The organism is Photorhabdus namnaonensis (genome assembly GCF_001684335.1).
In the GTDB taxonomy this organism is placed as follows: Bacteria; Pseudomonadota; Gammaproteobacteria; order Enterobacterales; family Enterobacteriaceae; genus Photorhabdus; species Photorhabdus namnaonensis.
This window is the reverse complement of sequence record NZ_LOIC01000086.1, coordinates 3,179-60,849: the sequence shown is the minus strand read 5'-3', so window position 1 is coordinate 60,849 and position 57,671 is coordinate 3,179. Positions and strand designations below refer to the sequence as shown.

Here is a 57,671-nt window from a genome sequence, read left to right as displayed (position 1 = left end):
AACGCGGCACATCAGGGTTGATACGATCTTGCTCTCTGTTCGCACTTTTCTCATTCGAGAGACGCAACAGCGGAATCGGCAAGTTAGCCGGAATATCAATCCGTGTATCGGTAAGCAGCAACCGAGCGGAACAATCACTTATCAGCCAATTTTTCCGTTCATCCGGCATACTGGGATCAACCGGCACGTAAACAGCACCGGCTTTGAGAATCGCCAATTGAGCCACCACCAGTTCCATCGAGCGCTCTAACAGGATTGCAACATGGTCATCTGACCGAATTCCCTGTTCAATTAGTTGATGGGCCAATCGGTTAGCACACGTATTCAGTTCCGCATAGCTTAAGGTTTTATCTCCCGCTATCAGCGCCGTCGCCTCCGGGGTTTTCTCTACTTGCCGCTCAAACAATTGATGAATACATAACGCGTCAGGATAAGCGGTTTCCGTGGCGTTCCAAGTTTCCAGCAACAGTGTGCGTTCTGTTTCGGGCAGGATGTTCAAGGCGCGTATCGGTGTCTCCGGCGCTTGCTCCAAAGCTTCCACCAGACTCTCCAGCGCCTGCTGCATATAACCGCACAGGTTTTCCGGATCAAACGGCCGCACTACCTGAGCCGTCAGTCCCAAAGATTCGCCAAAATCCTCCACCGACAGCACAAATGGGTAGTTGGTTCGCTCCTGTGCGTCAAGAAATTCAATACCGCTGATCAGTTCATCTGACGTTGCCGACAAAGCATTGTGCCGATAGTTCAACAGTGCGCTAAAGAGCGGAGTACCGCTGGCAACCCCACTGCAACGTTGAGCCAGCGCCAGTGAAGCATGCTCATGCGCCAATAATCCGGCCAGTCGGGTATGGGCGGCCTGCACGCTGTCCCGCACTGGGGTCTCATCGATATCCAGCCGCAACGGCAAGGTATTGATAAACAATCCCATGCCATTGTCAGCACCCTCACCCGCCTGCATACGCCCAAACAGCACCGTACCAAACACGACACTCGGCTGACCACTGGTACAGGACAACACCTGCGCCCAGGCCAAATGACACAGCGCCGCCAGACTGACGCCCAAACGCCTAGCCTGACTACGCAAACGGTCATTTAGCTCAGGAACCAACATCCGGTGAGATTCCGTCACCTGTGAACCGTTACGATGCACCTCCGTCAATCCAAACGGCAACGTGGATTCATTCACCTCCGCCAACATCTCGGTAAAGAAGCGGGTGTGTTCTTCCTGACTGACACCCAACCGGGCCTGCGCCACCAGATTGCGGAAAGGAACCGGCGCCGGCAAGCTCTCTTCCTGTCCCATCAGATACGCCCGGACTTCGCGGTGCATCACTTCCATCGTTTCATGATCGCCAATCAAGTGATGATGCAATTCCAGTAACAGCCAACGACCATCCGTTTCTTGAGCGATAACAAAACGCAGTAACGGGGCTTGGCTCAGGTCAAGTCGATAGTGAGCGGGATCAAAACGCCGGGTTAACTGGTCACTGACCGGACCGTCAGCCGGGTCCAGAACCAGTTCAGTCACTGACAATGGCGCCTGACGCCAGACCACCTGCGCCGGCATTGACAATCCTTGCCAAATAAAGGCGGTACGCAGGATATCGTGCCGATCAATGGTCCGTTGAATCGCCGCCAGATAACGATCCAACAGCGCCCGGTCAACAAAGACCATCTGGCTGACTAACAGATACGTATCACCTTCATTCTCCAGCAGATGATGGAACAAAATACCATCCTGCAATGGCGACAATGCATAAATATCCTGAATATTCGCCACCCCGCCCGGTACCTGTCCGACGATGCGGTCAATGTCAGACTGAGTTAAATCAATCAGCGGCAACATCGCCGGTGTCAGCACCGTTGTATCCGATGTAATACCGTTGTCAGGCCCCCGGATTTCATCATGCTGAACCAGAGACTGCGCCAGAACACGGAGTGTTGGATGTTGGAATAGCGTTTGTACCGATACGCCCAGACCGATACGCCGCAATCGTTCAATCATGCGCACAGCGAGCAATGAATGGCCGCCTAGAGCAAAGAAGCTGTCATGCCGACTAATCTGCGCAACATCCAGCAATTCACACCAGACAGCCGCCAGCATCGTTTCTATCTTCCCTTGCGGAGCCTCATAGACCTGACGGGCAAACGCCGCCTCCTCCGGTGCCGGCAATGCCCGGCGATCCAACTTGCCATTCGGTGTCTGCGGGAAGCTATCCAGCCGCACAAAGGCCGCCGGTATCATATAGTCCGGCAAAACTGCGCGCAGGTGTTCACGTAAATCAGCAGTCAATCTCTCATACGCTTGTGCCGCTACGTAAGCCACCAGCCGTTTGCCCAGCTCATCATCCAGCGCCAGCACCGCCGCTTCTTGTACCGCCGGGTGTTCCACCAGCCGAGTTTCAATTTCCCCCAGTTCAACCCGGAAGCCGCGAATTTTAACCTGTTGGTCGTTACGACCGAAGAATTCCAGCTCACCGTTCGGCAGATAACGCGCTAAATCCCCAGTGCGATACATTCGCGCATTGGACGTCGGACTAAAGGAATCCGGTACAAAACGTTCCTCGCTCAGTGTCAGCCGATTCAGATAACCCCGTGCCACACCTACGCCGCCAATATACATTTCACCCACGCAGCCCAATGGCACAGGTTGGCTGTATTTGTCCAACAGATAGACACGAGTATTTCTAATCGGTCGACCGATAGAACGATCATCTGCCGGGGATACTATTTCTTTACAGGTCGCCGTCACGGTATTTTCCGTCGGACCGTAGGCGTTCAATAACTGAGGTCGGCGGCCTTCCTGTCTAAACCAGTCCTGAATAGCGTTCTTTTTAACTGCCTCACTGCCAATGATGATCAACCGGAGACACGCCGGCAACGATAATCCGTTGTCTCTGGCCGCCAGTTCAGACCAGAATAAGGTCGGCAGAAACATCACCGTGATACGGCTTTGCCGGGCTAAAGCAATAAATTCCGCCATTGAAGCCAGCCAGCTATCATCACGAATCACCAGCGTGGCGCCGCTGCATAATGACGAGAAGCACTCTTCCACTGAAACATCAAACGCAAAAGCAGCAAATTGCAACACCCGGTCTTGCGCGGTGATGACATAGGGTTCATTAACCCCCAGATAACGTTGATACACCGCCTGATGTTCTACCATCACCCCTTTCGGCTGCCCGGTTGAACCGGAGGTGTAAATCACATAAGCCAGATGCTGTGGCGTCAATGCGGTCACTAATGGATTGCTGTTCGGTTGGTCAGGCTGGATATTCGGATCAATTACCGTCAGCCCGGCCAACGCCTCGCCACCCAGTGCGGCCTGTCCGATCGCATCAGCCAAGACCACTGATGGGGCTGTGTCATGCAGGATATAGGTCAGGCGCTCCTCCGGGTAAGTTGGGTCCAGCGGCACATAAGCGCCGCCGGCTTTCAACACCGCCAACAACGCCGCCACCATCGCTGGTGAGCGTGCCACGCAAATCGCTACCCGTTGCTCCGGTGTTACGCCAAACGCAATCAGTTGATGGGCCAATCGGTTGGCGCAAGCATTTAATTCGGCATAACTCAGTGTCTGCTCTTGATACACCAGTGCCGTGGCCTGCGGGGTTTTCTCCACTTGTTGTTCAAACAACTGATGAATACATAACGCCTCAGGATACGGGGTCTCCGTGACGTTCCAGGTTTCCAGCAACAATGTGCGTTCCGTTTCAGGCAGGATGTTCAGTACCCGTACCGGCGTCTCAGGGGCCTGCTCAAGGGCCGCTACCAAACTCTCCAGCGCCTGCTGCATATAATCGCATAGACTTTCCGGATCAAACGGTTGCACCACATGAGCAATCAACCCCAATGTAGCGCCATCGTCCTCCACCGACATCCCGAAAGGGTAGTTAGTGCTCTCCTGTTCGCCCAGGAATTCAATCCCCTCCATCGTTTCATCCAAAGGAGCTGACTGATCATTATGGCGGTAGTTCATCAGGGCGCTAAAGAGCGGCGTACCGCTGGCAACCCCACTGCATCGTTGAGCCAGCGCCAGTGAGGCATGTTCATGTTCCAACAATCCCGCCAGCCGGGCATGTACTGTCTGTACACAATCCCGTATCGGCGTATCATCGATGTCCAGCCGTAGCGGCAGGGTATTAATAAACAACCCCATCCCACTATCAGCCCCTTCTCCCGCGGTCATGCGCCCAAACAGCACGGTGCCAAACACCACTTTCTCCTGACCACTGGTACGCGACAATACCTGCGCCCAAGCCAAATGAAACAACGCCGCCAGACTGACGCCCAAACGCCGAGCCTGACTACGCAGACGGTCATTCAAACTGGCCGTCAACAGTCGATGGGACGCTATCTCCTGAGATCCGTCACGATGCACATCCGTCAGCCCGAACGGCAGCGTTGGCTCATCCACCTCCGCTAGCATCTCAGTAAAGAAACGGGTATGCGCTTCCTGATCTCCCCCTAATCGGGCCTGAGCTACCAGATTGCGGAACGGTACCGGGTCAGGCAAGCTATCCCCTTGTCCGGCAAGGTACGCCTGCACTTCACGGTTCATCACTTTCATTGCGGTATGGTCGCCAATCAGGTGATGCTGCAATTCCAGTAACAACCAGCGGCCATCGGTCTCCTGTGCCGCCACAAAACGCAACAGCGGGGCCTGACTCAAATCGAGACGATAATGACGGGGGTTAAAACGTTGAACGAGTTGATCACAAATCGGGCCATCAGCCGGGTTCAGCGCCAGCTCAGTCACCGACAAGGATGCCTGACGCCAAACTATCTGAGCCGGTACTGACAACTCTTGCCAAATAAAGGCGGTACGCAGAATATCGTGACGAGCAATCACCTGTTGTACCGCCGCCAAATAACGGTCTAACAGAGAGCGATCAGCAAAGGCCATCTGACTGACCACCAGATAGGGATCGCCTTCGTTTGCCAATAAGTGGTGGAACAAAATACCGTCCTGCAATGGCGACAGGGCATAGATATCCTGAATATTAGTCATCCCGCCCGGCACCTGCCCGACGATACGGTTAATCTCAGCCTGAGTCAGATCAATCAGCGGCAACATTTCTGGGGTAATTTTCGTCGTCGCTGGCGTAATCACATTCGGCGGCACCGCCATAACCGGTTGCCGCCCCAGTGTTTGTGCTAATTCAAACAACACAGGCGACTGGAACAGGTCACGCACCGCCAGCGTCAACCCTTGGTGACGCAAGCGTTCAACCATCCGTACAGCGAGCAACGAGTGGCCGCCTAACGCAAAAAAGCTATCATACCGGCTGACCTGTTCGATCCCCAGTAATTCATGCCAGATTGCCGCCAGCGCTATTTCCGTTTCTCCTTGCGGCGCAGCATAAACCTGACGAGCCAAGGCTTCATTGTCCGGCGCCGGCAATGCCCGGCGATCCAGCTTACCATTCGGGGTCAGTGGAAACCCATCCAGACGCACAAAGGCTGTCGGCACCATGTAATCCGGTAGAATGGCGCTCAGGTGATCACGCAGACTCATCGCCAGCTCCTCATGAGCTTCCGCCGCCACATAGGCCACCAACCGTTTTTCCGGCCCATCGCCTAACGCCAACACCGCCGCCTCTCGCACCGCCGGATGCTCCGCCAGACGATTCTCAATTTCCCCCGGTTCAATGCGGAAGCCACGGATTTTAACCTGTTGGTCATTACGACCCAGAAACTCCAAATTGCCATCCGGCAGATAACGGGCTAAATCCCCGGTCCGATACATGTGCGCATCCGGTTGATCACTAAAGGGATCTGTCAGGAAACGTTCAGCAGTTTGGTCAGGGCGATTAAGATAGCCACAGGCCACTCCATCTCCCCCCACATAAATCTCACCAATCGCACCTGACGGTACCGGCTGACCATAAGCATCCAGCAGATAAATACGTGTATTGGCTATCGGCCGACCAATGGGGATGCGAGTCACTCCCTGCGCTAATGCCACAATAGGATACATGGTGGTAAACGTGGTTCCCTCACTCGGACCATAAGCCTGCAATAATTGTTGCGGCGGACGATTATCCAGAACCTGAGCAATCACATGTAAATCGGGGACATCGCCACCGAAAATCAGGATCTTAATCTGCGGCAGAACCGGGGATAACTCCGCCGCCAACCGGTTAAACAACCCGATAGTCAGCCACAGAACCGTGATCTGGCGGGCCTGTAAAACCCGCACTAACTCCTGTGGTGTTAATAACGTGGCGCGGTCAATAACCACTAATGCCCCGCCATTGAGTAACGGCGCCCAGACTTCAAATGTGCTGGCATCGAAAGCGGGATTAGCTGTAAAAGCAACCCGATCATCCTGACCAATTTCGGCATAACCATTATTGATAACCAGCCGGGCCACCGCACGATGGGGTACTAACACCCCTTTTGGGGTACCGGTGGAACCAGAGGTGTACATGATATACGCTAAATCAGCGCTGGAACGCGGGAAATCAGGGTTGAGGCAATCTTCCTCTCTGTTCATATCTGTCTCATCAGAGAGACAAAACAGCGGAACCAAGAGGCCGACAGGAATCTCGGATTGTTCATCAGTAATCAGCAATTTAGCTGAGCAGTCATTTATCAACCAGTTTTTCCGCTCATCCGGCGCACTGGGATCAACCGGCACGTAAACGGCACCGGCCTTAAGAATAGCCAATTGAGCTACCACTAGTTCTATTGATCGCTCTAGCAGAAGCGCAATATGATCACCGGGACGAACCTCTTGTTCGATTAACTGATGAGCTAGCCGGTTAGCACGGGTATTCAGTTCTGTATAGCTTAGGGTCTTATCGCCTGCTATCAGCGCCGTCGCCGTTGGAGTTTTCTCCACCTGTTGTTCAAACAACTGCTGGATACATAACTGTTCAGGATAGACGGTCTCCGTGGCGTTCCAAGTTTCCAGCAACAAGGTACGCTCCGCTTCCGGCAGAATATCCAATACCCGAACAGGCATTTCCGGGGTTTGCTCCAGCGCTGCCGCCAGACTCTCCAGCGCCTGTTGCATATAACCGCATAGGCTTTCCGGATCAAACGGTTGCACGACTTGAGCCGTCAGCCCCAGAGTAGAACCGCCATCCTCTACCGACAGCACAAACGGATAGTTAGTGCGCTCCTGTTCGCCGAGGAATTCAATCCCGGCCATTGTTTCATCCAAAAGATCTGGCTGCTCATTATGGCGATAGTTCAACAGGGCGCTAAAGAGCGGCGTACCGCTGTCAACCCCACTGCATTGTTGAGCCAGCGCCAACGGGGCATGTTCATGCTCCAACAATTCAGCCAGTCGCAAATGCGCCTCCCGCACACTGTCCCGTACCGGGGTCTCATCCATATCCAGCCGCAACGGCAGGGTATTGATGAACAATCCCATTCCTTCCCCCACGGCCATGCGCCCAAACAGGACGGTACCAAACACTACTTTCTCCTGTCCGCTGGTACGCGATAACACTTGCGCCCAGGCCAGATGACACAACGCCGCCAGACTGACACCCAAACGCCGGGCCTGACTGCGCAGACGGTCATTTAACTCAGGAGCTAACATCCAGTGAGATTCCGTCTTCTGAGATCCATCACAATGCACACCTGTCAGCCCAAACGGCAACGTTGGCTCATCCACTGCCGCCAACATATCGGTGAAGAAACGGGTATGCGCCGCCTGACTCACTCCCAACCGGGCCTCGGCCACCAGATTACGGAACGGCACCGGCGCAGGCAAATGCTCCCCCTGTCCGGCAAAATAGGCTCGCACTTCACGGTGCATCACTTCCATCGTTTCGTGGTCGCCAATCAAGTGATGCTGTAATTCCAGTAAGAACCAGCGGCCATCGGTTTCCTGAGCGATAACAAAATGCAGTAGCGGCGCCCGACGCAAGTCAAGACGATACTGAGCGGGATCAAAACGCCGGGTTAACTGGTCAATCACTGAGCCGTCAGCCGGATCTAGCGTCAATTCTGTCACAGGCAATCGTGCCCGGCGCAAGACCACCTGCGCCGGGACTGACAATCCTTGCCAGATAAACGCCGTCCGCAAGATATCATGGAGATCAATCGTCTGTTGTACCGCCGTCAGATAACGCTCCAGCAAAGAGCGGTTAGCAAAAGCCACCGGATAGAGCACCAGATAGGGGTCACCTTCCTGTTCCAACAGGTGGTGGAACAGGATACCGTCCTGTAACGGCGACAACGCATAGATATCCTGAATATTTGTCATTCCCCCCGGTACCTGCTCGACGATGCGGTCAATGTCAGTCTGAGTTAAATCAATCAGCGACAACATCTCCGGCGTTAGCTTTGTGGTGGCCGGAGTGATGACGTTAGGCGGGACTATCACAGCCTGATGCTGTCCCAACGTTTGAGCCAATGCAGACAGCACCGGCGACTGGAACAGATCACGCGCCGTCAGCGTCAAACTCAGATGACGCAAACGCTCAATCATCTGCACGCCGAGTAGGGAATGACCACCCAACGCAAAGAAACTGTCATGTCGGCTGATTTGTTCAATGCCCAATAACTCACGCCAGATGGCCGCCAGAGCGATTTCAGCCTTCCCTTGCGGGGCTTCATAAATCTGACGGACAAAATCGTTTTCCCCTGGCGCAGGCAGCGCCCGGCGATCTAACTTGCCACTCGGGGTCTGCGGGAAGGTATCCAGACGTACAAAGGCCGCCGGCACCATATAGTCAGGCAAAATGGCGCTCAAGTATTCACGCAGATCAGCCGCTAATCTCTCATTCGCTTCCGCCTCTATATAGGCCACCAGCCGTTTGCCCTGATCGCCATCCAATGCCAGCACCGCCGCCTCTTGTACCGCCGGGTATTCCGTCAGGCGGGTTTCAATTTCCCCCAGTTCAATTCGGAAACCACGGATTTTAACCTGCTCATCGTTACGGCCCAGAAATTCGAGGTCACCATCCGGCAGGTAGCGGGCCAAATCCCCAGAGCGATACATCCGTTCGCCGGATACCGGACTAAAAGGGTCCAGCATAAAACGTTCCACGCTCAACGCTGGCCGGTTGAGATAACCCCGAGCCACACCCACGCCGCCAATGTACATCTCGCCCACGCAACCTGCGGGTACCAGTTCGCCATATTTGTCCAACAGATAGATACGAGCATTTTTAGCCGGTCGGCCGATAGAACGGGCATCTTCCGGGGATAGCACATCCTTATAGGTCACCGTCACGGTGTTTTCTGTCGGGCCATAACCATTCAATAGCCGGGGCCGGTGGCCCGCCTGCCTAAACCACGCCTGAATGGCGCTCTTTTTCACCGCCTCACCCCCAATGATGATGAGCCGGAGACAATCCGGCAGCGGTAATCCATTATCTCTGGCAGCCAATTCAGACCAGAATAAAGTCGGCAGTGACATCACCGTAATACGATATTGTCGGGTTAAGGCAACAAATTCTGGTATCGAAGCCAGCCAGCTATCATCCCGGATAACCAGTGTGGCTCCGTTGCATAATGACGAGAAGAAATCTTCCACTGAAACATCAAACGCAAACGCGGCAAATTGCAATAGCCGGTCTTGCGCAGTGACCGCATAGGTGTCATTAAAACCCAGATAACGTTGGTAAATCGCCTGATGTTCCACCATCACCCCTTTCGGCTGCCCGGTGGAGCCGGAGGTGTAAATCACATAGGCCAAATGCTGCGGCGTCAACGCCGGGATCTGCGGGTTGCTGTCGGGCTGGTCAAGTTGGATATTCGGGTCCAGTATCGTCACTCCTACCAGCGCCTGTTCGCCCAGCGCCGCCCGGCCAGCTTCATCAACCAGCGCCACTGACGGCGCACTGTCACTCAGGATATATGCCAGACGTTCCCGCGGATAAGTCGAATCCAGCGGCACATAAGCCCCACCGGCTTTCAGCACTGCCAGCAATGACACCACCATCATCGGTGAGCGCTCCACACAAATCGCGACCCGACGGTCCGGTGTGACGCCCAGCGCAATCAGTTGATGAGCCAGCCGGTTAGCACGGGTATTCAATTCCGCATAACTGAGGGTCTGTTCTTGATATTCCAGCGCCGTGGCGTGCGGGGCCTGTTCTACCTGTCGCTCAAATAATTGATGAATACATAATGGGTCAGGATAAGGGGTTTCCGTGGCGTTCCAGGTTTCCAGTAGCAAGGTATGTTCGGCTTCAGACAACAAATTAAGCTGCCAGATAGGAATTTCCTCTCCCTGTCTTTGTGACGCTGCCAGCATCTGTAAATGTTCACCCATGCGCAGAACCACTTCTGTACTTAGGCGATTTTCATCGTAGATCCAACGAAAACCGCCCTGCGCATTGATTTGCAGCGTCAGTAATTCGCCCTGTGGCACCTGATCACACGGCCTATCTTCCGCTATGACAGAAACGGCTATCCGCCACGGACAATGAGTTGTCAACGCCGGAATAGCCCATAATGAAGGAGAGCGCGAGAGGAGATCTCGACTAAATGTGTGGTACCGGGTCAACCGGGCCAACTCGCCATCCAACCCGTTCGCTGCCACATGCCAAGGCTTATCAAACTCCACCTCAACGACCATTGGCGCCACCGGCGACAAATCTGTCGACTTATCGTTTACCCCATCCACGCACCAACCAATTTGGAATGTCGTTTGCTGAGTCAAACGCGCAAGATAGATAACAAATGCCTGCAACAACGTTTGCAATGGCTCCTCTTCACCATTTTTTGGCAACGGGGGCTGCCAGTCACTGATTACCCAACTGGGTTCCGCTGGTTCTTCAACGGTTTCAAAAGGTAATTGGAGGGGTTGCAAAGCAGCGAGACGTTCACACCAAAATGATTCACTGGCTGTAAACATCTGGGGAATATTCTTTACATTCTGAGTCGGTGGTAAAATGTCATTTACGTTGGTTATATTTTCTGACGTCTGAGAGAGGAGTTCAGCTTTAAAAGCACTTCCTGCTTGAACAATGCTATCTTTCATTTACTACCTCAACGAATCTGTTAGAAATTTGGAAACTGTCATCTCTGACAACCATCACTAATATTTCTTTCTCACTTCTTGCCCCCAAGAAATAAAAACGGACACCTCTAATATCAATTCAAGATATTCAGATGTGGAATGCTATAGCCCGGCTAACAACAACCAATTAACAATTTATTGACATTAATTTTCCTGACAACAGAATAAATAATTTATTTTATGCTCCGGAATAAGACATTCCATTTTTGTTTCCGTTTTTTTAGATAAGTTCGATTAATTAACTGCAATTTTAATTGGCTAATATTGAATTCCATTATTTAAAATGGAACCGTTAACTATATTTAATTGTACATAAACACTAAATCACCACTGTATTTTATCTATTTTCTATTAATATCCAATTGGAATTATTCCAAAAACAAATGAGAAATTTATAAAAATAAAACGAGCAAATCACCCCTCAATTACCAAAAAAGTTTACTTTGATAATTACTTATAAAATAAATTCTTTATCTTAATAATTAACCAATATCTCAATTACAAATGTAACTTATTCAACATTTACAAACCATCCTATATATTCAATTATTTGAAGATATAAGTCTGGGTTAAAGTAATGCATAACACCCTATTTTTCAACAAATAAATAATATAGTTAATGTAAATACCGTAAACGAATCAATACAAATTAAAATTAAATTCATTATATTGTTTTATAATAATAAGATTATAAAGTCGATATAAATATGACTACATTTAATACCATAAAGAAACAATTTAAAACGAGAAATAGCTTTATTACACACTATTTTGAAACAAACATTATTTTTATAAAACAATAAGAGCCTATCCCAATAGGCGTAATTGTTTCAGGTCATTCTTATCAATGAACAGTGAACACGGACAACGCGGAAAAACCGGAGCGTACACATAGTACGTGAGGATGACTCGCTTCGCTGTGACATTTGTTAATTTATAGTTCAATTTCAAGATATCAGAGGAATATATAGACATTATATCGGTCAATATTAACGATGAGAAATATATGGTTACTTTCAAAATTTACATTAATTATTCTTAATAATTCATAAAAACAACAATGAAATATATTTTTATATGTAGCAAAGAAAATCAATAAAACACAAAATCAAATTAGATTAAATTACTATCAACGATAGAAAAACTTGATTAAATAACCCATATGGAAATTATTAGTTCTCTTATTCTGTTTTAAAACAAAAACAATCCGGTATAAACAATATATACCGGATTGTCACACCAACGTTAAATTATCCAATATTCCTTACTTATTAGTATCACGCCACCTCCTTTTCAAAACTGATTGCCAGCACCCTATTCAAAGCCTGAGCTAAAACAGTTTTATTCTCATTATCCTCCAATAAACTAAAATGGTTACCCGGCATCGCAATCAGCTCAAGAGAAGTATTAGGCACTACCCGTTCCCAGCCCAACGACGGTTCTATGTTTATGGACTCTGGCTTTTCATCCGTCACAAAAGAAATCGCAGGGGAAGGATCTACCGCATAGAATTGATGCAGCGTTATTGCTAATGTCGGCGGCTCATAATTGGCAACTATTTGTGCATAACGCTCGATCTGTTCCCAACGTTTTGCGATCACATCAGCACACAAATTTGCAGGGTATAACGCCAGTTCTTGCGCTGCTGCAATAAACTGCACCAAATTCAGCTCATCAATTTGCCGATACAACGCCGCAATCTCTTCTGGGAATTCCTCCCCTGACCGCCGGGCCAGATCAGTAAAGAAGTGATATTTGGGCTGTATGGATTCTTTCCTAAAATAATGAGGCGCAGGCGTATCAATCAAGCCCAAGAAATTAACCGTTTCTCCGGCATTCAAAAGCTGTTGAGCAATAGCGTAAGCCAATATCCCACCAGAAGAGTAACCGCATATCTGGTACGGGCCTACCGGTTGAACAGCTTTCATCAAAGTGACCATTCTGGCAGCTTGCTCTCCCATCGTTGACATAGGTTCTTCACTGATGGATGACCAAGGCAGCGCATAAATCGGATAACCTAACTGCATATGTTGAGTTAACCCGAAAACATAGGAGTGGTCACCCATTCCGCTGGGAACAAAGAACAACGGCAGCCCTGTTCCGTCAGGTCGCACCGATATAGCCTCACTTTGTGGCTGAGATAATAAATCTGAAGTGATTTTCGCAGCCAGTTCGGCCAACACCGGCCATTGGAACAGCATATTCAATGTACAAACTAAACCACGACCAGCGGCAAGATTTATCATTCGCATAGCGAGCAAGGAATGACCGCCCAACGCGAAGAAGCTGTCATGCCGACTAATCTGTTCAACCCCTAGCAATTCACACCAAATCGCCGCTAATACAGTTTCCGTTTCGCCTTGCGGCGCTTCGAAAACCTGACGGGCAAACGCTTCATTGTCAGGTGCCGGCAGTGCACGACGATCCAACTTACCATTCGGGGTTACTGGAAGCGTATCCAGCCGCACAAAAGCTGACGGCACCATATAATCAGGCAAAATAGCGCTCAAGTAAGTACGTAGGCTGTTAGCCAGCCCTTCATCCGCAGGCGCCACGACATAGGCAATCAGCCGTTTCTCCTGCCCTTCCCCTTGCGCCAATACCACAGATTCACTCACCGCCGGGTGCTCCGCCAACCGGGCCTCAATTTCCCCCGGTTCAATGCGGAAACCACGGATTTTCACCTGATGGTCATTACGCCCCAAGAATTCCAAATTGCCATCCGGCAGGTAACGGGCCAAATCCCCAGTACGGTACATCCGTGCACCCGGCTTATCGCTAAATGGATCGATAAGGAAACGTTCAGCCGTCAATTCAGGTCGGTTCAGATAACCACGCGCCACGCCAACACCACCAATATATATCTCGCCAATACTACCTAATGGCACCGGTTGGCCGTATCTGTCCAACAGGTAAATACAGGTATTTTTAACCGGCCGACCAATTGAACGATCATTTTCTGGTGATAATATCTCCCGACTGGTTGCAATTACAGTACTTTCCGTTGGGCCATACGTATTTAACAACCGTGGATGGTAGGTTTTTTGAGCAAACCACGCCTGAATGACGCTCTTTTTCACCGCCTCGCCACCAATAATGACTAACCGGAGGCACTCAGGAAGTCGTAATGTACCGCCTACAACCGCCAATTCAGACAAAAATAGAGTCGGTAGAGACATCACTGTAATACCATGTTGCCGGATTAAAGAGATAAATACCGGCACCGAAGTCAGCCAACTATCATTCCGGATAACCAACGTGGCGCCATGACATAATGACGAAAAGAATTCTTCTACCGAAGCATCAAACGCAAAAGAGGAAAATTGTAGTACCCGGTCTTGCGCCGTCACTGCATAGGTCTCACTAAAACCCAAACTACGTTGATAAACAGCCTGATGTTCTACCATTACACCTTTCGGTTGCCCGGTTGAGCCGGAGGTGTAAATCACATACGCCAGATGCTGTGGCGTCAACGCCGTAACCTGTGGGTTGCTGTCCGGCTGATTAAATTGGATATTCGGGTCGAGTACAATCCGTTCCGCCACTCCTGTTTCACTGAGTGCCTCCCGTCCAATACCATCAGCCAACACGACTACAGGAGTGGAATCAATCAAGATATGCGCCAGACGTTCACCCGGATAGGCCGGATCTAGCGGCACATAAGCTCCTCCGGCTTTTAATACCGCCAACAATCCCACCACCATTGCCGGAGAACGTGACACGCAAATCGCTACCCGTTGGTCCGGCTCTACACCCAACGCAATCAACTGATGGGCCAGCCGGTTAGCACGGGTATTCAACTCCGCATAATTGAGCGTCTGATCTTCATACACTAATGCTGTGGCATCAGGAGTTTTCTCCACCTGTTGTTCAAACAATTGATGGATACACAACGCGTCAGGATACGCTGTTTCCGTGGCATTCCACGTTTCCAGCAACAATCTGCGATCCGCCGGTTTTAGGATATCAATTTTCCCAACCAACTGTTGAGGGTTAGCCGCCATCGCTTGCAGTACCGCGTGCAGATACCCCACATGCCGTTCTATTGTCTGTTGATCAAACAAGGCCGTTGCATAATTCAGCGCACCAACAATCCTGCCCTCTTCTTCAAACAGGTTCAGTTCGAGATCAAACTTGACGACATCAAAAGCTTGATCGACCGGTGAAACTGCTAACGCCGGCAGCCTCCATTCCGTGCTCTCATTATTCTGCCAGGCAAACATCACCTGAAATAAAGGAGTATGCGCCAGTCTGCGCGGCGGTTGCACAATTTCCACCACCTGTTCGAATGGCAGATCCTGATGCTCCTGGGCCTCCAACGCGGTTTGCCGCACACGCGCAAGTAACTCAGTCACATTTAATTCACCCGATAAGTCAATGCGTAAGGCCAGTGTATTAACAAAGAAACCAATCAGAGACTCCACTTCCTGACGACCGCGACCCGCACTCGGTGTACCAATGACCAGATCTTCCTGACCTGACAAACGCGACAGAACCGTCGCCCAAGCGGCCAAAAGGGTCATAAATAATGTGACACCGTGCTGTTCACTCAAAATCTTGAGGGATTTCGTTAACTCTGCATCCAGATTAATGGGCAATACATTGCCGACAAACGACTGCTGAGGCAAACGTGGCCGATCAGTGGGCAAATCCAACAAAATTGGCGCATCAGCCAGCATGGTACGCCAATAGTCAGATTGAACCCGCTCCCGTTCAGCCGACAACCACTGACGCTGCCAAGCGGCGTAATCAGGATATTGGATCGCCAACGGCGGCAATGGGTCCGGTTGCCCGGCCAGAAAAGCCGTATAGAGAGCATTCAGCTCACATACCAATACATTGACAGACCAGCCATCGGAAATAATGTGATGCTGGGTAAGTAGGAACCGGTATTCATCATCCGTAAGCCGGATAAGAGAGGCACGGATAAGCGGGCCGTGACTGAGGTCAAATGCCGTGTGAGCCTCCTCAATACTCAGACGTTCAAGCATAGTTTCAGCATCTGGTATCCCGCGCAGGTCATGCAGAGATAAAGACAACCCACTATCCGCAGCCAACAGTCGCACTCGTGGCTGACCGTCAACGGAGACGAAGATGGAACGTAACGCTTCATGCCGGGCAAACAAGGCGTTAAGCGCCTGCTGCCAGGCGGCGATATCCAACTGACCACACAAACGCAGTGCCATCGGGATATGATAAGTATCGCTGACACCCTCAAACTGAGCCAGGAACCACAAACGCTGTTGAGCAAATGATAACGGTAATGCACTCTCACGGGATATCGGCAGGATGGCAGACAGTATATTGTCCTGTTGACCAAACCGGGTACTCACCACCTTAGCAAAAGCCGCCAAAGAAGGAGATTTAAACAGTGTGGTCAGCGGCAATTCGGCACCTAAAGCGGCTACACGGTTCATCACCCGCACCGCCAGCAACGAATGGCCGCCCAAGGCAAAGAAATTGTCATACCGGCTGATCTGTTCAATCCCCAGCAATTCACGCCAAATCGCCGCCAGCGCCATTTCCGTTTCGCCTTGCGGCGCTTCGTAAACCTGACGGGCAAACGCGCCTTCGTCCGGTGCCGGTAGCGCCCGACGATCCAATTTACCATTCGGGGTCACTGGAAAAGCATCCAAACGCACAAAAGCCGCCGGTACCATGTAGTCAGGCAATTTCGCGCTCAGATGTTCACGCAAGCTATTGATCAATCCATCATCCGCTTGCGCCACGACATAAGCGACCAGACGCTTATCCTGACTGTCACCCAGCGCTAACACAGCCGATTCACTCACCGCCGGATACTCTGCCAACCGGGCCTCAATTTCACCCAGTTCAATACGGAAGCCCCGGATTTTGACCTGATGGTCATTACGACCAATAAATACCAGGTTGCCATCCGGCAGATAACGGGCCAAATCCCCGGTTCGGTACATACGCGCACCCGGTTTATCGCTAAACGGATCGGCAAGGAAACGTTCAGCCGTCAATTCTTGCCGGTTTAGATAACCCCGCGCCACACCGGCTCCCCCAATATACAATTCCCCCACCACGCCCAACGGCACCGGATGACCAACGTTATCCAGCAAATAAAGATGGATATTAGCCAGTGGACGACCGATAGTCGGATAAGGGTGTGCCGGCTCTATACAGGCCAACGTCGCATCCACGGTGCATTCCGTTGGACCGTATACATTATAGGCCGTCAGTTGCGGTATTTCGGTTACCGTCTGCCAGGTTTGTACCGGGATGGGTTCGCCACCCACCAACAGCATCAACGCTTTTTGATGCTGAGACAAACCCGCTGCCAGCAACATCTCTAATTGCATTGGCGTACAATCCAACACATCAAGATTTTTCGCGGCTAAGAACTGTAATAAAGCGGTACCATCGGCCCGTACATCTTGTGGAACAATCACCAGTGTATAGCCATTCAACAGACCCAGTAAGTTTTTCAATACCGAATCAAAAGAAATGCTCGCATTCAGGCTAACCCGGTAAGGCGCAGAAGAAGACGCAAAGATACGCTCTGTCAGCGTTCCATGTAAATTTAGCAACGAACGATGCTCAACCATCACTCCTTTCGGCGTACCGGTCGAACCGGAGGTGTAAATCACATACGCCAGATGCTGTGAAGTCAACGCCGGTATCTGCGGGTTACTGTCAGGCTGGTCTGGCAGGGTATTCGGATCGAGCACTATCAGGTCTGCAAGCGCCTTCTCACCCAGTGCAGTACGCCCGGCATTATCCGCCAACAAAATAACCGGTTCAGCATCAGCCAGAATATGGGCCAAACGCTCCCCCGGATAGGTTGAGTCCAGCGGCACATAAGCTCCACCCGCTTTCAACACCGCCAACAACGCCACCACCATCGCCGGTGAACGCGACACGCAAATCGCCACCCGCTGGTCCGGTACGACGCCCAGCGTAATCAACTGATGGGCCAAACGGTTAGCACGGGTATTCAACTCGGCATAACTAAGAGTCTGCTCTTGATACTCTAACGCTGTCGCGTCAGGGGTTTTCTCCACCTGTTGTTCAAACAATTGATGAACGCATAACTGGTCAGGATATGCGGTTTCTGTCGCGTTCCAGGTTTTTAACAACAACGTACGCTCCGCTTCCGGCAAGATTTCCAATGCCCGAACAGGGATTTCCGGCGTTTGCTCCAGGGCCGCCGCCAGACTTTCCAGCGCCTGCTGCATATAACCACATAAGTTTTCCGGATCAAATGGCTGCACCACCTGAGCAGTCAACCCCAAGGATTCGCCAAAATCTTCCACCGACAGCACAAACGGATAGTTGGTCCGTTCCTGTCCGCCAAGAAACTCAATACCTCTGATGATTTCATCCGACGTTGCCGACAAAGTATTATGCCGATAGTTCAACAGGCTATTAAAGAGCGGGATCTCCCCCTGCACCCCACTGCAACGCTGGGCCAGCGCCAGTGACGCGTGTTCATGTTCCAATAATCCGGCGAGTCGGGTATGGGCTGCCTGTACACTGTCCCATACCGGGGTTTCGTCGATATCCAACCGCAACGGCAAGGTATTAATAAACAGCCCCATGCCATTGTCGGCGCCTTCACCTGCCTGCATCCGTCCAAACAGCACGGTGCCGAACACCACTTTTCTCTGACTGCTGGTACGCGATAATACTTGCGCCCAGGCGAGATGACACAGTGATGCCAGGCTCACACCCAAACACCGGGCCTGACTGCGCAGACGATCATTCAACTCGGTTGTCAGCATACGATGCGATTGCGTCACCTGCAAACCATCACGATGCACCTCCGCCAGCCCAAATGGCAGGGTCGGTTCATCTACCCCAGCTAACATGTCAGTAAAGAAGCGGGTATGTTCCGTCTGACTGACCCCCAGACGGGCCTGCGCTACCAGATGGCGGAAAGGTGTCGGCGCAGGCAGGCTCCCTCCCTGACCAGCAAGATACGCCTGCACTTCACGGCTCATCACGTCCAGCGTGGTATGGTCACCAATCAGGTGATGCAACAGTTGCAGTACGTTCCAGCGGCCATCGGTATCCTGCGCCACCACAAAACGCAATAACGGTGCCTGATTCAGGTCAATACGATGCCGGCGTGGATCAAAACGTTCAGCTAACTGGTCGCTAATAAGTCCATCAGTCGGATCTAAGGTCAGTTCAGTCATTGATAAAGCTGCCCGACGTAAAACCACTTGAACCGGCGCAGATAATCCCTGCCAGATAAAGGCGGTACGCAAGATGTCATGGCGATCAACCACCTGTTGAACCGCAGCCAAATAACGGTTCAACAGAGACCTGTCAGTAAAAATCATCTGCTCAATCAGCAGATACGGGTCGCCCTGATCCGCCAGCAAATGGTGGAACAAAATACCATCCTGCAATGGCGACAGGGCATAGATATCCTGAATATTGGCGATCCCACCCGGCACCTGTCCGACAATGAAGTCAATTTCAGGCTGGGTCAGATCAATCAGCGGCAACATCTCCGGTGTGAGTGTTGTCGTTGCTGGCGTAATGACATTCGGTGGTATCACTACAGCCTGGTGACGCCCCAGTGTTTGCGCCAGCTCAGACAACACTGGCAAGTGGAACAAGTCACGCACCGCCAGCGTTAGCCCTAGGTTACGCAGGCGTTCAATCATCTGTACCGCCAGCAGAGAATGACCGCCCAGTGCAAAGAAGCTATCGTGCCGGCTGATCTGTTCAATCCCCAACAACTCACGCCAAATGGCCGCCAACGCGGTTTCTGTCGCCCCTTGCGGCGCTACATAGATCTGACGGGCAAAAGCTTCACCATCCGGTGCCGGCAACGCCCGGCGATCCAGTTTACCGTTCTGGGTCAGTGGAAACGCATCCAGACGCACAAAGGCCGTTGGTACCATATAATCAGGCAATTGTGTGCTCAGATAGGCACGCAGATTGACAGCTAATCGGTCATCCACCTCCGCCACCACATAAGCGACCAGATGCTTGTCCAGCCCATCACCTAACGCCAGTACCTGCGCTTCACTCACCGCTGGATGTTCAGTCAAACGTGCCTCGATTTCCCCCGGTTCAATCCGGAAGCCCCGGATTTTAACCTGCTGGTCATTACGGCCAACGAACACCAGATTGCCATCCGGCAGATAACGGGCCAAATCCCCGGTACGGTACATTCGCGCCTCCGGAACATCGCTAAACGGATCTGTCAGAAAACGTTCCGCCGTCAGTTCAGGGCGGTTCAGATAACCCCGCGTCACACCCGCACCGCCAATATATAGCTCACCGATAGCTCCCAAAGGCACCGGCTGACCATAAGCATCCAGCAGATAAATCAGTGTGTTGGCTGTCGGGCGCCCGATAGGAACCCCTGTATCTGCATAGTCTGACGGACAATGCCAAGTCGTGGCGCAAACGGTGATTTCCGTCGGACCATAAGCATTGAACAGCGTTGCCTGACTGCTCAGTGCCTGAAGTAAAGCCGCACTGGGGGCTTCACCACCGAGTATCAATGTCGGTTTTATCGTTATCACTGGCAAATCAGTCCCATCACGCAATAAAGCCGGAGTCAGGCAAGCATGTGTCACCGCTTGTTCCTCCAAATAATGCCAAAGACGACGCAAATCCTGACGAACCGTATCGACGGGAATGTCTAAAGCCGCACCACCGCACAGCGCCATCATGATTTCCCAGACACTGGCATCAAAGCCAAACGAAGCAAACTGCAACATCCGGCTACCGGCACGAATATCGAACTGGGTAATTTTATCCCCGATAAGATTGACCAACCCACGATGCTCCACCATCACCCCTTTCGGCGTGCCGGTCGAGCCAGAGGTGTAAATCACATACGCCAGATGCCGTGCGGTCAATGCAGGTACCTGTGGGTTACTGCCCGGCTGGTCCGGTAATGAATTCGGATCAAGTACCGTCAGGCTCGAAACTTTCTCACCCAGCGCGACACATCCAGCATTATCCGCCAACAAGATAACCGGCGCGGCATCAATCAGAATATGCGTCAGACGTTCACCAGAATAGGCTGGGTCCAGTGGCACATAAGCTCCTCCCGCTTTCATTACCGCCAGCAATCCCACGACCATCGCCGGTGAACGTGCCACACAAATCGCCACCCGCTGGTCGGGTTCTACCCCCAGCACAATCAGTTGATGGGCCAGCCGGTTGGCGCGGGCATTCAGTTCGGCATAGCTGAGAGTCTGGTCTTCATGCACCAGCGCTATAGCATCCGGGTTTTTCTCTGCCTGTTGTTCAAATAACTGATGGATACACAACGCGTCAGGATAAGCTGTTTCAGTCGCATTCCAAGTTTCCAGCAATAACCTGCGCTCCACCGGGGCCAAAATATCAATTTCCCCGACCCGCTGTTGAGAGTGAGTCACCATCGCTTGTAGTACCGAGTGTAAATATCCTGCGTGTCGTTCGATTGTCGATTGATCAAACAGGGCGGTGGCATAACTCAAACCACCGACAATCCGGCCCTCTTCCTCAGACAGGTTTAGTTCGAGATCAAATTTGACAACATCAAAGTCTTGATCAGCCGGTGAGACTACCAGCCCCGGTAATTGCCATTCTGTGTTCTCATTGTTCTGCCAGGCAAACATCACCTGGAATAGCGGGGTATGCGCCAATTGGCGTGGTGGTTGTACAATCTCCACCACCTGCTCAAACGGTAAATCCTGGTGCTCCTGTGCCGCCAGTGCAGTTTGCCGCACGCGCGTCAGCAACTCAGTCACGGTCAGTTCACCCGATAAGTCAATGCGTAAGGCCAGCGTATTGACAAAGAAGCCGATCAGGGATTCCACTTCCTGGCGACGGCGGCCTGCACTCGGTGTACCAATAACCAAATCCTCCTGACCGGATAAACGCGACAGGACCATCGCCCAAGCTGACAACAGCGTCATAAATAACGTGACCCCGTGCTGTTCACTCAGACGTTTGAGAGATGTCGTCAATTCCGCATCCAACTTGATGGGAACAATATTCCCGGCAAACGACTGTTCAGACGGACGTGGCCGGTCAGCAGGCAGATCCAGCAGTACCGGCGCATCAGCCAACATGGTACGCCAATAATCAGATTGAACCTGGACACGTTCAGCCGATAGCCACTGACGCTGCCAGGCTGCATAATCAGGATATTGAATCACTAACGGGGGCAACGGATCAGATTGTTCTGTCAGAAAAGCCGTATAGAGGGCGCTTAATTCACGTATCAGCACATTGACAGACCAACCATCGGAAATAATGTGATGTTGGGTGAACAAAAACTGATATTCATCATCCATAAGCCGGATGAGAGAGGCGCGGATGAGCGGTCCACTATTGAGATCAAATGGCGTATAAGCCTCCTCTGTACTTAAACGTTCAAGTACCGTTTCAACATTCGGGATACCACGCAGATCATGTTGAGACAACAGCAAACCGCCGTCTGGCCCCAACAGTTGCACTTGTGGCTGACCGTTAACGGAGACGAAGACGGAACGTAACGCTTCATGACGGGCAAACAAGGCGTTAAGCGCCTGCTGCCAAGCAGCAATATCCAACTGACCACGTAAATGCAGAGCAACCGGGATATGATAGGTATCACTAACGCCATTAAATTGAGCGAGGAACCACAAACGTTGTTGAGCAAATGACAGCGGCAACATACCCTCGCGGGATATCGGCATAATCGCAGGCAATGTCCCGCCTTGTTTATCAAGCCGGGCGCTGATCTCCTCAGCAAAGGCAGCCAGAGAAGGGGATTTAAACAACGTGGTCAGCGGCAATTCGATACCTAAAGCCGCTACGCGGTTCATTACCCGTACCGCCAACAGCGAATGGCCGCCCAGCGCAAAGAAATTATCATGCCGGCTGATCTGTTCAATTCCCAGAATTTCACGCCAGATAGCCGCCAGCGCAATTTCAGCCTCCCCTTGCGGGGCTTCATAGATTTGACGGGCAAAGGCTTCCTCACTTGGCGCCGGTAAACCCCGGCGATCCAACTTACCATTAGGGGTTAACGGAAAGGCATCCAAACGGACAAAAGCCGCCGGTACCATATAATCAGGCAAAACTGCGCTCAAGTGGGCACGTAAACGGTTAACCAACCCGTCATCCGCTGACGCCGCCACATAGGCAACCAACCGTTTATTCTGCCCGTCGCCTAACGCCAGTACCAGCGCTTCCCTCACCACCGGGTGCTCTGTTAGCCGAGCTTCGATTTCCCCTGGTTCAATCCGGAAGCCCCGGATTTTAATCTGTTGGTCACTACGGCCAACGAACACCAAATTGCCGTCCGGCAGGTAGCGAGCCAAATCTCCGGTGCGGTACATGCGGGCATTCGGCACATCACTAAACGGGTCGATAAGGAAACGCTCAACAGTCAGTTCAGGGCGGTTCAGATAACCACGTGCAACACCCGCGCCGCCAATATACAGCTCACCTATGCACCCCAACGGCACCGGCTGACTATCAGCATCTAGCAGGTAAATCTGCGTGTTAGCCGTTGGACGCCCAATAGGCACTTCCGTATCCATATAGTCTGACGGATAATGCCAAGTCGTGGCACAAACCGTTATCTCTGTCGGCCCATACGCATTGAACAGGGTTGCCTGACCACATAATGTCCCCAACAGCGCCGCACTGGGGGCTTCCCCTCCCAGTATCAAAGTCGGTTTTATCGCTATCGCCGGTAAATCAGCACCATCCCGAAGCAGGGCCGGCGTCAGGCAGGCGTGAGTTATCGACTGTTCCTCCAGATAGTACCAGAGGCGACGCGGGTCCTGACGAACTGTATCGATAGGAATATCCAGACAAGCCCCACTCCCCAACGCCATCATGATTTCCCAGACACTGGCATCGAAACTAAATGAGGCAAACTGCAACATCCGGCTACCGGCATGAATATCAAACTGGGTGATTTTTTCCTGAATAAGATTGACCAGCCCACTATGTTCGATCATGACGCCTTTCGGCGTTCCCGTCGAGCCGGAGGTGTAAATTACATACGCCAAATGCTGTGAGGTCAGCGTAGGTCTCTGCGGGTTACTGCTTAGCTGGTCAAACAGAGTATTCGGGTCGAGCACAGTCTGTTCTGCTAGTACTTTCTCACCTAATGCTGTACGTCCGACCTCATCCACTAACAAAATAGCTGGCGCAGCATCCATCAGAATATGCGCCAGGCGCTCGCCCGGATAAGCAGGGTCCAACGGTACATAGGCTCCACCGGCTTTTAGTACCGCCAACAATCCCACCACCATCGCCGGTGAACGAGACACGCAAATCGCTACCCGTTGGTCCGGTTCTACCCCTAGTGCAATCAATTGATGAGCCAGCCGGTTAGCACAGGCATTCAACTCCGCATAACTGAGAGTCTGATTTTCATACACTAATGCTGTGGCATCTGGGTTTTTCTCCACCTGTTGTTCAAACAACTGATGAATACATAATTGGTCAAGATACGCGGTTTCAGTGGCATTCCAAGTCTCCAGCAACAATTTCCGTTCTATTTCTGGCAAAATGTTTAGCGCCCGTACCGGTGTCTCAGGGGCTTGTTCAAGCACCTCTGCCAGACTTTCCAGCGCCTGTTGCATATAACCGCATATTCTTTCCGGATCAAACGGTTGTACCGCCTGAACCGTCAGCCCCAGAGATTCACCAAAATCCTCCATCGATAGCGTTAATGAATAGTTGGTCCGTTCCTGCCCGCTAAGAAACTCAATACCACTGATGAATTCATCCGACATTACCGGCAAGGCATTATGCCGATAGTTCAACAAGCTATTAAAGAGGGGGATCTCACCCTGCACACTACTGCAACGCTGGGCCAGCGCCAGTGAAGCATGTTCATGTTCTAATAGTCCGGCCAGTCGGGTATGTGCTGCCTGCACACTGTCCCGTACCGGGGTATTATTGATATCTAATCGCAACGGCAAGGTATTGATAAACAGCCCCATGCCATTGTCTGCCCCTTCACCGGCCTGCATTCGTCCAAACAGCACGGTGCCGAACACCACTTTTTCCTGTCCACTGGTACGCGACAACACCTGCGCCCAAGCCAAATGGCACAGCGCTGCCAGACTGACACCCAAATGTCGGGCCTGACTACGCAGGCGGTCATTTAAGGCAGCCGTCAGCATCCGGTGCGATTCCGTCACCTGCGAGCCATCACGATGCACCTCCGTCAAACCAAACGGCAAGGTCGGTTCATCTACCGCCGCTAACATGTCAGTAAAGAAACGGGTGTGTTCCTCCTGACTCACACCTAACCGGGCCTGAGCCACCAGATTACGGAAAGGGACAGGCGCCGACAGGCGGTTCCCTTGTCCGGCAAGGTAGACCTGCACTTCACGATTCATTATATCCAGCGTGGTATGATCGCCAATCAGGTGATGCTGCAATTGCAGCAAAATCCAACGGCCATCGGTTTCCTGCGCCGCCACAAAGCGCAATAACGGGGCTTCGTTCAGGTCGAGACGATGCTGACGCGGATCAAAGCGCCGGGTTAACTGGTCACTGACCGGACCGTCAGCCGGGTTTAATGCCAGTTCAGTCACCGACAAAGCGGCCTGACGCAAAACCACCTGTGCCGGGCCTGACAATCCCTGCCAGATAAAGGCGGTACGCAAGATGTCATGACGATCAACCACCTGTTGTACCGCCGCCAGATAACGATCCAACAGAGTCCGGTCAGCAAAGGCCATCTGACCCATCAACAGATACGGGTCACCTTCGCTTGCCAATAGATGATGAAATAAAATGCCATCCTGTAACGGCGACAAGGCATAAATATCCTGAATATTGGCAACCCCGCCCGGGATCTGTCCGATGATAAGATCAATTTCAGGCTGGGTCAGGTTAATCAGCGGTAACATCGCCGGCGTGATTGTCGTCGTCGCTGGCGTAATCATATTCGATGGCACCCCCACAACCAGTTGCTGCCTCAGAGTTTGCGCCAAATCTGACAATACCGGCGACTGGAACAGGTCACGCACCGCCAGTGTCAGCCCCAGGTGACGCAGACGTTCAATCATCCGCACAGCAAGCAGAGAATGGCCGCCCAGCGCGAAGAAGCTATCGTGCCGACTGACCTGTTCTATGCCCAGCAATTCACACCAAATCGCTGCCAGCGCTATTTCCGTTTCCCCCAGGGGCGCCGCATAAACCTGACGGGCAACGGCTTCACTATCCGGCGCCGGTAGCGCCCGACGATCCAGCTTACCGTTCGACGTTAACGGGAACGCGTCCAGCCGCACAAAAGCTGACGGCACCATATAGTCAGGTAACATTTTACTCAGGTGAGTACGCAAACTATTCACCAACCCGTCGTTCACTGGCGCCACCACATAAGCAACCAAACGTTTGTCCTGCCCATCCCCCAGCGCCAGCACAGCCGCCTCACGCACCGCCGAATGCTCTATCAGACGTGTCTCAATTTCCCCCGGTTCAATGCGGAAACCGCGGATTTTAACCTGCTGGTCATTGCGGCCCAAAAACTCCAGGTTCCCATCCGACAGGTAGCGGGCTAAATCCCCGGTACGGTACATACGGGCACCCGGTTGATCACTAAACGGATCAGCCAGGAAACGTTCCGCCGTCAGTTCAGGGCGATTCAGATAACCCCGTGCTACACCGCCGCCCCCAACATACAATTCACCGGTTACCCCTAATGGCACCGGCTGACCGTATTTATCCAACAGATAGAGGGTTAAATCCGGAATACGCGTACCAATAGGACTGGTTATCTGCTCCACATCATGCGAATTCAGTTCCCGATAAGTCACATGAACCGTTGTCTCCGTGATACCGTACATATTCACCAGCCTTGGTGAGGTCTCTTCACGCAGGCGATACCACGGTCGCAACATACCCGGATCGAGGGCTTCTCCCCCAAAGATGATATAACGCAACTGGTCCGGTAATGGATTGGCGGCATAACTGGCAATAAAGGCTTTGAAAGCGCTCGGCGTCTGATTCAACACCGTGATACCGTGCTGACACACGAATTGATGCAGCTCTTGAGGGGAGCGGGCAATCTCGTGTGGGACCAGAACCAATTTAGCGCCATAGCGTAACGCTCCCCATAATTCCCATACCGAAAAGTCAAACGCAATGGAATGGAACAGGCACCAAACATCTTGCCGGTTAAAGTGATACCAAGATTCAGTCGCCTCAAACAAACGCAGGATATTACGGTGCTCAACCATCACCCCCTTCGGTGTCCCTGTCGAGCCCGAGGTGTAAATCACATATGCCAAGTGCCGGGAAGTCAACACGGGTATCTGTGGGTTACTGTCCGGCTGATCAGGCAAGGTATTGGGGTCAAGCACAGTCAAAGCGGCCAGCGTTTTCTCGCCCAGCACATCACGTCCGATATCATCCGCCAGCACCATAGCCGGAGCGGCATCGGTCATAATATGTGTCAAACGCTCCCCGGTATAAACCGGGTCCAACGGCACATAAGCGCCACCGGCTTTCAGTATTGCCAACACCCCCACCACCATTGCCGGCGAACGTGACACACAAATCGCCACTCGCTGATCCGGCTCTACGCCCAGCGCAATAAGCTGATGAGCCAGCCGGTTAGCTCGGATATTTAATTCGGTATAACTGAAGGTCTGCTCTTCATACACTAACGCTATCGCATCCGGGGTTTGCTCCACCTGTTGTTCAAATAGCTGATGAATACACAACTGGTCAGGATACGCGGTTTCTGTCGCGTTCCAAGTTTTTAACAACAACGTACGCTCCGCTTCCGGCAGAATTTCCAATGCCCGAACGGGTATTTCCGGCGTTTGCTCCAGGGCCGCCGCCAGACTTTCCAGCGCCTGCTGCATATAACCGCATAAACTTTCCGGATCAAATGGCTGCACCACCTGAGCAGTCAACCCCAGGGATTCGCCAAAATCTTCCACCGACAGCACAAACGGATAGTTGGTCCGCTCCTGTCCGCCAAGAAACTCAATACCACTGATAATTTCATCCGACGTTGCCGACAAAGTATTATGCCGATAGTTCAACAGGCTATTAAAGAGCGGGATCTCCCCCTGCACCCCACTGCAACGCTGGGCCAGCGCCAGTGACGCGTGCTCATGCTCCAATAGTCCGGCGAGTCGGATATGGGCTGCCTGTACGCTGTCCCGTACCGGGGTTTCATCGATATTCAACCGCAACGGCAGGGTATTAATAAACAGCCCCATGCCATTGTCAGCGCCTTCCCCCGCTACCATGCGCCCAAACAGTACGGTACCAAACACCACTTTCTCCTGACCGCTGGTACGTGATAATACCTGTGCCCAAGCCAGATGACACAGAGCGGCCAGACTAACGCCCAACCGTCTCGCCTGACTGCGCAGACGGTCATTCAGCCCAGCAGTCAACATCCGGTGTGATTCCGTCACCTGCGAACCATCACGATACACTTCCGTCAAACCAAACGGCAATGTCGGTTCATCTACCTCAGCTAACATGTCAGTAAAGAAACGGGCGTGCTCTTCCTGACTGACCCCCAACCGGACCTGAGCTACCAGATTGCGGAAAGGAGCCGGCGCCGGCAGGCGGTTCCCTTGTCCGGCAAGGTACGCTTGCACTTCGCGATCCATCACGTCCAGCGTGGTATGATCGCCAATCAGGTGATGCTGTAGTTGCAGTAAGATCCAACGTCCATCGGTATCCTGCGCCACCACAAAGCGCAATAACGGCGCCTTACTCAGGTCAAGACGATGATGACGTGGGTTAAAACGTTGAGTTAACTGGCCGCTGATCGATCCGTCAGATGGCTCCAACGTCAGTTCAGTCACCGATAAAGTGGCCTGACGCCAGACTACCTGAGCCGGTGCGGATAATCCCTGCCAGATAAAAGCCGTACGCAAGATGTCATGGCGATCCACCACTTGTTGAACCGCGGCCAGATAACGATCCAGCAGCGACCTTTCAGCAAAGGCCATCTGACTGACCACCAGATACGGGTCGCCTTCGTTTTCCAACAAATGATGGAACAAAATACCGTCCTGCAATGGCGACAAGGCATAGATATCCTGGACATTGGCGATCCCACCCGGCACCTGTTCAACAATATGGTCAATCTCAACCTGAGTCAGATCGATCAGCGGCAACATTTCCGGTGTGATTGCAGTAGTCTCCGGTGTAATGACATTAACCGGTATCATCACAATCTGGTGCTGCCCCAGTGTTTGCGCCAGTTCAGACAGCACCGGAGATTGGAACAGATCACGCACAGCCAGCGTCAGCCCAAGATTACGCAGACGTTCAACCATCCGTATCGCAAGCAGCGAGTGCCCACCCAAGGCAAAAAAGCTGTCATACCGGCTAATCTGTTCAATCCCCAGTAATTCACGCCAAATCGCCGCCAGGGCTATTTCCGTTTCGCCTTGCGGCGCTTCGTAAACCTGACGAGCAAACGCCTCTTCGCCCGGTACCGGCAGCGCCCGACGATCCAATTTACCGTTCGGGGTCAACGGCAACATATCCAGACGCACAAAAGCCGACGGTACCATGTAGTCAGGTAAAATGGCTCTCAGATGGGTACGCAAGCTGTTAGCCAACGCCTTACCCGCTGGCGCCACAACATAAGCGACCAAACGCTTATCTTGCCCGTCACCCAGCGCCAACACCGTAACGTCACGCACGTCCGGGTGCTCTGCCAGACGGGTTTCAATTTCCCCCGGTTCAATACGAAAACCACGGATTTTAACTTGCTGGTCGTTACGGCCAAGGAATTCCAGGTTGCCATTCGGCAGATAGCGGGCCAAATCACCGGTACGGTACATACGGGTACCTGACAGTGCACTGAAGGGGTCCGGCATAAAACGTTCCACACTCAATGCCGGCCGGTTTAGATAACCGCGAGCCACGCCAACACCGCCAATATAGATTTCACCCATACTGCCCAGCGGCACAGGTTGACCATATCTGTCCAGCAGGTAAATACAGGTATTTTTAACCGGCCGGCCTATAGAACAAGCATCTGCCGGCGATAATATCTCCTTGCAGGTCGCAATCACGGTATTTTCAGTCGGGCCATAAGTATTTAACAACCGTGGCCGATGGGTTTCTTGGGTAAACCACGCCTGAATCGCACTCTTCTGTACCGCCTCACCACCAATAATGACTAACCTGAGGCAATCCGGCAGCGGTAATGTGTCGTTTCTGGTCGCCAGTTCAGACCAGAATAACGTCGGCAGAGACATCATCGTGATACGGTTTTGCCGGGCTAATGTGATGAATCCCTGTACAGAAGCCAGCCAACTATCATCACGAATGACTAACGTCGCGCCGTTACACAATGACGAGAAAAATTCTTCTACCGAAGCATCAAAGGCAAAAGAAGCAAATTGCAACACCCGATCTTGCGCAGTCACCGCATAGGTCTCATTAAAACCCAGATGACGTTGATAAACCGCCTGATGCTCCACCATTACCCCTTTCGGCATACCGGTCGAACCAGAGGTATAGATGACATAAGCCAGATGCTGCGGCGTCAACGCAGATACCTGTGGGTTGCTGTCCGGTTGATCCGGCAACGTATTCGGGTCAAACACAGTCAGCGCGGCAAGCATCTTCTCACCCAACGCGGCTCGCCCGCCTTGATCAGCCAATACCACTAACGGGGCGGCATCATTCAATATATGCGTCAAACGCTCGCCCGGATAGGTTGGGTCCAGAGGAACATAAGCCCCACCCGCTTTCAGCACCGCCAGCAATCCTACCACCATCGCCGGTGAACGCGTCACACAAACCGCCACTGACTGATCCGGCATGACACCAAGCGCAATCAGTTGATGGGCGAGACGATTAGCCCGGGAGTTCAATTCCGCATAGCTGAGCGTCTGCTCTTGATACACCAACGCTGTCGCGTCAGGATTTTTCGCCACCTGTTGTTCAAACAACTGGTGAATACACCACGGGTCAGGACGGGGTACTTCAGTGACATTCCAAGTTTCCAGCAACAACTGGCGCTCCACCGGTGCCAAAATATCAATTTCACCTACCGGCTGTTGAGGGTTAACCACCATCGCTTGCAGTACGGTGCGCAGATATCCTACCTGCCGCTCAATGGTCGGTTGATCAAATAGGGCCGAGGCATAACTCAGCGTCCCCACAATTCTGTTATCCACCTCAGACAGGTCCAGTTCGAGATCAAACTTAACCCTATCAAGAACTGGCTCAACAGGTGAGACAGCCAACCCCGGCAATCTCCATTCTGTGTTCTCATTGTTCTGCCAGGCGAACATCACCTGAAACAGCGGTGTATGCGCCAGTCGGCGCGGCGGTTGCACAATCTCCACCACCTGTTCAAATGACAAATCCTGATGCTCTTGTGCTGCTAATGCGGTTTGCCGTACACGCGCCAGCAACTCCGTCACGGTCAGCTCACCCGATAAATCCATGCGCAAAGCCAGTGTATTGACAAAGAAGCCGATCAGCGATTCCACTTCTTGTCGACTGCGGCCAGCACTCGGTGTACCAATAACCAGATCTTCCTGGCCTGACAAACGCGACAAGACCACAGCCCAGGCTGACAACAGCGTCATGAACAACGTGACACCCTGCTGCTCACTCAGGTGTTTGAGAGATTTTGTTAATTCCGTATCCAGATTAATAGACATAACATGCCCTGCGAACGACTGCTCAGGCGGACGTGGCCGGTCTGTCGGCAAATCTAGCAAGACTGGCGCATCAGCCAACATAGTACGCCAATAGTCAGATTGAACCTGGACACGTTCAGCCGACAACCACTGACGCTGCCACGCGGCGTAATCCGGGTATTGAATCGCCAGCGGGGGCAGCGGATCAGATTGTGCTGCCGAAAAAGCCGTATAGAGGGCACTGAGTTCGCGTATCAGCACATTGACAGACCAGCCATCGGAAACAATGTGATGCTGAGTGAGCAGAAACTGATATTCATCATCCGCGAGCCGGATGAGAGAGGCACGGATGAGCGGTCCACTACTGAGATCAAATGGTGTATAAGCCTCTCCGGCGCACAGCCGTTCAAGTCTCACTTCGGCATCCGGGAACCCTCGCAGATCATGTTGAGACAACGGTAACCCACTATCCACAGCCAACAGTTGTACTTGTGGCTGACCGTCAACGGAGACAAAGACAGAGCGTAACGCTTCATGGCGGGCAAACAAGGCGTTAAGCGCCTGCTGCCAGGCAGCAATATTCAATTGACCTCGTAAATGCAGAGCGACTGGAATATGGTAGGTATCACTGGCGCCCTCAAACTGCTCCAGGAACCACAAACGCTGTTGAGCAAATGACAGCGGCAATTTACCCTCACGGGATATCGGCACAATAGCGGGTAATATACAGCCCTGTTCACCCCTCCAGCTATTCACCGCCTCAGCAAAAGCTTTCAAAGAAGGCGACTTAAACAATGTAGTTAACGGCAGTTCGATACCGAAAGCCGCTATCCGGTTCATCACCCGCACAGCCAACAGCGAATGGCCGCCCAGCGCAAAGAAATTATCATGCCGACTGATCTGTTCAATCCCCAGCACTTCACGCCAGATAGCCGCCAACGCAATTTCAGTCTCCCCTTGCGGGGCTTCATAGATCTGACGGGCAAAGGCTTCCTCACTTGGCGCCGGTAAACCCCGGCGATCCAACTTACCATTAGGGGTTAACGGAAAGGCATCCAAACGGACAAAAGCCGCCGGTACCATATAATCAGGCAAAACCGCGCTCAAGTGGGCACGTAAACTATTAATCAGTCCATCATCCGTCGGCGCCGCCACATAGGCTACCAACCGTTTATCAGCCCCTTCATCCAAAGCCACTACCAACGCTTCACTCACCGCCGGGTGCTCCATTAGCCGGGCTTCAATCTCCCCCGGTTCAATCCGGAAGCCACGGATTTTAATCTGCTGGTCATTACGGCCGACAAACACCAAATTACCGTCCGGCAGGTAACGGGCCAAATCTCCAGTGCGATACATCCGGGCATCTGACGCATGACTAAACGGATCTGCCAGAAAACGTTCAGCAGTCAATTCTGGATGGTTCAGATAGCCACGGGCAACACCTGCGCCGCCAATATACAACTCACCCACTCCCCCCGGCGGCACCGGCTGACCATCAGCATCCAACAGATAAACCCGTGTGTTAGCTATTGGGCGCCCGATAGACACCTCGGTATCCGTATAGTCTGGCGGACAATGCCAAGTCGTAGCACATACCGTCATTTCTGTCGGACCATATGCATTGAACAGATTTACCCGGCCACTCAGAGCCTGAAGCAGCGCCGCACTGGGCGCTTCACCCGCCAGTACCAATGTCGGTTTTATCGTTATCGCCGGTAAGTCAGTACCATCCCGAAGCAGGGCCGGTGTCAGACAGGCGTGCGTCACCGTCTGCTCTTCCAAGTAACGCCAGAGATGGTAAGGATCCTGACGAACTGTATCGGCAGGGATCGCCAAGCTAGCCCCACTACTCAACGCTATCGTGATTTCCCAGACACTGGCATCAAAGCCAAATGAAGCGAACTGCAACATCCGGCTGGTTACTCGCATGTTAAGCCGGATAATTTGTGCCAAGGCCAGATTGACCACGCCACGATGCTCCACCATCACCCCTTTTGGCGTACCGGTCGAACCCGAGGTGTAAATCACATAGGCCAAGTGTCGTGAAGTCAACTCCGGTATCTGTGGATTGCTGTCCAACTGGTCAGAATGGGTATTTGGATCGATGACCATCAGGTCTGCCAGCGCCTTCTCTCCCAACGCTGTACGTCCGACGTTATCCGCCAGCAAAATAGTTGGCGCGGCATCCATCAGAATATGCGCCAAGCGCTCGCCCGGATAAGCCGGGTCCAACGGTACATAGGCTCCACCGGCTTTTAGTACCGCCAACAATCCCACCACCATTGCCGGTGAACGTGACACACAAATCGCCACTCGCTGGTCCGGCTCTACACCCAGAGCAATTAACTGATGAGCCAGCCGGTTGGCGCAAGCATTCAGTTCCGCATAACTGAGAGTCTGATTTTCATACACCAATGCCGTGGCATCCGGATTTTTCTCCACCTGCTGTTCAAACAACTGATGAATACATAACTGGTCAGGATACGCGGTTGCAGTGACATTCCAGGTTTCCAGCAACAGTTCCCGTTCTACTTCTGGCAAAATATTCAGTGCCTGTACCGGTGTTTCTGGAGCATGTTCAAGCGCCTCGATCAAACTTTCCAGCGCTTGTTGCATATAGCCGCATATCCTTTCCGGATCAAATGGTTGTACCGCCTGAGCAGTCAGCCCCAAGGATTCGCCAAAATCCTCCACCGACAGCGCTAACGGATAGTTGGTACGTTCTTGTCCACCAAGAAACTCAATACCGCTAATGATTTCATCCGACGTTGACGGTAAATCACTATGCCGATAGTTCAACAGGCTATTAAAAAGGGGGAGCTCACTCTGCACACCGCTGCAACGCTGGGCCAGTGCCAATGAGGCATGCTCATGCGCTAATAATCCGGCCAATCGGGTATGTGCTGCCTGCACACTATCCCGCACCGGGGTCTCATCCATATCCAGTCGCAACGGTAACGTATTGATAAACAATCCCATGCCGCTGTCAGCCCCGTCTCCCGCCTGCATCCGCCCAAACAGCACAGTGCCGAACACCACTTTTTCCTGTCCGCTGGTACGCGACAATACCTGTGCCCAAGCCAAATGACACAGGGAGGCCAGACTGACACCCAAACGTCGAGCCTGGCTGCGCAAACGGTCATTCAAAGCAGCCGTCAGCATCCAGTGCGATTCTGTCACCTGCGAGCCATCACGATGCACTTCCGTCAAACCAAACGGCAGAGTTGGTTCATCCACACCAGCCAACATATCGGTAAAGAAACGGGCGTGTTCTTCCTGACTGATACCTAGCCGAACCTGAGCCACCAGATTGCGGAAAGGGACTGGCGCCGGCAGGCTGTTCCCCTGTCCTGCAAGGTACGCCTGTACTTCACGATTCATCACATCCAGCGTGGTATGGTCGCCAATCAGGTGATGCATCAGTTGCAACAGGAGCCAACGGCCATCAGTTTCTCGCGCCACTACAAAGCGCAATAACGGCGCTTCGTTCAGATCGAGACGATAATGACGCGGATCAAAGCGCTGAGCTAACTGGCCACTGACCAGACCATCAACCGGGTTTAATGTCAGTTCAGTCACCGACAAGGTGGCCTGACGCAAAACCACCTGAGCCGGAACTGACAATCCTTGCCAGATAAAAGCGGTACGTAAGATATCGTGCCGATCAACTACCTGTTGCACCGCCGCCAAATAACGGTCTAACAATACCCGGTCAGCAAAGGCCATTTGACTCGTCAATAAATACGGATCACCTTCGTTTGCCAACAAATGATGAAATAAAATACCATCCTGCAACGGTGACAATGCATAGATATCCTGAATATTGGCGATACCGCCCGGTACTTGTTCGACGATAAGATCAATTTCAGGCTGGGTCAGGTTAATCAGCGGCAACATCGCCGGAGTGAGTGTCGTCGTCGCTGACGTAATCACATTCGGCGGCACGACTACAATCTGATGCTGTCCCAGTGTTTGCGCCAGTTCAGCTAGCACCGGCGATTGAAACAGGTCACGCACCGTCAACGTCAACCTAAGATGACGCAGGCGTTCAACCATTCGTATCGCAAGCAATGAATGACCACCCAAGGCAAAAAAGCTGTCATACCGGCTGACCTGTTCAATCCCCAGTAATTCACGCCAAATTGCCGCCAGCAACATCTCCATTTCTCCTTGGGGTGCTGCATAAACCTGACGGGCAAAGGCTGCATTGCCCGGGGCTGGCAGTGCCTGGCGATCCAACTTACCATTAGGAGTTAACGGAAAAGCATCCAACTGCACAAAGGCCGTCGGCACCATATAATCAGGTAAAATAGTTTGCAGGTGAGCACGCAAACTGTTCGCCAATCCGTCACCCTCTGGCGCCACCACATAGGCAACCAGGCGCTTGTCATGACCATCACCTAGCGCTAATACTGTGGCTTCTCGCACCGTCGGATATTCTATCAACCGCGCTTCAATTTCCCCCGGCTCAATCCGGAAGCCCCGGATCTTAATCTGCTGATCATTACGACCGACAAACAACAAATTGCCATCCGGCAAATAACGCGCCAAATCGCCAGTGCGGTACATCCGAGCATCCGGCGTATCACTAAACGGATCCGCCAGAAAACGTTCAACGGTCAGCTCAGAACGATTCAGGTAGCCACGGGCAACACCCGCACCGCCAATATACAGCTCACCCACGCCCCCTAACGGCACCGGCTGACCATCAGCATCCAACAGATAAACCCGAGTATTAGCCGTTGGACACCCGATAGGCACCTCTGAATCTGCGTAGTCTGACGGACAATGCCAGGTCGTGGCACAAACCGTTATCTCTGTTGGTCCATACGCGTTGAATAGCGTTGCCCGACCACACAATGCCTGGAGCAGCGCCACACTGGGGGCTTCACCTCCCAGTATCAAGGTCGGTTTTATCGTTATCATCGGTAAATCAGCACCATCCCGAAGCAGGGCTGGTGTTAAACAAGCGTGCGTTATCCCCTGTTCCTCCAGATAACGCCAAAGGCGGTGCGGGTCCTGACGAACGATATCAACAGGAATATCCAAAGAAGCACCTCCGCACAACGCCATCATGATTTCCCAGACACTGGCATCAAAACCAAATGAAGCAAACTGCAACATCCGGCTACTAGCGTGAATAGCGAATTGGGTGATTTTATCCCGGATAAGATTGACTAATCCTTGATGTTCAACCATTACTCCTTTCGGCACACCAGTCGAACCGGAAGTGTAAATCACATACGCCAAATGCTGTGAAGTTAATGCCGGTATCTGCGGGTTACTGTCTGGCTGGTCGAATAAGGTATTCGGGTCAAGCACAATCTGTTCTGCCAGTACCTTCTCACCCAACGCTATACGTCCGATATTATCTGCCAACAAAATAGTCGGGGCGGCATCCATTAGAATATGCGTCAGGCGCTCGCCAGAATAAACCGGGTCCAGCGGCACATAAGCCCCACCAGCTTTTAACACCGCCAGCAATCCCACTACCATTGCCGGACAACGCGACACACAAATCGCCACCCGCTGGTCCGGCTCTACACCCAGAGTAATTAACTGATGAGCCAGCCGGTTGGCACAAGCATTCAGTTCCGCATAACTGAGAGTCTGGTTTTCATACACTAACGCTGTCGCGTCCGGGGTTTTCTCCACCTGTTGTTCAAACAACTGATGAATACATAACGCATCAGGATAGGCAATTTCCGTGGCATTCCAAGTTTCTAGCAACAGCGTGCGTTCTGTCTCCGGCAGGATGTTCAGTGCCCGTACAGGTGTCTCCGGGGCCTGCTCAAGTGCCTCCACCAGACTTTCCAACGCCCGTTGCATATAGCCACACACCCGTTCTGAATCAAACGGCTCAACAATTTGAGCAATCAGCTCCAGTGCATCACCAAAATCCTCCATTGATAGCACTAACGGATAGTTGGTCTGCCCCTGTTCCTCAAGGAATTCGATGCCATTGATGATTTCACTTGAAGCCACAGGTAATGTGTTATGCCGGTAATTGAACAGAGAACTAAAAAGTGGCACTCCCCGCTGCACACCACTGCAACGCTGAGCCAGCACCAGTGAAGCATGTTCATGATCCAGCAACTCAGCTAACCGGTTATGTGCTGTCCGTACACTGTCCCGTACTGAGGTATCATCCATATCCAATCGCAATGGCAAAGTATTGATAAACGGCCCCATGCCGCTATCAGCCCCTTCTCCCGCCTGCATCCGTCCAAATAGTACGGTGCCGAACACGACTTTCTCCTGACCACTGGTACGTGATAACACTTGCGCCCAAGCCAAATGACACAACGCCGCCAGACTCACCTCCAAACGTCTCGCCTGACGACGCAAACGGTCATTCAGCTCAGGGGGCAATATCCAGTGCGCCCCCGTCACTAACGAACCATCACGATATACCTCCGTCAGCCCGAAAGGTAACGTCGGTTCGTCTACCTTAGCCAACATGTCAGTAAAGAAATGAGTATGCTTTTGTTGACTTTCCCCTAGCTGAGTTTGAGCCACCAGATTGCGGAAAGATGCTGGCGCAGGCAAGTTATCCTCCTGCCCAGCAAGGTGCGCCAGCACTTCCCGACTCATCACTTCCATTGTTGTACGGTCGCCAATCAAGTGGTGCTGCAATTGCAGTACATGCCAGCGACCATCGGTTTCCTGCGCCACCGCAAAGCGCAACAACGGGGCCTGACTTAGCTCAAAGCGATACAGACGCGGGTCAAAACGTTGAGCCAATTGCTCACCGGCTGGACCATCAGCTGGGTTCAATGTCAGTTCAGTAACTGATAAAGGCGCTTGACGCCAAACCACCTGAGCCGGTGCGGATAATCCCTGCCAGATAAACGCGGTTCGCAGGATATCATGGCGATTAATGACTTGTTGTACCGCGGCCAGATAGCGGTCCAACAATTCCCGGTCAGCAAAAATCATCGGATAAGCCAACTGATAGGGGTCGCCTTCCTTTGCCAGCAGATGATGAAACAAAATGCCGTCCTGCAAGGGCGACAGAGCATAGATATCCTGAATATTGGCGATCCCGCCCGGTACTTGTTCAACAATATGGTCAATGTCAGTCTGAGTCAGATCAATCAACGGCAACATCGCCGGTGTGAGTTCCGTCGTCGCCGTAGTAATAACGTTCGACGGCGCCACCACTGCCTGATGCTGCCCCAATGTTTGGGTCAATTCTGATAGTACAGGGAATTGGAACAGGTCACGCGCGGCCAGTGTTAATCCCAAACTACGCAAACGTTCAATCATCTGCACACCAAGTAGTGAATGACCACCTAACGCAAAGAAACTGTCATGGCGACTTATTTGCTCGATCCCCAGCAACTCACGCCAGATAGCAGCCAGCGTAATTTCCATCTCACCTTGTGGCGCCTCATAAACCTGACGAGCAAAAGCTTCCACTCCCGGCACCGGTAACGCCCGGCGATCCAACTTACCGTTCGGGGTCAACGGAAAAGCATCCAGACGCACAAAGGCCGACGGTACCATGTAGTCAGGCAACCGAACACGCAAATGTTCACGCAAACTATTAACTAACTCATCATCAGCCCGCGCGACCACATAGGCAACCAAACGCTTGTCCTGCCCGTCCCCCATCGCCAGTACTACAGATTCACTTACCGCGGGATATTCTATCAATCGGGCTTCGATTTCCCCCGGTTCAATACGGAAGCCACGAATTTTCACCTGCTGGTCATTACGACCAATAAATTCCAAATCGCCACCCGGCAGATAACGAGCCAAATCCCCAGTGCGGTACATGCGTGTATCGGGTTTATCACTAAACGGATCGATAAGGAAACGTTCAGCGGTCAATTCAGGGCGATTAAGGTAACCACGGGCCACACCAGCACCACCAACATATAACTCACCCTCCGCCCCCAACGGCACCGGCTGACCATATTTATCTAACAAATAGAGTGTTAAATCGGGAATACGGGTGCCAATAGGACTGACTACCCGCGCCACATCATGGTGATCCAGTTCCCGGTAAGTGACGTGAACCGTGGTCTCCGTGATGCCGTACATATTCACCAACTGAGGTGATCTCTCTTCACGCAGGGCATACCACGGTTTCAGAATAATGGGATCGAGGGCTTCCCCGCCAAAAATGATATAACGCAAGCAGTCCGGTAATGGATTGGCGACATAACTGGCAATAAACGCTTTAAAAGCACTGGGGGTCTGATTCAACACCGTGATACCGTGCTGACACACGAATTGATGCAGTTCTTGAGGTGAACGGGCGATCGCGTGTGGTACTAAAACCAGTTTAGCGCCGTAGCGTAAAGCTCCCCATAATTCCCATACCGAGAAATCGAAAGCGATAGAATGAAACAAACACCAAACATCTTGCTGGTTAAAATGATACCAGGATTCAGTCGCGTCAAATAAACGCTGGATATTACGATGTTCCACCATCACCCCTTTCGGCGTGCCGGTTGAGCCGGAGGTGTAAATCACATAGGCCAAATGCTGTGCGGTCAATGCCGGTACTTGTGGGTTACTGTCCGGTCTATCAGGCAGGATATTCGGATCAAGCACCGTCAATCCTGCCAACACCGCCTCTCCCAGTACATCACATCCGGTGTTATCCGCCAGTAAAATAGCCGGAGTAGCATCGGTCAGAATATGCGCCAAACGCTCACCCGTATAAACCGGGTCTAGCGGCACATAAGCCCCGCCTGCTTTCAACACCGCCAATAACGCCACTACCATTGCCGGTGAACGTGACACACAAATCGCCACCCGTTGATCCGGTACGACACCCAATGCAATCAACTGATGAGCCAGTCGGTTGGCGCGGGCATTTAACTCAGCATAGCTAAGGGTTTGCTCTTCATGCACTAACGCTATCGCGTCAGGGGTTTTCTCTACCTGTTGTTCAAACAACTGATGAATACATAACGTGTCAGGATACGCGGTTTCCGTCGAGTTCCAGGTTTCCAGTAACAACGTACGTTCAGCCTCAGGCAACAAATTAAGCTGCCTGATAGGCGTTTCATCCCCCTTCATTTTCGACGATATCAACACCTGTAAGTGTTCGCTCATTCGCTGAACGACTTCGGCGCTCAGACGATTTACATCATAGATCCAGCGAAAACCGCCCTGCGCGTTTATCTGGAGGGTCAGCAATTCACCACGCATCTCCTGATCATACTGGCTGTCATCCTGTGTCACAGAGACCGCGATCCGCCACGGTCGGCTCGTTGTTAATTCAGAGATAGCATGTAGTGCGGGAGAGTGAGAAAGGAGATCATAACTAAATGTATGGTGCTGTGTTAGCCGAGCAAGTTCATCACCAACCCAGTCAGCTACCGCGCACCAAGGCTTATCAAACGCTACCTCAACAACCATCGGCACCACCGGCGAAAAACCGGTCAACATATCCGGTTTATCTTTTGTCTCATTCACACACCAACCAATTTGGAATTCAGCCTGCTGAGTCAGACGCGCAAGATAAATGACAAATGCTTGTAACAGCGTCCGCCATGCCTCCTCCTCACCGTTTTTGGCCAATGAAAGCTGCCAGGGACTCATTGCCCATTTGGGTTCTGCCTGTTTCCCAGCGCTTTCAAAAGGTAATTGAAGGGGTTGCAAAGCAGTAAGACGTTCACACCAAAATGATTCACTGGGTGTCAACGCCTGAGGGATATTCTTCACGTTCTGAATCTGTTGTGAAATATCATTCACACGGTTTATGTTCTCTAATGTTTGAGAAGGGAATTCAGCTTTAACAATTCTTTCTTGTTTAACAACGCTATCTTTCATTTACTACTACCTCAACGAATTTGTTCGGAATTTGGAAACTGTCTTGAATGACAGTTATCGCAAGGATTTTTCTTTTATTTCTTGCTCCCAAGAAATAAAAACCGGCAAGCTTGACATCAATTCAAAATATTCAGACATTGGATGTCATAGCCCGGTTAATTAATATTTATTAACAATTTTTCGATGCTAATTTTCTGACAACAAAATAATAATTTCATATTATTATCTAAAATAAGATATTTAACCTTTACTATTTCCTTAGATAAATTAAATTAATTTTTGAAATTTTTACTGGACAATACCAAATTATATAACCAAAGATGTAACTGTTAAGGCAAATACCAAAAACAGATCAATATAAATTAAAACTAAATTAACCCATCCTAATAAGGATTATTTTTAGGCCATTATTATGAATATGTAATAGGTAACTAATATACTGTTATGCACTTAGATGATTATTCAAAACTCCCTCTACATCAATTAAAATAAACTCTCATAGATGCCTTTCAAATGCAATAGTCTCAACTTACAGCATAATACTATATATTTCAGATTTGTTACTTAAGTGTTTGTATTTAACAATAAAGTAACAAAGTGGATATTCCAATTACAATTCATTTTCAGACTTGTCTTATTTCCTATAAGCCGTTATTTTCAATAGTAATCTGACTAATCAGAAAAATAATAAAATAGATAGATTTCAAAAGACAATTATTATGGGGAATGAGAAAATATGGTTTGATATTCTCTCTAGCTAAACAAGATTATTAAAACAATCTCTTTTATTACTCTATCTTAATAAAAATCCAGTACAAACAACATATACTGGATTATCACGCCAAGGTTAAATTATTAATATATATCCTATGGATTTCAAGATGCATCGCGACGGCAAGGGAGCGAATCCCCGGAAGCATAGGTAACTATGTGATCGGGGTGAGTGAGTGCAGCCAACAACTCGGTATCGCAATCAGCTCAAGTGAAGTATCAGATATTACCGTTTCCAGCCCAACGACAGTTCTATACTCACAGACTCTGGCTTTTCATCCATTACAAAAAAACAGCGGGAGAAGATTCTGATACAGCGTTATGGATAATGCTCGTCTGCTTCCAACTTTTGCGTGCGATCATATCAGCATGCAGATCTGCTGATTCATTACCCTGCTGAGTTCTGTTCATCCTCTGGCTGTTTCGACAAGGTAACTAAGGAGGTTACGAAACAGTTAATGGTGAAGGGTCATCTACGACCTTAACGAATTTGTTAGAAATTTGAAAACGATTATTACTGATAGCCATCATCAATATTTCTCTCTTAACTTATTACCCTTCCTAAAAAATAAAAACGTACATGTCTGATATCAAATAAATATATTCAGATACTGAATGCTATAGTCCAGCTTAATAACGAAAAATCAGTAACGAATAATTAACATTTTTTTGACACTAATTTTCCCTCAATGGAATAAATAATTAATCTTATGATCCAAAATTATATATTATATTTTCATTCTAATTTTTAGGGTAATATCGATTAATTAACTGAAACTTATTAATTTTAGCTTGCATCCACCTATAAAAATGACATATATTAAAATTAAAGCCTACGCTCTCAATACAGATTATTATTAATTGACTCTGCAATAGATCATTTTGCGGAGAGATTTTTTTTTATGCCAACAACGTGAGAACGGTATCACGTGAGGAAAAATTATAATGAATAGGGAAAATATATCTGCCGATGCATTGCCATCCGCTCTTAACTGTTGCCGATTATTGTTGCAATTAGCTAAAGGTGAGGCACAGGAACCACAATACTTGTTCTCCCACGGCAAACTGAAATCTGCAATAAAAGAATACGGCAAGGCGCATGATGTTGATCTGGCATTGTGCCGTTTAAAATTCTCCAAGTTAACTCCCAAACTACTGCCCCTAGCCTTTCGCGACAAACAGGGAGGATTTTTTGTATTAGCGCGCCTCTCCACTGATCAGGCCCTGATCCAGTCTCCTTATGCCGTTTCACCCGAAATACTCCCCATCAACGAGCTAGAAGCCAGATGGAGCGGGGAGGTGATCCGGTTAGGGGAAACGTCTCTCAGGTTCGATGTCTCTTGGTTTATACCCGCGTTTATTCATCATCGCCGCCTACTCGGCGAAGTGCTGCTTTTTTCCCTGATGCTTCAGCTACTCGCCCTAGTTACTCCCCTGTTTTTCCAAGTGGTGATGGACAAAGTATTGGTGCACAAGGCGTTATCCACCCTAGACGTACTGGTGATAGTGCTGGTGGTGGTTGGGCTGTTCGAGGTGGTGCTCCGGGGATTGCGCGAATACCTTTTTGCCCACACCGCCAACCGCATCGATATCACACTGGGGATCAAGCTGTTCCGGCACCTACTCGGTCTGCCGCTACTCTACTTCAAACACCGTCAGGTAGGCGCTATCATCACCCGAGTGCAAGAACTCGACAACATTCGTGACTTCCTGACCGGCTCTATGCTAACCCTGTGCGTAGACCTGGCGTCCGCATTTGTCTTCTTCGGGGTAATGGCTTGGCTGTCGCCGTCCCTAACCTGTGTGGTACTGGCGGTGTTGCCTCTCTATTTCCTGCTAGCCTGGCTGAGTTCCAAACCGTTGCAACAGCGCATCGAACAACAGTTCCAGACCGCGGCCCTCAATACCTCATTCCTGAACGAGTCCGTCAGCGGCGCTGAAACCATCAAGAGTCTGGCGGTGGAACCCAGAATGCAACGGCGCTGGGAATCCCAGACCGCGAACATGGTCGAAGCCGGTTTCCGCACTCAGACCCTCAATAACTTCATCAGCCACGGGGTTATGCTGCTACAGAAGACGACCAGCGTCGGGATCATCTGTCTGGGCGCCAATATGGCTCTCTCTCTGGAACTCACCATAGGCCAACTGATCGCTTTCAACATGATGGTGTCCCACGTCAACCAACCCATCGCCAAGCTAATCGACCTGTGGCAACAGTTTGTCCAAACCCGGGTCGCGGTTGACAAGCTCGGCGACATACTCAACCTACCCGTCGAGCAGGAACAGGGGAACATCTGTCCCCAGCAACCACTTTCCGGCGATCTGCAAATACGTAACCTAGTGTTCCGCTACCAGCCCCATCAAGCCCCCGTGTTGCAGGGAGTTACCCTGCATATCAGATCAGGCGAAAACTTAGGCATAATCGGCCCTTCCGGTTCGGGTAAGAGTACTCTGACACGCCTATTACAGAAGCTCTACGCGCCGGACGAGGGGGAGATCTTAATCGACGGCATTCCCTTAGACCGGCTGGACCCCTGCTATCTGCGCGGCCAGATTGGGGTGGTACTACAAGAGAACTATCTGTTCAACCGTAGCGTGCGCCACAACATAGCGCTCAAGGACCCCTCCGCCTCGCTGGAGAAGGTGATGGCCGTCGCTAAGCTGGCGGGCGCGCATGACTTTATCCTGCAACTACCTTTGGGTTATGACACGGTATTAGCCGAGGCCGGCAGTTCCCTGTCGGGAGGACAGCGCCAGCGCATCGCCATCGCCCGAGCACTGATGGCCAACCCCAAGATCTTGATCTTCGACGAGGCGACTAGTGCCCTTGATGACGAATCACAAGCGCTGATCCAAGCTAACATGGCTGAGATCGCTCTAGGGCGTACCGTCATCATCATTGCCCACCGCCTGTCCACGGTGCGTCACTGCGACCGCATCATCACTTTGGAGCAGGGCCATATCACCGAATCAGGCAGCCATCACCAGTTACTGGCTAAGGGAGGCTGCTATGCCAAGTTGTGGCAGACGCAGCAGGAATTACGAAAGGAGACGGCGTGATGTCATTCAAGAAACACCTAAAAACCGTCCTCTTGGCCTGGCGTCGGGAGCGTAACGCACCTAAAGCGACGAAACGCACCCGCGACGAATACGAATTTCAGCCCGGTTACCTGGAGATCGTTGAACGTCCTCCCGCTCCTTGGGCAAGGTGTACAGCAATGGCACTGACCCTGTTTCTACTGGTGGTTCTGTTGTGGTCCATCATCGGTCGCCTAGATATCCATGCCAACGCCACAGGCCGGCTGTTGGTATCCAGCCACTCTAAGGTGATCCAGTCCCTTGAACCCGGCGAGATTGTGGCGATTCATGTACGTGACGGACAAAGGGTGAAGGCCGGGGATGTGCTGATCAAACTCAACCCTATAGGAGTCGAGGCCGAGCTGAAAGAGCGGCAGGAGCAACTAAACTTCAAGCGGTTGGAACTGGCCAGACTACAGGCCCTGCTAACCGAAACCCCCACTGAGCATTTCGCCGTACAGGAAAGTATACCGCAGGCACAGGTCGAGCTAGCTAGAGAGCACTTGGTCAGCGTCTGGAAAGAGATGGTCGCCAATTTAGAAAGCCTGGACGGAGAGATGAACGTCAACCAAGCGAACCAGAGTGCGCGTAACGCCGATATCACTGAGCTGGAGAAACTACTAACCAATATCAAAGTGCGTCTTGAGGCCCGTCGTACCCTGGCCGCCAGCAAGCTACTGCCAAAAGTCGAGCTACTAGAACAGGAGAAGGAGAAACTAGAGATCGAACGCATCCTTTCTCAACAGTACGCCGAGCTGGCCGTCCTCAAGGCACAATATCAGGTACTAGAGGAGAGCCGGAACCGCTACCTGACCAAGACCCGCCGGGAATACTACGACCAGTTGAACGAAGCTCAAACCGCCGTCGCGGTCATGACACAGCAATTGATAAAGGCCGGCGAAAAACAGCGGCTACAGAGCCTACGGGCACCCGTCGACGGCGTAGTGCAACAGTTAGCGATCCACACTCTGGGAGGCGTAGTGCAATCGGCCCAACAGCTAATGGTGATCGTGCCCGATGATACCCCCTTGGAAGCCGAGGTGATGGTGTTGAACAAAGATGTGGGATTCGTGCACACTGGTCAGCCAGTGGAAATTAAGGTCGACTCCTTTCCCTACACCCGCTATGGCACTATACGGGGCAAAGTCGCCAACGTCTCTAAAGATGCGGTCAAGGATGAACAGCTAGGCTTGGTATTCCCCACACAGATCCGGATGGAACACTCCTCCATCGCAGTGGACGGACATGAGGTACCTCTACAGGCAGGCATGAGTATCACCGCAGAAATCCGCACCGGTGATCGGCGGGTGATCGACTATCTACTCAGCCCACTGCAACAGTACCAGTCCGAAGCATTGAGGGAACGATAATGTCAACCATCGAATCTATTCTGTCGGAACCGACCACCGTCGACGAGTCCAAGGCCGTAACGGATGGCGGCCTCCTGGCTCTGGCTCATGCTGCCCGCCATTTCAATTTGGCGGTGGAACCGGAACAACTAAGCCACCGCCTCGGACGCATCCAAGGGGTTTCGAACAGCCAAGACCTGTGTCGCTGCGCCCAGTGGATCGGCCTGAAAGCACGCCATATCACCACAGATATGAGCCGTCTCGACACTCTGCCTCTTCCTATCCTGCTGGATACGGAACAGAGCTGGCTGGTGCTAGAAAAAATCGAAGGCGAGTTAGTTACCTTGTATCAGCCAGGCACAGGCAAGACATGCCGCTATCCCCGGACCGCCCTCGCTAGCCATTGGCAAGGCAGTGCCGTGCTGCTGGCGGAGGCGACCGAACCGTCGAAACGGCAGCGGTTTGGCTTCGGCTGGTTCGTGCCTTCCATCCGTAAGCATGTCAGCCAGTTCAGGAACGTGATCTTAGTGTCTCTGATGCTACAAGTGATCGCCCTGGTGACTCCCATACTGTTCGAGAATGTGATCGATCGGGTGCTAGTCAGCCGCAGTCTATCTAGCCTGCAAGTGCTAGGAATCGCCATGTTGACCCTGGCCTTGTTCGAACCCGTCTATGGCTTCCTTCGTTCTTGGCTATTCGCCAACCTCGCCAGCAAGGTCAACTCTGAGCTCTCCAGCCGCCTTTATCAGCACCTAACATCCCTGCCTATGGGCTATTTCCAGCAACGTCAGACCGGAGAGATCATCGCCCGGGTGCGCGAGATGAACCAGATCCGTCAATTCCTAACCGGTTCGGCGCTGACTATGATACTGGATCTGGCCTTTGTCGGCCTGTTTGTAGCCGTGATGTTTCTCTACGCTACCGAGCTAACCTGGCTGGTGCTCGGTTCCCTAGTGCTCTACTTCCTATTCTGGCTGTGTATCGGGCCCATACTGCGCGCCCGGGTATTGCGGGAATACGAGTTAGGGGCCGACAACACCGCCTTCCTTACCGAGTCGGTCACCGGCATCGAAACCATCAAAACCAGCGCCACCGAAGCCGGCTTCCTACACCGCTGGGAGCGGCAACTATCCGCTTTCGTCCGCGCCTCATTCCGCGCCAAAGTGGTGGGGATTCTGGCGGGTCAAGGGATCGACCTAATCCAGAAACTCACCTCCGCCCTGCTGCTGTGGTGGGGCGTTACTCTGGTCATGAAGGGCAAGCTCAGCCCTGGAGAGCTGGTGGCTTTCAACATGCTCTCGGAACACGTGACCCAACCGATTCTGCGTCTGGCCCAGATCTGTCAGGATTTCCAGCACACTCTGATTTCGATGCGTAGGATCGGCGACATTCTTGATGAAGAGGGAGAAAGCGGCAATGGCGGCCTGGCCTCCGTACCCAAGCTACAGGGCGGAGTAAGCTTTAGGGGCGTGCGCTTTCGCTACAACGAGGATGGTCAGGAGGTGTTACGCAACCTCAACGTTGAAATTCATCCCGGTGAATTCATCGGCGTCACAGGTCCGTCCGGCTCGGGCAAATCCACCCTAGCCCGACTGTTGCAGCGCCTCTATGTGCCCCAACACGGCCAAGTGTTAGTGGACGGGATTGATTTAGCGATCGCAGATCCGGCAGCGCTGCGCCGCAACATGAGCGTAGTGCTGCAAGAAAGCGTGCTGTTTGCCGGCACCATTGCCGAAAACATCCGTCTGTGCCGGCCCCAAGCCAGCGATGCTGAGGTGTATGAAGCAGCGACTCTGGCCGGCGCCGATGGTTTTATCAAGGCGCTGGACCGGGGCTATGAGACCCAAGTCGGCGAGCGTGGCGGCCAGCTCTCCGGTGGGCAACGCCAACGCATCGCTCTGGCCCGCGCGTTGCTGACCAATCCGGGGATATTACTACTGGATGAAGCCACTAGCGCTCTGGACTACGAGTCGGAAGCGGCGGTGATGGCTAACCTACAACGCATTACTCAGGGCCGTACGGTTATCAGCGTCGCTCATCGCCTTAATACCCTGCGCCATGCCCATCGGATTCTGGTGATCGATCAGGGTCAGGTGGTCGAACAGGGCAGCCACGAGCAACTGCTCGCCTTGGACGGGCTCTATGCCCGACTGTGGGCCTTACAGATGAAGGATTGAGTCCCAAATCGCAGACGGCCAATCGTGCCCGCTATAGTCATTCTTAAGAGCTATAACCCATAAATACCAAAGTAGGATTTTCCTAAGGAGAACCATCATGCCCAATAACAGCTACCAATCGCTGCTCGCGTCTGCGCAAACGACCCTTAAAGAGATGCGGCACAAACCGAATATCAAAGAGTTGATCCAGACGATCAAGCAAGGGTTTAATGAAAATAATCATAAGTGGACCTCTAAGCTGATCAACAAGCAGAAAATATTGGAACACATGCTGGAGAAAGACGCTTATATACGCTACAGCAATGACCAGCCGGTTGGCGTCAGTGGCCTCAATGAAGGTGAGCAACGGTCATTTATCAATTATATCAAGGCACTGTCTGCTCGTGCCACCAAGGTCGATATCTTGGTACAAAACAACGAGAAGGCGGCGCTGTCTTCTCAAACCGATACCATCCTCAGCAATGCCGATGCCTTCCGAATGCTTCCCAAGGACTTCGAGCAACGCCATAGTATCCGAACCAATATTGGTGCGAGACTAACCATCAACGTTGACAAGGCACATTTCAACTCGCTTGCCAATGCATTGACCCAATTGTTCAATGATGACAATCGTGGCTGGTTGGAGCAGGCCAAAATCATGGGCCCGAAAAATCTGGGACGCCGTACCGACCAGGCAGTGATTTACCTTTCTAGCGCCGGAGTCGAACATGCTCATGCTATCGGCAATCAGCTCAGTGAGCTGCTACCGGCGACGGCCTTTATCGAACACACCCCGACTGGTATGTATCGCGTGGGCAAAGGCATTGCCTACTCTGAAACAGTTGCAGGTGAATCAAGCAGTCATGGTCAGTCCCGAGCACGATTGATCGCGGCTGCGGGCACAGAATCCTTGCTCACCAATACTCCGATCGAAAAGACCCTATCGAGAACCTTGCAAACGCACGGGTACGATATACGCAATCCAGCACTGCTAGCGCAAGCAGTACGGGCTCGCAATCTCAAAGGGAAGCTGGCGTCCATGATTGATGGAGTCCTGCCCCGCCAAGGCAGCACCGATATCCAGCAGTTCGCCATCGATCCTGTATCGTTCGCCAGATCCAACACCATCAGCGCCGAGACATTGGCTAGAGCGGAGAGCTTCCCGGCAGAGGGACATGCCCAACTGGTGAAAGTTAAAGCAGGATTATACGAGCTCGAATACTCTGCTCAAAGCACACATAATGCCTCCAAAGGCAACATCGGCAGCGTGCCCGCGTATTTCCTCGACTACAACAGTTCAAACCAAGCCAACGCGATACCAACCTATGTGGATATCCCTAAACATGCGATGCCGGGGAGTTTTCTGTTCACTGGAACGTTGTCGGGATGTTCGCTGGTGGTGACCACCCTTGACGCTGAGACTTACCGAGTCTACCACGATAGTCGAGTCAACAGTTCACTGCTGTATGACAACGTAGTCATGGCAGTGGACTATAAGGATTATCAGGCGGCTGGCAACACTAAAGGCTTCGCCGCGGCGTACATGCAATACATTAATGGTGAATGGCAACTGGTGTTTCAGCGCCAGGAGTATCAGACAGATGGTAAAACGCTCTGGCCGAAGTCGCGCAGCGGCGAAGAACCCATATCAATCCAAGTCGCTAACAGTCAAGTGGCTGAGCGTAACCAAGCCCAGTTCGCTACTTACCGTGAGCGGATTCATCAGCAACTGAAAAAGATCGCTACTCAGTTCGGCGTGCCCGTCAAAGGGGTCTCTGATGGTGTCTACAAAGAGGGAGAGTTCTCTCCTCATCATCCGGCGATTGCCGCGTGGATTGAGCTGCGTGATAAGGTTCAAGCCAAAATCACGGCAGACACTCAGCAGTTGGTAGACCAACGAAACGAACTCTATCAGGCCCGAAGCGGTACCAGAGAAAATTTCCAGCTGGCCCTGATTGACCAACAGATAAAGCAGATCAATATTACGCTGGAGTACTACAAAGCGCGATACGATTCAGTCTTACATGAAGTGTTCTCCGTCGAACAAAGCTGGTTATGGCAGCAAATCAAGTCCAAGAGCGGTATAGCGGTGCGGATTGACGATACGGCCATCCAGAGCGGCGGTAAGGAGCACACCAGCAACGTGGCCGGGCGTTACGCTACTCTCGAAGCTTACCAACGAAACAGGCTAGGCGCCGAGTTTACTGATGGCTTACGCAACTTCCAAGATATCAGTATCCCAGGTTTTAACCATAAGATGTCGGCCCTAGAGATGAAAAGCCTGTTTCTTGACGGCCAACTTACCCCTAAACAGCAGGGTGCCTTGAGCAGCCGCATCACTGAAGCTAGCCGGGCCGAGTATATCAACAAAATACTGAAGCAGACCGCGGTGTTTAGAGAAGATTTTCGTCGGGCTGGTAGCAGCTTCAATCGTCTGGCGCCACAAGATTTTTATCTGTCGTTGGTCGGAGACGTATCTGGCGGCCGTTGCTATCCCTTGGTCAGGGCGATGGCAGTGGCGCTAGCCAGCGGTGGCGAGGCGGGTATCAATAGTCTGGTAGAAAAACTCTTCTTGGCCGCAGCCTCCCCTAAAGCAGGGAGTTCCACGCTGCTAAAAAACAGTCTGGCAAGATTGCACTCCAATATTGAGGCCATACAGGCATCAACGTCTCAAGGGCAGATGACATTACCCGAGGTGGTTTCCCTGCTGGAAAAGGCGACCAAAACCTCGATGTTCGCGCTCAATACCCAGAATCACGCGATGATGGTGGGAAGTACGGTTGGATATGAAGGGCGCCGTTACTATTTCTATGACCCGAATGTCGGGATTTTTGCCTTCAACGACGCGACCAGCTTCTTCAAAGCCATGAAGAACCACTTTGTAGGACGCAAACTGGCCGCTCACTACAGTTCACTTGGCAGCTTGTCGTCCCCGGTCTTCAATCTGGAGAAGATAGATGCAGGCAAGATGGCTGAGGTGCCGGTGGGTAACGGCCTGAACGTGGCTGACCTGACCCGTCCCGGTGAACTGGCCGCGGTCATAGAGCAACAGCGGCAGGTTAAGCACACGGTTGACGCCCAGATACGGATTACCGAGGACACCCGGTTACGCTCCGCGTTGGTGATCCTCGATGCCGAGCAATGGGGGGCAAGGTTCAACCAAGCCAATACACGGCTCACTCAGGAAAACAATCTTGACCAGCGCTGGATACCGATAATTAGCAATACCGAGGATCAGGGCGAAGGCCGCTACCGAGTCCAGTTCATTAATCGCGACCAACCGGAAAAGACCCGTTGGGTAAGCAGCGGTGATGCCACCTTTATCGAATTCCGCCGCTTCATCAATGAACATCTGCTCACCTTGGGCCAACATTTCATCCCCGAACGCGGCCAGATACGCCCCAAAGGTAAGGGCGGCGAGGCAGCTTCGGTTGATGGACTGAACGCCGGGTTTGCGATACAGACATTGATCCAGTGGTTTGCCGACAAAAACCGCAATGATGCGGCACATGGAATCGCTTCGCCCGACCTGTCCACCGCACTTAAGGTCCACAGCTACCTCAACTTTGTTCAAATGGCTCATGGTAACGTGCAAGATATAGCCAAAGTCACCTCACTGGTGCGTACAGCGTTGCGCGGCGAAGTGGCGGCAGCCGAAACCTCGTTAAAGAACTTTGCTTCGAGCTTGGGCCACACCGTCAACGAAGGTGCCAGTGTATTGTTTGGTGGCATCATGATTGGTTTGGATGCCTATGAGCTGGCCCACGCCGAGAATGATGTACAAAAGGCCGTATTCGGTACCCAGCTAGCGTTCGACTCGGCCAATTTTGTTACCGGTACCGCTGGGATGGGAGCCGGGTTTATCGGTGCTTCAAAAGCCGCGGCGATACTCGGTGGGGCCGGGGTGATCCTTGGCGGGCTCTCGGTAGGCTTTACGGGGCTGGCTCAAGCTTTTGGTGCGGTCGCCGAGGATGCCAAGGCGGTAGGCCGTTATTTTGATACCATCGACAAGGCGTACAAAGGTAATGGCTATCGGTATGACAACGAGAAGAAAATGTTGGTGCCTCTGCCCGGGGCTGTGATCAAAACTCTGGATCTACGCAAGAATCAGATCGACTTCGACAGTCAATATATTTACCGCACCCATTCAGGCTCTACCGGTTCGGGAAGAAGCAATTATTTCTTCTGGATCGGCGACTTTCCAAGGATGGTCCATGACCGCAGCCAAGCGATCGAGGTACGTAGTGGAATCGGTTACAAGGAAGTTTCCCACAGACTCAACCACAGTGGCAGCAACGTGCTGATCCTGCCGGGTACCCCCAAGTCCTTTATCAGTTACAAATACATGCAGCTCCCTGGCGTCACTATGCGTCATGATGCCGGTTTTGACGTAATCCGCAGGCTCGAAGAGGACTATCGATTCGACTACGACTTCTACATCTTTCCGGGGGAGGTCACGATCCGTAGGATTCATCAGGAGTATGTGGCGACCCCCATCGAAGTGGTGCTCGACCAGCGCAACCGGCAAATAATCGTGCCCGAGCTACCCAAAGAACTGCATGGCTACCTGCATTACGAGATCAAGGGCGCAGGTGGCAAGTACCTGATTGAGCTGAAAGAAGGCACCAGTGTGAAGCTCTTGAGCGACGTCCCGCACGACTTGGCCGGTAGTGCGCCGTCGCGCTGGATCATCGATAGCAGCCAGCTTGCCAGTGACAGTATCACCATCACGAAGGACCGACTGGTAGTTGGTGGGGTGGTAGTCGAACTCGACCCTGCCCGGAAGGAGCCGGTGCTGGTGGTCAACCGCAACGGCGAGGTGCGCGAAGTCGACTTCGCCAGCCTGACAACTCAGGTGATAAGCGAAGATGCGAGCAAATGGCAGGTACCCGGCCAGCAACTTGAGCAGCACCTGAGTGATCTCGCCAAGGCGCATCAGTTGCACGGGCAGTATGTGGTGGTGGAGAACTACCAACACAATGGGCGCGATGTTGGTCGGGCATTCTACGACATAGCCAACGAACGGATGCTGTTCACCGACACCCCCCACGAACAGGCCAGACATGCCCAACTGGGTGCGGTGATGGGCGACCATGCCTATTTCTACGACGCCGACAACGCGGCAGCATGGCGGGTAGACATCACCACCGGACAGGTCGACGCGCAGTTTGAGCCCTGGTTCAACCAGAATGCGGGCCAGATCAGTCGGCTATGGCAAGAGGGGGATGCCGTCTACCTGACGCGCCGTTATCAGCTAAAAGAGAAAGAAGCTGAACTGAACTATCGGCTCTTTGATGACCGAATGGAATTAGTCAGTTCGGTGAGTGATGATGCACTACTCCAGTTTTCGGTACGTACCAGTCGGCATGGTGATGAGCTCAAAGACATACTCCAGGGCTACGAAAGCCATAGCACCCAGCGTGAAACTCCGACGTATACCCTAGGCGCACGGCTGATCCAACCGACCAAGGCAGTGCAACAGGTCGATACCGGCACGCACCTGATCACGGCCAAAGGCGAGATCTTGCTGCGAATTAACAACAACGAGTTGCAGCTAGTTGGCGTTGACAAAGGCTGGCAACAAAACAACTTGGCCCAACTGCCGCAAGCGCTCGCCAAACTCGCCGACCAGTGGCAGGCCAAAGGGGTACTGACCTTGCAGGACAGCAAGGAGCCAAGCTGGTTTGATATCGGCAGCGGTCAGGTATTCTCGGGTAATGGCATCCCTGTCTCGAATAATCTGCACTTCGTGGGGATCGCCGCAGGCGAAAAAGCAGCGTATGTGTACAGCCCAACGACCCAAGCGCTGTACCAAATCAAGGATGGCAACGCACAAATATTCAATAGGTTCACAAACGTAGAGCGCTTCGGTTCTTCTCTTCTACTTCAAGGCGGGGGGGTAGGCGGCGGCAAAAACGAACTGACACCACCGCTCATTGCCGGTGTCGACAGCGTAGTGCTGCATGGCGGAGCCGATAGCGATACCTACCATTTCAGCCAGGCGATGTGGTCCCATTACCGTACGATAATCATTGACAACGACGACCAAGGCCAAGCCCTAGACCGCTTGGTCCTACCATCGACTGATCCGAGGAGCGTTCTAGTGAACCGCCGCGATGACGACTTGATGTTCACCGATGCCAACAATGGAACAACCGTGGTGGTGCGTCAGGTATTTGGCAGCCAAGCTATGACCCATCGGCATCTGCAAGTCGAACTGGAAAATTACAAATCGGAGATCAACGTGGACCGCCTGGTCAAGAACTTTACCCAGCAGGATCACGCTAAAAGAGGACTGGTGGATCTATCTTGGGCTAGTAAGAGCCCAGCCACGGTGACTCATTCAGTTGACGCTGTTCCGGGTGCGGAGAGACCGAACCTAACCAAGCTGAGCGGGGCTATGGCTTCGTTCTCTGATGCCGGCGGTGCCCGCGAATACCTGCCGCAAATACGTCAGGCTTCACAGGCGGCGCTGGTACCATCACTGTCCTAAGGTAATACCAGAAACAGCAGAAGGGGCAAAATGTCCCTTCTCAGACCGCTGCAAACCTCGTTCAAAAGGGGGTGTCACAAAAGATTCGTGTTATCCGTTAAGATCTGAGTTCCTCCTTTAAGCGCAGATCTTTCATGCCCTTATTCATTCGAAAACTGGAACCGTCTGTTCACACCAAATGTCAGTTTGTTAAAGCGCAACATCTGTCTGATTGGATGGCTCTCTTTTATGGGATCATAAAAAGACGCAACACTTAAACGTCTGGCGCATTTAAATTTGAGATGTATTTTGGTCAGTCAGGGGATTACACGACACCAGACTTTACATACCAAAGGATAAAAACTGAAGACTTCAGGGCACTGACACCGCTGATCTACGCCCATGTAAATCCCTATGGGATATTTGAACTGGATATGAATACAAGATTACCCACAGAAGTAACCGCTTAAAGGCCCCAGCCACAACTGTGGCTGGGGTAACTCTCGTTATTTTTTGTCACCATTGTACATGCGGAAAAGAGTCCATTCTTCAATGATCGTTCCGTTTTTGAAAACGCACAGACCCAACTCACCGCCATCTTTTTGAGTGACAATCTGACTTTCGCCGCCAAGTTTACCGCAGAACACCGAAGCCGGATTTGGCATTGCCACTGCAATCGTGCTGAAGCTGAAAAACAAAGTCGCCAGAATAGCTTTTTTCATCTTATTTACCTTTTTCAAAAGATACTTTTTAAATATGCCTTATGAGCGACAAAAAATAAGCTATTTTTGTCGCTTGTTCGATTTCAAAAGATACTTTTTAAGTATGTCTCATGAACGACAAAAAACAAGCTACCCTTGTCGCTTGTTTAATCAAAATAGCCATTTTCTTTGACCATTGATATCCTGATTTTGTCGCTCAGCGACAGCTTGTTTTCAACAAAATTAATGTCTTAATGATATTTTCCTTTTCTCTCAACATCAGGAAGGATTAACTGATTATCTACGACAACTCTGATACAAAGCGACAAATAGATTAAATAGGAGTTACAAGCCGAGACCCTAGATTTTTCCGTGGGATCGTCGAGTAGTCTTTGGGGATTGAGGTTCAATCGTAAGGCTCCGGGGTATATCGACTACGGCTCATGGTGTCAGTCTCCAAGTGAAGATAAGGAAGCGGTAGCGTGCATGGACCGAAGGGGAAGAACAAGGTGAGATGACCGGACGTTTACGTACCAGCGGCAACAGGCCCAACTGCGGGAGATTAAGCAGCAGATGCAGGCGCTGATAACCGGTTTTGCGGGTTAAGGGGAGAGCATGAGATGACGATAGCGATTGAACATTTACAGGACATTCAGTTAACCCACATTGAAGCGCTGGCCTTGGCCCAACTGGTGAAGCGGCTGAACTGGGCGGAGATACGCGCCTGTGCCGTGAATGACGAGGAAGCGTATCAGATCAAAGATGCGATATCTAAGCTTCAATCTGCTCTGGCTTACTGTGGGTATTCACCACGGTAAGAATGAAGAAAGCCGGAAGATCATGGGATCTTTCCGGCTTTTTATTATTTATTGGAATGATCAACAATAAATTAAAATATTAATCCCATCTTTCATCTATATATGGAGTAATACCATCTATTGTTAAAAAATCCGCATTACACAATAAATAGAAATTCTTGTTGATTATTTCAATAGATGTAGAATCATGGGTGCTACTAATTTGTGGAGAGCAAATAAAACCCACTTTATTTCCTTTGCTTTCAAATGAATTTATATTAGACATACTTAAAACTAAACTCATCGCATTAAATCCTTTATCATCCCACTTTTTAGGATATACGGAAGGGATTTTTTTACATATAAAACAAAGCTGTAAAGATGAATAATGATGAAAAGTATAACTAATGAATTCGGCTTTGCTTATATCAAACTCATTATTAAACATATATTTTATTTGCTCATTTCTTATCGCATTACTAAACCACATAATCACATCCCTAAAGGAAAATTATAATGTCCATGAGTGTCTGGAACACTTCCCGTATCTAATATTTTTCCATTTACTTTATCAACTGGTCTAACATTAAAATGGGGTTCTGCTCCATGTAAAGGTGTTGCCTTTGCATGCCCCAAACTGTGTTCTTGAATAACTACGACAGAACCTTGCTTATCCCTATAGTGATATTGTCGGGTTTGAACTGGAACGCCTTTAGCATTACGAATATTACCTCCGTATCCATCCCCTAAATCTACCCTTGATATCTCAAAAGGTTGCTGATTATTTGGTATCCCCGCATCTCTCTTGGCCTGCCGTAACGCGTCACGACGACTTTTCCCTTCATACGTCGTTTTCTTGTTCTTAGTCCCCGGACAGCCAGCCAGACCCAGCGGATCAATCCATCCTGTGGGATTTTTGACGTATGCATACGGATTCTCGCCACCCCAGAGGCCGGTAGGATCGGCACTCAGGTAACAACAGC

10 protein-coding genes (1 of these 10 cut by a window edge) are annotated in these 57,671 nt (G+C 51.5%); 5 read left to right on the top strand and 5 right to left on the bottom strand.

The window, feature by feature from the left end; translation table 11 throughout:
* Positions 1 to 10,951, bottom strand: partial view of a non-ribosomal peptide synthetase gene (locus Phpb_RS19050; protein WP_065391740.1) — the 5' portion only. It extends 5,420 nt beyond the left edge of the window; only the first 10,951 of its 16,371 coding nucleotides appear in the window; the start codon lies at positions 10,949 to 10,951; its stop codon lies beyond the left edge, outside the window.
* A 1,316-nt stretch (positions 10,952 to 12,267) separates the two neighbouring features.
* Positions 12,268 to 41,364: a non-ribosomal peptide synthetase gene (locus tag Phpb_RS24150; protein WP_082302641.1), complete on the bottom strand. Its 29,097-nt coding sequence runs from the start codon at positions 41,362 to 41,364 to the stop codon at positions 12,268 to 12,270.
* Positions 41,365 to 43,080: 1,716 nt separating this feature from the next.
* Between Phpb_RS24150 and Phpb_RS19035 the strand changes: the two genes are divergently transcribed.
* From Phpb_RS19035 to Phpb_RS19020, 4 genes are all read left to right on the top strand, one after another.
* Entirely contained in the window at positions 43,081 to 45,195 is a 2,115-nt protein-coding gene (locus Phpb_RS19035; RefSeq protein ID WP_065391739.1) for a type I secretion system permease/ATPase, read from the top strand.
* Positions 45,195 to 46,583: an HlyD family type I secretion periplasmic adaptor subunit gene (locus Phpb_RS19030; RefSeq protein WP_065391738.1), complete on the top strand. Its 1,389-nt coding sequence runs from the start codon at positions 45,195 to 45,197 to the stop codon at positions 46,581 to 46,583. Before Phpb_RS19035 ends, Phpb_RS19030 begins: the two co-directional genes overlap by 1 nt.
* Positions 46,583 to 48,739, top strand: coding sequence for a type I secretion system permease/ATPase (locus tag Phpb_RS19025; protein WP_065391737.1), 2,157 nt, complete (start codon positions 46,583 to 46,585; stop codon positions 48,737 to 48,739). Before Phpb_RS19030 ends, Phpb_RS19025 begins: the two co-directional genes overlap by 1 nt.
* A 97-nt stretch (positions 48,740 to 48,836) precedes the next feature.
* Positions 48,837 to 55,211: a TcdA/TcdB pore-forming domain-containing protein gene (locus Phpb_RS19020; RefSeq protein WP_065391736.1), complete on the top strand. Its 6,375-nt coding sequence runs from the start codon at positions 48,837 to 48,839 to the stop codon at positions 55,209 to 55,211.
* A 485-nt stretch (positions 55,212 to 55,696) separates the two neighbouring features.
* Here the strand turns inward: Phpb_RS19020 and Phpb_RS19015 are convergent, their stop codons facing one another.
* Entirely contained in the window at positions 55,697 to 55,912 is a 216-nt protein-coding gene (locus tag Phpb_RS19015) for a putative hemolysin (RefSeq protein ID WP_065391735.1), read from the bottom strand.
* A gap of 599 nt (positions 55,913 to 56,511) precedes the next feature.
* Between Phpb_RS19015 and Phpb_RS19010 the strand changes: the two genes are divergently transcribed.
* Positions 56,512 to 56,709, top strand: a complete 198-nt coding sequence (locus tag Phpb_RS19010) for a DUF7706 family protein (protein ID WP_065391734.1) — start codon at positions 56,512 to 56,514, stop codon at positions 56,707 to 56,709.
* A 79-nt stretch (positions 56,710 to 56,788) separates the two neighbouring features.
* On the opposite strand, the gene Phpb_RS19005 is transcribed toward Phpb_RS19010, so the two are convergent.
* Positions 56,789 to 57,178 (bottom strand): Imm50 family immunity protein, encoded by a 390-nt coding sequence (locus Phpb_RS19005; RefSeq protein WP_065391733.1) that lies wholly within the window; start codon positions 57,176 to 57,178, stop codon positions 56,789 to 56,791.
* 2 nt (positions 57,179 to 57,180) lie between these two features.
* The coding region (locus tag Phpb_RS19000; RefSeq protein ID WP_240492619.1) for an HNH/endonuclease VII fold putative polymorphic toxin at positions 57,181 to 57,671 on the bottom strand (491 nt) is incomplete at its 5' end.

What these genes read in the sequence shown, in the direction of transcription:
- Phpb_RS24150 (WP_082302641.1), bottom strand. Translation starts at nt 41,364, where the DNA reads ATGAAAGATAGCGTTGTTAAACAAGAAAGAATTGTTAAAGCTGAATTC.
- Phpb_RS19035 (WP_065391739.1), top strand. Translation starts at nt 43,081, where the DNA reads ATGAATAGGGAAAATATATCTGCCGATGCATTGCCATCCGCTCTTAAC.
- Phpb_RS19030 (WP_065391738.1), top strand. Translation starts at nt 45,195, where the DNA reads ATGTCATTCAAGAAACACCTAAAAACCGTCCTCTTGGCCTGGCGTCGG.
- Phpb_RS19025 (WP_065391737.1), top strand. Translation starts at nt 46,583, where the DNA reads ATGTCAACCATCGAATCTATTCTGTCGGAACCGACCACCGTCGACGAG.
- Phpb_RS19020 (WP_065391736.1), top strand. Translation starts at nt 48,837, where the DNA reads ATGCCCAATAACAGCTACCAATCGCTGCTCGCGTCTGCGCAAACGACC.
- Phpb_RS19015 (WP_065391735.1), bottom strand. Translation starts at nt 55,912, where the DNA reads ATGAAAAAAGCTATTCTGGCGACTTTGTTTTTCAGCTTCAGCACGATT.
- Phpb_RS19010 (WP_065391734.1), top strand. Translation starts at nt 56,512, where the DNA reads ATGACGATAGCGATTGAACATTTACAGGACATTCAGTTAACCCACATT.
- Phpb_RS19005 (WP_065391733.1), bottom strand. Translation starts at nt 57,178, where the DNA reads ATGTGGTTTAGTAATGCGATAAGAAATGAGCAAATAAAATATATGTTT.